At 67.8% G+C, this 44,085-nt stretch carries 41 protein-coding genes (1 of these 41 cut by a window edge); 20 read left to right on the top strand and 21 right to left on the bottom strand.

All coding sequences use genetic code 11. From position 1 onward, the window contains the following. On the top strand, positions 1-1,640 hold a 1,640-nt coding region (locus E8A49_RS04550), incomplete at its 5' end, for a hypothetical protein (RefSeq protein WP_293376810.1). Positions 1,641-1,812: 172 nt separating this feature from the next. On the opposite strand, the gene E8A49_RS04545 is transcribed toward E8A49_RS04550, so the two are convergent. Genes E8A49_RS04545 through E8A49_RS04535 form a run of 3 tightly spaced genes read right to left on the bottom strand, consistent with a single transcriptional unit; the run spans position 1,813 to position 5,168 of the window. Continuing rightward, positions 1,813-2,787, bottom strand: coding sequence for a transglutaminase family protein (locus tag E8A49_RS04545; RefSeq protein WP_293376808.1), 975 nt, complete (start codon positions 2,785-2,787; stop codon positions 1,813-1,815). A gap of 27 nt (positions 2,788-2,814) precedes the next feature. Then, positions 2,815-3,762: an alpha-E domain-containing protein gene (locus tag E8A49_RS04540; RefSeq protein WP_293376806.1), complete on the bottom strand. Its 948-nt coding sequence runs from the start codon at positions 3,760-3,762 to the stop codon at positions 2,815-2,817. After that, positions 3,759-5,168 carry a circularly permuted type 2 ATP-grasp protein gene (locus E8A49_RS04535; protein ID WP_366928783.1) on the bottom strand — a complete coding sequence of 470 codons (1,410 nt, stop codon included), beginning with the start codon at positions 5,166-5,168 and terminating at the stop codon, positions 3,759-3,761. Before E8A49_RS04535 ends, E8A49_RS04540 begins: the two co-directional genes overlap by 4 nt. Positions 5,169-5,469: 301 nt before the next feature. On the opposite strand from E8A49_RS04535, the gene E8A49_RS04530 reads away from it, so the two are divergent. After that, positions 5,470-7,269: an autotransporter assembly complex family protein gene (locus E8A49_RS04530; RefSeq protein WP_293376804.1), complete on the top strand. Its 1,800-nt coding sequence runs from the start codon at positions 5,470-5,472 to the stop codon at positions 7,267-7,269. Beyond that, positions 7,266-11,453 carry a translocation/assembly module TamB domain-containing protein gene (locus tag E8A49_RS04525; protein ID WP_293376802.1) on the top strand — a complete coding sequence of 1,396 codons (4,188 nt, stop codon included), beginning with the start codon at positions 7,266-7,268 and terminating at the stop codon, positions 11,451-11,453. The genes E8A49_RS04530 and E8A49_RS04525 overlap by 4 nt, the downstream gene beginning before the upstream one ends. On the opposite strand, the gene phhA is transcribed toward E8A49_RS04525, so the two are convergent. Continuing rightward, positions 11,447-12,325, bottom strand: coding sequence for a phenylalanine 4-monooxygenase (gene phhA, locus E8A49_RS04520; protein WP_293376800.1), 879 nt, complete (start codon positions 12,323-12,325; stop codon positions 11,447-11,449). The genes E8A49_RS04525 and phhA overlap by 7 nt on opposite strands. 188 nt (positions 12,326-12,513) lie before the next feature. On the opposite strand from phhA, the gene E8A49_RS04515 reads away from it, so the two are divergent. Both E8A49_RS04515 and E8A49_RS04510 read left to right on the top strand, forming a co-directional pair. Beyond that, on the top strand, positions 12,514-14,022 hold the full coding sequence (locus E8A49_RS04515) for a pitrilysin family protein (protein WP_293376798.1): 1,509 nt from the start codon (positions 12,514-12,516) through the stop codon (positions 14,020-14,022). Next, positions 14,019-14,909, top strand: a complete 891-nt coding sequence (locus E8A49_RS04510) for a tetratricopeptide repeat protein (protein ID WP_293376796.1) — start codon at positions 14,019-14,021, stop codon at positions 14,907-14,909. Before E8A49_RS04515 ends, E8A49_RS04510 begins: the two co-directional genes overlap by 4 nt. 1 nt (position 14,910) lies before the next feature. Here the strand turns inward: E8A49_RS04510 and hspQ are convergent, their stop codons facing one another. After that, positions 14,911-15,240: a heat shock protein HspQ gene (gene hspQ, locus E8A49_RS04505; RefSeq protein ID WP_293376794.1), complete on the bottom strand. Its 330-nt coding sequence runs from the start codon at positions 15,238-15,240 to the stop codon at positions 14,911-14,913. Positions 15,241-15,402: 162 nt separating this feature from the next. On the opposite strand from hspQ, the gene E8A49_RS04500 reads away from it, so the two are divergent. Continuing rightward, complete coding sequence (locus tag E8A49_RS04500; protein WP_293376792.1) at positions 15,403-16,500, top strand: Ppx/GppA phosphatase family protein; 1,098 nt, start codon at positions 15,403-15,405, stop codon at positions 16,498-16,500. 9 nt (positions 16,501-16,509) lie between these two features. Further along, entirely contained in the window at positions 16,510-17,220 is a 711-nt protein-coding gene (locus tag E8A49_RS04495; protein WP_293376790.1) for an RlmE family RNA methyltransferase, read from the top strand. Here the strand turns inward: E8A49_RS04495 and E8A49_RS04490 are convergent. Beyond that, positions 17,207-18,115 (bottom strand): LysR family transcriptional regulator, encoded by a 909-nt coding sequence (locus tag E8A49_RS04490; protein WP_293376820.1) that lies wholly within the window; start codon positions 18,113-18,115, stop codon positions 17,207-17,209. The two genes, E8A49_RS04495 and E8A49_RS04490, sit on opposite strands and share 14 nt — an antisense overlap. 364 nt (positions 18,116-18,479) lie before the next feature. Here E8A49_RS04490 and guaB point away from each other — a divergent pair, with 364 nt between their 5' ends. The 6 genes from guaB (at position 18,480) to E8A49_RS04460 (ending at position 24,133) form a co-directional block, all read left to right on the top strand. Beyond that, on the top strand, positions 18,480-19,940 hold the full coding sequence (gene guaB, locus E8A49_RS04485; protein ID WP_293376788.1) for an IMP dehydrogenase: 1,461 nt from the start codon (positions 18,480-18,482) through the stop codon (positions 19,938-19,940). Between the two features lie 68 nt (positions 19,941-20,008). After that, a complete protein-coding gene (locus E8A49_RS04480; RefSeq protein WP_293376786.1) occupies positions 20,009-20,413 on the top strand; it encodes an MAPEG family protein in 405 nt (134 codons plus the stop codon). Positions 20,414-20,424: 11 nt separating this feature from the next. After that, positions 20,425-21,702, top strand: a complete 1,278-nt coding sequence (locus E8A49_RS04475; protein ID WP_293376784.1) for an RsmB/NOP family class I SAM-dependent RNA methyltransferase — start codon at positions 20,425-20,427, stop codon at positions 21,700-21,702. Positions 21,703-21,712: 10 nt separating this feature from the next. After that, positions 21,713-23,281 (top strand): glutamine-hydrolyzing GMP synthase, encoded by a 1,569-nt coding sequence (guaA, locus tag E8A49_RS04470; protein WP_293376782.1) that lies wholly within the window; start codon positions 21,713-21,715, stop codon positions 23,279-23,281. 169 nt (positions 23,282-23,450) lie between these two features. After that, the gene (locus E8A49_RS04465) at positions 23,451-23,705 is read left to right on the top strand and encodes a hypothetical protein (protein WP_293376780.1); all 255 of its coding nucleotides are present in this window, start codon (positions 23,451-23,453) and stop codon (positions 23,703-23,705) included. Between the two features lie 23 nt (positions 23,706-23,728). Next, positions 23,729-24,133, top strand: coding sequence for a growth inhibitor PemK (locus E8A49_RS04460; RefSeq protein WP_293376778.1), 405 nt, complete (start codon positions 23,729-23,731; stop codon positions 24,131-24,133). Here the strand turns inward: E8A49_RS04460 and E8A49_RS04455 are convergent. Together E8A49_RS04455 and E8A49_RS04450 are read right to left on the bottom strand one after the other, a co-directional pair. Continuing rightward, entirely contained in the window at positions 24,130-24,705 is a 576-nt protein-coding gene (locus tag E8A49_RS04455; RefSeq protein ID WP_293376776.1) for a DUF4304 domain-containing protein, read from the bottom strand. The two genes, E8A49_RS04460 and E8A49_RS04455, sit on opposite strands and share 4 nt — an antisense overlap. Beyond that, positions 24,702-25,781 (bottom strand): hypothetical protein, encoded by a 1,080-nt coding sequence (locus E8A49_RS04450; RefSeq protein ID WP_293376774.1) that lies wholly within the window; start codon positions 25,779-25,781, stop codon positions 24,702-24,704. The genes E8A49_RS04455 and E8A49_RS04450 overlap by 4 nt, the downstream gene beginning before the upstream one ends. 767 nt (positions 25,782-26,548) lie before the next feature. Here E8A49_RS04450 and E8A49_RS04445 point away from each other — a divergent pair. After that, positions 26,549-26,731 carry an antitoxin Xre/MbcA/ParS toxin-binding domain-containing protein gene (locus E8A49_RS04445; protein ID WP_293376772.1) on the top strand — a complete coding sequence of 61 codons (183 nt, stop codon included), beginning with the start codon at positions 26,549-26,551 and terminating at the stop codon, positions 26,729-26,731. Between the two features lie 321 nt (positions 26,732-27,052). Here E8A49_RS04445 and E8A49_RS04440 read toward each other — a convergent pair whose 3' ends face one another. From E8A49_RS04440 to E8A49_RS04430, 3 genes are read right to left on the bottom strand one after another with little or no spacing between them, the layout of a single operon-like run. Then, positions 27,053-27,754, bottom strand: a complete 702-nt coding sequence (locus E8A49_RS04440; RefSeq protein ID WP_293376770.1) for an SDR family NAD(P)-dependent oxidoreductase — start codon at positions 27,752-27,754, stop codon at positions 27,053-27,055. Then, positions 27,751-28,338 carry a 2-hydroxychromene-2-carboxylate isomerase gene (locus E8A49_RS04435; protein WP_293376768.1) on the bottom strand — a complete coding sequence of 196 codons (588 nt, stop codon included), beginning with the start codon at positions 28,336-28,338 and terminating at the stop codon, positions 27,751-27,753. Before E8A49_RS04435 ends, E8A49_RS04440 begins: the two co-directional genes overlap by 4 nt. Positions 28,339-28,370: 32 nt before the next feature. Then, positions 28,371-29,123: an SDR family NAD(P)-dependent oxidoreductase gene (locus tag E8A49_RS04430; protein WP_293376766.1), complete on the bottom strand. Its 753-nt coding sequence runs from the start codon at positions 29,121-29,123 to the stop codon at positions 28,371-28,373. A gap of 95 nt (positions 29,124-29,218) precedes the next feature. Here E8A49_RS04430 and E8A49_RS04425 point away from each other — a divergent pair, with 95 nt between their 5' ends. Beyond that, positions 29,219-29,833: a 2-hydroxychromene-2-carboxylate isomerase gene (locus E8A49_RS04425; protein WP_293376764.1), complete on the top strand. Its 615-nt coding sequence runs from the start codon at positions 29,219-29,221 to the stop codon at positions 29,831-29,833. A 4-nt stretch (positions 29,834-29,837) separates the two neighbouring features. On the opposite strand, the gene E8A49_RS04420 is transcribed toward E8A49_RS04425, so the two are convergent. Further along, positions 29,838-30,353, bottom strand: a complete 516-nt coding sequence (locus E8A49_RS04420; RefSeq protein WP_293376762.1) for a helix-turn-helix domain-containing protein — start codon at positions 30,351-30,353, stop codon at positions 29,838-29,840. 132 nt (positions 30,354-30,485) lie between these two features. Between E8A49_RS04420 and E8A49_RS04415 the strand changes: the two genes are divergently transcribed. After that, positions 30,486-31,451: a hypothetical protein gene (locus tag E8A49_RS04415; protein ID WP_293376760.1), complete on the top strand. Its 966-nt coding sequence runs from the start codon at positions 30,486-30,488 to the stop codon at positions 31,449-31,451. 195 nt (positions 31,452-31,646) lie between these two features. Here E8A49_RS04415 and E8A49_RS04410 read toward each other — a convergent pair whose 3' ends face one another. Further along, positions 31,647-33,212: a CocE/NonD family hydrolase gene (locus E8A49_RS04410; RefSeq protein WP_293376758.1), complete on the bottom strand. Its 1,566-nt coding sequence runs from the start codon at positions 33,210-33,212 to the stop codon at positions 31,647-31,649. Between the two features lie 188 nt (positions 33,213-33,400). Between E8A49_RS04410 and E8A49_RS04405 the strand changes: the two genes are divergently transcribed. Further along, on the top strand, positions 33,401-34,093 hold the full coding sequence (locus E8A49_RS04405; protein WP_293376756.1) for a CerR family C-terminal domain-containing protein: 693 nt from the start codon (positions 33,401-33,403) through the stop codon (positions 34,091-34,093). Positions 34,094-34,100: 7 nt separating this feature from the next. Here E8A49_RS04405 and E8A49_RS04400 read toward each other — a convergent pair whose 3' ends face one another. Continuing rightward, positions 34,101-34,685, bottom strand: a complete 585-nt coding sequence (locus tag E8A49_RS04400; protein ID WP_293376754.1) for a LuxR C-terminal-related transcriptional regulator — start codon at positions 34,683-34,685, stop codon at positions 34,101-34,103. A 257-nt stretch (positions 34,686-34,942) separates the two neighbouring features. Here E8A49_RS04400 and E8A49_RS04395 point away from each other — a divergent pair, with 257 nt between their 5' ends. Further along, positions 34,943-35,641, top strand: a complete 699-nt coding sequence (locus E8A49_RS04395) for a Crp/Fnr family transcriptional regulator (protein WP_293376752.1) — start codon at positions 34,943-34,945, stop codon at positions 35,639-35,641. 341 nt (positions 35,642-35,982) lie between these two features. Here the strand turns inward: E8A49_RS04395 and E8A49_RS04390 are convergent, their stop codons facing one another. Next, positions 35,983-36,411: a response regulator gene (locus E8A49_RS04390; protein ID WP_293376750.1), complete on the bottom strand. Its 429-nt coding sequence runs from the start codon at positions 36,409-36,411 to the stop codon at positions 35,983-35,985. 128 nt (positions 36,412-36,539) lie between these two features. After that, positions 36,540-36,908, bottom strand: coding sequence for a response regulator (locus E8A49_RS04385; protein ID WP_293376748.1), 369 nt, complete (start codon positions 36,906-36,908; stop codon positions 36,540-36,542). Between the two features lie 80 nt (positions 36,909-36,988). Here E8A49_RS04385 and E8A49_RS04380 point away from each other — a divergent pair, with 80 nt between their 5' ends. After that, positions 36,989-37,366, top strand: a complete 378-nt coding sequence (locus E8A49_RS04380; RefSeq protein ID WP_293376746.1) for an endonuclease/exonuclease/phosphatase family protein — start codon at positions 36,989-36,991, stop codon at positions 37,364-37,366. A 142-nt stretch (positions 37,367-37,508) separates the two neighbouring features. Continuing rightward, a complete protein-coding gene (locus E8A49_RS04375; RefSeq protein ID WP_293376744.1) occupies positions 37,509-38,504 on the top strand; it encodes an HWE histidine kinase domain-containing protein in 996 nt (331 codons plus the stop codon). Between the two features lie 600 nt (positions 38,505-39,104). Here the strand turns inward: E8A49_RS04375 and E8A49_RS04370 are convergent. The 5 genes from E8A49_RS04370 to E8A49_RS04350 form a co-directional block, all read right to left on the bottom strand. After that, the gene (locus E8A49_RS04370; protein ID WP_293376742.1) at positions 39,105-39,395 is read right to left on the bottom strand and encodes a CsbD family protein; all 291 of its coding nucleotides are present in this window, start codon (positions 39,393-39,395) and stop codon (positions 39,105-39,107) included. Positions 39,396-39,511: 116 nt separating this feature from the next. Further along, positions 39,512-42,661 carry a PAS domain-containing sensor histidine kinase gene (locus E8A49_RS04365; protein WP_293376740.1) on the bottom strand — a complete coding sequence of 1,050 codons (3,150 nt, stop codon included), beginning with the start codon at positions 42,659-42,661 and terminating at the stop codon, positions 39,512-39,514. 461 nt (positions 42,662-43,122) lie between these two features. Further along, positions 43,123-43,635, bottom strand: coding sequence for a hemerythrin domain-containing protein (locus E8A49_RS04360; protein ID WP_293376738.1), 513 nt, complete (start codon positions 43,633-43,635; stop codon positions 43,123-43,125). 15 nt (positions 43,636-43,650) lie between these two features. After that, positions 43,651-43,860 carry a lmo0937 family membrane protein gene (locus tag E8A49_RS04355; RefSeq protein ID WP_293376736.1) on the bottom strand — a complete coding sequence of 70 codons (210 nt, stop codon included), beginning with the start codon at positions 43,858-43,860 and terminating at the stop codon, positions 43,651-43,653. A gap of 31 nt (positions 43,861-43,891) precedes the next feature. Beyond that, a protein-coding gene (locus E8A49_RS04350) for a CorA family divalent cation transporter (protein ID WP_293376734.1) crosses the window boundary here: on the bottom strand, positions 43,892-44,085 show its 3' portion. It continues 790 nt past the right edge of the window; the window shows 194 of its 984 coding nt (coding positions 791-984); the start codon falls outside the window, past its right edge — the gene reads right to left on this strand; the stop codon is at positions 43,892-43,894.

Raw genomic sequence — 44,085 nt, 5'->3', positions numbered from 1 at the left:
CCGTCCTGATGGACGACAAGCAGATCATCGGCGAGGGCCTGGGCGTCACCCGCTCGGCCGAGGCCATCGTGATCAATCCGAAGACCTGGCAAGTGGCCTGGCGCGGGTCCGTCGCGGCCCTGCCGGCGGCGCTGGACGCCATGCTGGCCGGCCAGCCGGCGGCCTCCGGCGGCGCGAGCGCCGGGGCGGCCATCGCCTTCCCGGACCGGGACGCCAAGGCGCAGATCACCTACGTCAAGGACGTGGCGCCGATCCTCGATAAGCATTGCGTGGCCTGCCACGAAGAAGGCGGCATCGGCCCGATGGCCTTCAACAACTATGCGATGGTCAAGGGCTTCGCCCCGATGATCCGCGAGGTGATCCGCACCGACCGGATGCCGCCCTATCACGCCGATCCGCGCGTGGGCCATTTCTCCGATGACAAGCGTCTGTCGCCCGACGAGATCAAGACCTTGGTCCACTGGGTGGACGAGGGCGCGCCGCGCGGCGAGGGTACGGATCCGCTGGGCGCGGTGAAGCATGTGGCCGCCGCCTGGCCGCTCGGCCAGCCAGACCTGGTGCTCAACATCCCGTCGTACAATGTCCCGGCCTCGGGCGTGGTCGACTATCAGCGGCCCTTCACGGTCAACCCGACCACCGAAGGCCACTGGATCCGCGCCACAGCGGTGAAGCCGGGCGACCGCCAGGCTGTGCACCACGTGTTGACCGGCTGGATCCCCGATGTCCCGCAGGGCAAGACCTCCAACGAAGGCCAATGGCGCGCCTCGGTGGGCCGCTATGCGGTGGGCTCGGAAGCCGACGTGTTCGACGGCGACGTCGGCACCTACCTGCCGCCCGGCGGGGCCGTGGGCTTCCAAATGCACTACACGCCCTATGGCAAGGAAACGACCGACAACTCCCAGATCGGCGTCTACTTCCGCAAGGATGCGCCCAAGTACATCATGCGCCAGACGGTGATCAGCGATCCGACGATCGATATCCCGGCGAACGCGGGCCACCACATGGAGATGGCCTACACCGAGTTCTCCAAGGACGCGCTGCTCTACGACGCCTTTATCCACGCACACTACCGCGCCACGGCGAGCGACCTGTGGCTGCAGACGCCGGACGGCAAGCAGAAGCTGTTGATCAGCCTGCCGCGCTATGACTTCAACTGGCAGCGGGCCTACACCTTCGCCGAGCCGGTGAAGATCCCGGCCGGGTCGAAGTTGATCGCCCACTACTGGTACGACAACTCCAAGCGCAACCCGCACAACCCCGATCCGAACATCGAGGTCACCTGGGGCGAGCAGTCCTTCCAGGAGATGCTGTTCACCCAGATCGATTTCCGCTGGATGGACGAGACCTCCGCCCAGCAGATCGACTCTGACGGCCGCTTCGCCGAAGTCCGGCTAATGGGGGCGATGGACAAGAACCTCGACGGTAAGCTCGAGAAGGCCGAACTGCGCGGCCAGATGGGCAAGATGCTGCTCGCCAAGTTCGACGAGATCGACACCAACCATGACGGCGTGATCGACAAGGCCGAGTTGAAGGTCGCGCTCAGCAAGATGGGCATGGGCGGCCAGCACCATCGCGCCGATGCGGACTCCTTCGACTCGCCGAAGCCGGCGGCGTCGACGCCCACGGCCGGCGGCCGCTGAGGCTCCACGTCAAGGATCGGGGCGGCGGGCCTACCGTCGCCCCACCTGACGCCCTAGATTGAAATCGCTGCGGCGGGCTACGATGGCCTTCCGGCGCGCCATCTCGGCCCCATCCGGACGGAGGGTCAAAGCGTCCGCGTAAGCGCGCTTTCCCGCCGCAGCGCCCTTGCCGCTATTGCTGTTGCTGGCGCTGCTGGTCGTAGGCCAGGCCCGAGTACTGGGCGCGGCGTTGGCCGGGGCGCGGCGCCGGCTGGGAGATGCGCAGGAACTCCGGCTCGCTGACCGCCGCGCGCGCCTTGCGCACCGTGACGCCCACCGCCAGCTCGCTCTCGGCCTCGCCCTTGTAGACGCCCCGCGACGGCGGCACGTCGGAATAGTCGCGGCCGACCGCGCAGGCGATATGGCGCTCGCCGGCCGGGATGTTGTTGGTCGGATCGAACCCCACCCAGCGCAGACTGGGCAGGAAGACCTCCACCCAGGCGTGGGTGGCGTCGGGGTCGGAGCGGTCGCCGGCCTTGCGGTCGGTGAACAGGTAGCCGGACACATAGCGCGCCGGCACGCCCCAGCCGCGGCAGATGGCGATCATCACATGGGCGAAGTCCTGGCAGACGCCCTTGCGCGCCTCCAGCACGTCGTCGATCGGCGAGTCCGCGCGGGTGACGCCCGCCTCATAGGCGAAGGCGGCGTAGACGGCCTGGCTGAGCTCCTGGATTGCGCTCAGCGGATCGCGCACCCGCAGCTCCTCGAGGTTCTTCTCGGCGACGAAGGCCGCCAGCGCCGGCGTCGGCCCGGCGAAGCCATGGGCGTGCAGGTAGTCGAAATGCTCGCCGCGCACGAAATCCGACTTCAGCCGGTCCCACTCGCCGCGGTCGAGGCGGTCGGGCAGGGCGGGCGGCGGCTCGGTCTCCACTGCCGAGCGGGCGGTGATGGTCAGGGCCTGATGCGGCTGCGGGATGTCGAAGTGGTAGACGGCGTTGCCGAAGGTGTCGGCGTAGGAGAACAGCTGCGCGGCCGGGTCGAGGTCCAGGTCGAAGCTGATCAGCCGCTGATGCGCCCGCTTCTGCGGCTGCATCCAGACCTCCATGACGCTCTCGCGCACGGGCTCATCGTAGTGGTAGCGGGTCGAGTGGCGGACAGCGAGGAGCACGGTCGGTCAGTCCTTCAAGCGGCCGGATCAGGCGGGAAGCCGCTGTTCGAGGGTGTAGGCGACGAAGGTCTCGTAGACTTGGCGGTGGACGGCGGCGCACTCGTCCAGCACCGCGCCCAGGAAGGCGCTGGAGCCGCTGGCCTGCACCTCGCCGATCTCCGCGTACTGCAGCCGCGCGCGCAGCCGCCCGGCCAGGCGGTCGGGCGCCGAAAGGCCGGCGGCCTCCACGTGGCGGCTGAGCGAGGAAAGATGCTCCTCGATCCGCGCCGTGCAGAAGCGCACCGAGCGCGGGAAGTCCTCGTCCAGCAGCAGGAACTCCAGGATGAAGGTCGGCTGCATGTCGGCGGTGTAGACCCTAAGATAGGGCTCCAGCGCGCAGCTCATCCGCAGGAGGCCGGTCAGTGCAGAGTGGTCGTTGATGGCGCGCCGGTTGCGGTCGCCAAAGCAGACCTCCAGGAGGGCGCCGATCAGCTGGGCGCGCTCCAGGTAGACGCCCAGCAGCAGGAACCGCCAGCCCTCGCCATGGCTCATGGTGGCGTCGGCGGCGCCTTTGAACAGGTGCAGGTCGGCGATGGTGTCGTGCAGGAAGGCCTGGCTGCCGTCGGCGAAGGCCTGCGGCGCGCGCGGATCGGTCATCCGCAGGTGGATGAGGTTCAGCCGCTCCCAGGTCTCGGTGGTGATCTGGTCGCGCACCTGGCGGGCGTTCTCCCGGGCGCGGGCCAGCGAGCTGGCCACCGAGCCAGGGTCCTCGCGGTCCAGGACCAGGGCCAGCGCCGCCTCGTAGGGGTTGCGCGCCTTGCCGGCGTCGTCCGGGTCGCCCACGGCGGCCAGGGCGATGCGGGCGATCTGGGTGGCCGATTCCGTGCGGTCCAGCGTCGCGGTCAGCATGACGTCGGAGAGCCGGCACAGGTGCTCGGCCCGCTCCACATAGCGGCCGATCCAGTAAAGGCTGTCGGCGACCCGCGCGAGCATCATGGCTGCAGATCCTTGCGGTCGGTCAGCACCCAGGTGTCTTTCGACCCGCCGCCCTGGCTGGAGTTGACCACCAGGGAGCCCTTGCGCAGGGCCACGCGGGTCAGCGCGCCGGGCGTCACGGTGATCTTCTCGCCGGACAGGATGAAGGGGCGCAGGTCCACGTGGCGGGCGTCGATCTCATGGTCGATCAGGCAGGGCGCGGTGGAGAGCTGGATGGTCGGTTGGGCGATGTAGTTGCCGGGGTCGGCGCGCAGGGCCGTGGCGAACTCGTCCTGTTGGGCCTTGGTGGAGTGCGGCCCCACCAGCATGCCATAGCCGCCCGATGCGCCCACCGCCTTGACCACCAGCTTGTCGAGGTTGGCCAGCACATGGCTGAGCTGCGCCGGCTCGCGGCACAGATAGGTCTCGATGTTGGGCAGGATGGCGTCCTCGCCCAGGTAGTAGCGGATGATCTCCGGCACATAGGCGTAGACCGCCTTGTCGTCGGCGACGCCCGTGCCGGGCGCGTTGCAGATCACCACATTGCCGGCGCGGTACGCGTTGAACAGGCCGGCCGACCCCAGCCCGCTATCGCGCCGGAAGGTGAGCGGGTCGATGAAGTCGTCGTCGACGCGGCGGTAGATGATGTCGATGCGCCGCAGGCCCGTGGTGGTGCGCATGTAGACCATGTTGTCGTGCACCACGAGGTCGCGGCCCTCGACCAGCGGCACGCCCATCAGCCGCGCCAGATAGGCGTGTTCGAAGTAGGCGGAGTTGTAGACCCCGGGGGTCAGCACCACGACCTGCGGGTTCGGCCGCCAGTCGGCCGCCATGCTCTTCAGGGTGGTGAGCAACAGGTCGGGATAGCGGTCGATGGGCCGCACGCCCGCGCCGCGGAAGGTGCCCGGGAACACCCGCTTGGAGGCCTCGCGGTTGGCCAGCATGTAGGAAACGCCGGAAGGGACGCGCAGATTGTCCTCCAGCACCGCGAACTTGCCGTCCGGCTGCCGGATCAGGTCCGAGCCGCAGACGTTGGCGTAGGCCCCGTGCGGCACATAGAGGTTCTGCATCTCGCGCCGGTAGCTGGGCGCCATCAGCACCAGGTCGCGCGGCACGACCCCGTCCATCAGGATCTGCTGGCCCGAATAGATGTCGGCCAGGAACATGTTCAGCGCGCGCAGCCGCTGGGTCAGGCCCGCCTCGATGGTCTTCCATTCCTCCGCCGGGATGATCCGCGGCAGGAGGTCGGTGGGGATGATCCGCTCGGTGGAGCTTTCCGCGCCATAGACGGTGAAGGTGATGCCCTGCAGCAGGAAGAAGCGCTCCAGCGTCCGTTGCCGCTCGGCCAGTTCGTCCGCGCTCAGGGTCTGCAGGCGCTCGGCCAGGGCGACGTAGTGCGGCCGCACGCCGCCGCCGGCGTCGCGCATCTCGTCATAGGGCCCGGCCGACGCGACGGTCTCGTCCGCGCGATCGCTCGCCTGGTCCTTGGCTACGCCCAACTCCACGCCTGACGTCCCCCTCTCGATCGCCTAGTCGTAAGACCCTTAGGGCCAGACAGGAAGATGGGCGCGGCCATTCGTCCGCACGCGGCGGCGCGAAAGCCAGGCGCCCAGGCTTTGGGCGCCCATCCGGAGGCGCCAGACAGGGGGCGCCGACGGGGGCGGACGTGACAGTCCGCAGGCGCGCCGTTACACCCGAAGCTTGGGGCGGGCTTAAGGATTCGAGAGCTTGGCTCGACTGGTCTTTGCCGTCAGCGCTGGCGCAGCCCTGTGCCTGCAGGGTCTTGCCGCCGCAGCGGCCGAGCCCAAGGCGCAGATCGAGGGGACCTTGCCGGCGGACCTTCGCGCGGCGATCGGCCAGGCTGTGGGGGCGGCCGACAAGCCCATCGAGAATCGCTTCGAAGCCCGCCGCCGCGCTCGCGAGGCCGCCGAGGACGCCATCGCCGTCCTGCGCTCCGAAGGCTACTACGCCTATGACGTCGAGCCTGACGTGGGCGAGGGCGACGCGCCCAAGGCCCGGGTCAAGGTCACGCCCGGCCCGCGCTTCACCCTGGGCCACGCCCACATCGACTGGGTGGGCGCGACGCCGGACCCCAAGACCCTGGCCGCGGCCGAATCCGCCCTGGCGCTGAAGCCCGGCGCGCCGGGCCGCGCCGCCGACGTGGTCGCCGCGGAGGGCCGGGCGGTCGCAGCGGTGCAGAAGCGCGGCTACGCCGACGTGAAGGCCCAGCCGCGCGAAGTGGTCATCGACCACGCCGACGACACCGTCACGCCCGACTACCGCATCGTTGCCGGCGACCTCGTCCGTCTGGATTCCATCCAGCTCGAATCCCACGGCCGCACCCATCCGGAGTGGCTGGAGCACTTGGCGCCCTGGACCCACGGGGCGACCTACGACCCCGATGACGTCGCGGAGCTGGAACGGCGGCTGCTCGACACCCAGGTATACCAGTCGGTGACCGTGGCGCTCGCGCCGGTCAGCGACCTGACGCCCGATGGCCTGAGGCCGGTGGTGGTCAGCCTGGCCGAACGCGACAAGCGCACCGTCGAGCTGGGGGCGAGCTACGACACCACCGACGGTCTGGGCCTGGACGCCAAGTGGACGCGCTACAACCTTCTGGGGCGCGCCGACACCTTCTCGGTGCTGGGACGGGTCTCCAACCTCGACAACCGCATCGAGCTCGATCTTTCCCTGCCGCACTGGCTGACCGCCCAGCAGACCCTGGCCCTGCGCAGCGCGGTCTATGACACCAACACGCCCGCCTACGACCAGCAGGGTGTGATGGTCAGCGCCGACGTCACCCACCGCTGGGGCCGCAACGCCACCTTCGGGCTCACGGGCACCTATTTCACCTGGGGCGGTTCCATCGACGTCAGCCGCACCAGCGAGCTGGGCGTCGAGACCCTGACGCCCCTGGGCCGCGACCTGGTGACCTTCACGGGCCTCCTCGACATGGCGCTGGACCGTTCCGACAATCCGCTGGACCCGACGCGCGGCTGGCGGATCAGCGCGCGGATCGAGCCCACCCTGCTGACCGGCGACGGCGAATTCCCCTTCGTGAAGCTGCAGAGCCAGGTCTCCGGCTACATCCCCTTCGACCTGAAGGGCGACACGGTGCTGGCCGCGCGCCTTCACGTGGGCAGCATCACCAACGGCACGGTGGACGACATCCCGGCGCCGCAGCGGTTCTTCGCCGGCGGCGGCGGCTCGGTGCGCGGCTTCGGCTATCAGGAGGTTGGACCCAGGCTGTCGGACAACACGCCGGAGGGCGGGCTGTCGCTGGCCGAGGTCTCGATCGAGCTGCGCCGCCGGCTGACCGAGAAGTGGGGCCTGGTGGTGTTCATCGACGGCGGCACGGTGGGCAGCGGCCAGTTCCCGAACTTCCAGGACACCAGCGTCGGGGCGGGTGTCGGGGTGCGCTACAACCTGGGCTTCGGGCCCATCCGCGTGGACCTGGCGACGCCGGTGACCAATGGGCACGGCGAGTCGCCGCTGCAGGTCTACGTCAGCATCGGGCAGAGCTTTTGAGCGCGCCGGATGACGCCCCTGAAGCTGCGCCCACCCGCCGCCGGACCCGCGCGCGGCTGCCGAAGGCCATCCTAGGCATGGCGCTCGGCGTCCTGGCGGTGTTCGCGCTGACCTTTCTGGGCGTGCGCTACGGCGTCCTGCTGCCGCAGGGCCGGCTGCTGATCGAGGCGGCGGCCGACGGACTGAAACTCGGGCGGTTCGGGCGGCTGAAGGTGGAGGGCCTGGGCGGCGATCTTTGGCGCGATGTAGAGATCCGCAAGCTTACCATCAACGACGAGGCCGGCGCCTGGCTGGAGGCCGATAACGTACATATGACATGGAGTTACCTGGAACTCCTCAACCGCCGTTTCCACGCCAGCCACATCGAAGCCGGGGCCCTGAAGATCCTGCGGCGCCCGAATCTGGGGCCCAAGGGCGCCGACACCGGTCTGCCGGTGGCGTTCCAGATCGACCAAGCCCAGGCCCGCGTCGAACTCGCGCCGGCCTTCAGCTACGAGCGCGGCGTCTATGACGTGAACCTGAAGCTGCACATGGGGCGCAGCGGCGGCCAGCGCGGCAGCGTGCGGGCGGGCAGCGTCCTGCGCCCCGGCGACTACCTCAACGTCGACTTCGACCTCGCCAAGCACCGGCCGCTGCTCTTGCGGATCGACGGCGAGGAAGCGCAGGGCGGGGCGCTGGCCGGCGCGCTCGGCCTGTCGCCGAAGGAGCCCTTCCTGGTGGAGGTCACCGCCGGCGGCAAGCTCTCGCAAGGCCAGTTCACTGCCATCGCCAACTCCGGCGCGCGCAAGCCGCTGAAGGCCGAAGGCGCCTGGAGCCAGGACGGCGGCGTGGCGCGTGGCCTCGTGGACCTGACCGCCTCCAGCCTTACCGCGCCCTACGCTCAGAGGCTGGGCCGCAGCGTCAGCTTCGTGCTGGCGGGACGCAAGGCCGGACCGGACTTCTTCGCCCTGGACGCCCGGCTCAGCTCTGAAAACCTGGCCGTCCGGACGCAGGGGCTGGGTGATGTGGGGAAGCGGGCCCTTGGGCCGCAGGGCCTGGCCCTGGCCGCCGACACGCAGGCGCTCTCGCGGCTGACCGGCGGCCCGGAGCTTGGGCCCGCGCGGATCGCGGGCCGGGTGACGCAAGCCAAGGCCGGGTGGCGCTTCGCCGGGACGGCGGCGGCGTCGAATGCCGTCGTGGGCGGCTATGCGCTCGCCCAGATGACCGGACCGCTGGAGGTGGCCGAGGCGGCGGGCCAGTGGGACGTGAAGGCCAGGCTGGCCGGCGCAGGCGGCCGGGGCGCAGGCTATCTGGGCGCGCTCCTGGGCGCGGCGCCCAGAGCGAACCTCGACGGGGCGCGGCTGGCGGACGGGCGGCTCCTGCTGCGCGAGCTCACGGTGGCGGGCGCGGGGCTGAAGCTCGACGCCACAGGCGGGCGCGGCCTACTGGGCGGCCTCACCTTCAAGGGCAAGGCCGCGCTCTCCAACCTGTCGGCGGCGCATGCCGGGGCGGCGGGCGCGGTCCAGGCCTCCTGGTCCGCCTCGCAGGGCCGGGCAGGCCAGCCCTGGAGCTTCAGCCTCGACGCGCGCGGCGACAAGCTCGCCACCGGCTATTCCGAGATCGACCGGCTGCTGGGGCCGAAACCCGCCCTGAAGGCGCAGGCCGACCTGCAGGGCCGGCGGCTGTCGGTGGGCAAGGCCAGTCTCGACGGCGCGGCCATGACGCTGGCCACCGCAGGTGTCCTGGGGGCTGACGGCGGCCTCTCCTTCAAGCTCGACTGGACCGCCGAGGGGCCATTCCGCGCCGGTCCGGTGGAGGTCGCCGGCAAGGCCAAGGGCTCTGGCGCGCTCAGCGGGACCCTGGGCGCCCCGCGCGCCGACCTCACCGCCGACCTGGCCTCGATCGACGTCCCCCGCCTGCCGCTGAAGGACGCCCACCTAACCTTGAGCTTCCTGAAGGCGGCGGACGGCTCCAGCGGCGCGGTGACCCTGGCCGCGGCCAGCGCCTACGGCCCGGCGCACGCTCACACCGAGTTCCGTTTCCCCGAGGGCGGGGTCGACCTGAGCGGGTTCTCGGTGGACGCTGGCGGGCTGCAGGCCTCGGGCTCCATCTCCCTGCGCCGGTCCGAGCCCTCGGCGGCGGACCTGCAGGTGGCGCTGACCAAGGGCGCCTTCCTCGACGCGGGCCGGGTCGCGGGAACCGTCAGGATCGCCGGCGCGGGCGCCTCGCCGCACGCCAGCCTCAACCTCACCGCCAACGAGGTCCGCGCGCCGGGCTCGCAGGTGGTGGTGCGCGCGGCCAAGCTCACCGCCGACGGGACGCTCTATCGGCTGACCTACGCGGCGCAGGCGACCGGGGCGATGGACGGTGGCGGCGCGGGCGGCACGTGGGGCGTCAACGGCCACGGCGTCCTGTCGGAGGCCAAGCCCGGCTGGCTCGCCAGCTTTGACGGCCAGGGGCGGCTGGGCGGGCGCGAGCTGCGCACCACCGAGACCGCCCAACTGCGCTTCGGCGGCCCGGAGCAGGGCGCGCGGCTGAAGCTCTCGGCCTCCGACGGCGGACGCATCGACCTCGACGGGCGTCTGTCCGACGCGGGCGCGGACATCCACGCCCAACTCACCGGCCTGACGCTGGGCCTGCTGGACGACGACCTGTCCGGCAAGACCGACGCGACCCTCAGCCTGCAGGGGCGCGGCGCGCGGCTGGACGGGACGCTGGAGGCCAAGCTGACCGGCGCGCGGGGGCGGGGGACGCCCGCCGCCTCAGGGATCGATGGGACGGTGCGCGGGCGGCTGGGCGAGGGCGGCCTCAGCCTCGACATGACCGCCTCCAACGCCCAGGGCCTAACCGCCAACGCCAGCGCCGTCCTGCCCGCCGTGGCCACCGCCGCGCCGTTCCGCATCGCCATCGACCGCACCAAGCCGCTCAGCGGCAAGTTCGCCGCCCAGGGCGAGGTGCGCCCGCTCTGGGACCTGCTGATCGGCGGCGAGCGCAATCTGGCCGGGCAGGTGACGGCGCAGGGCACGCTCGGCGGTACGCTCGACAGGCCCAACGCCGCCGGCCAGATCGCCATGACAGGCGGCCGCTTCGACGACGGCGGCACGGGGCTCTCCCTGCGTGACGTTTCGCTAAAGGCCGACTTCGCCCAGGACGCGGTCAACGTCACCCAGGCCGGCGGCGTCGACGGCCACGGCGGCTCGGTGGCGGGCGTGGGGCGGATCAGCCTGGCGCGCGAGGGCGTCTCCAGCTTCCGCCTCGATCTGAAGGGCTTCCGGCTGATCGACAACGACATCGCCGTCGCCTCGGCCTCCGGCCACACCACCATCGACCGCACTACCGACGGCAAGATCAGGCTCTCAGGGGCGCTCACCATCGACCGGGCCGACGTGGCCCCGCGCGTGCCGACCCCCTCCGGAGTTGTGGCGATGGACGTGGTGGAGAAGAACCGCCCGTCCGACCTGGCGGCCTCCCTGCCGCCGGCCAACAACGGCGGCGACGGCGTTTCCCTCGACGTGACGCTGAAGGCCCCGCGCGGGGTCTTCCTGAAGGGCCATGGCCTGGACGCGGAGCTTTCGCTGGACGCCCACGTCACCGGCACGGCGGCGCACCCAGTGCTGGCCGGCACGGCGCACGTGGTGCGCGGCGACTATGAGTTCGCCGGCAAGCGGTTCGAGTTCGACGACGCCGGCGTGGTCTATCTCTCGACCAGGCCCGATCAGGTGCGGCTCGACCTGACGGCCTCCTGGGACGACCCGACCCTGACCGCGCAGGTGCGCATCCGGGGCACGGCGGCGCGGCCGGAGATCAGCCTCACCTCCACACCCAGCCTGCCCAACGACGAGATCCTGTCCCAGGTGCTGTTTGGCAGTTCCGCCGCGCAGCTATCGGGTCTGGAGGCCGCCCAGCTGGCCTCGGCGCTCTCGGCCCTGGCCGGGGGCGGCGGGTTCGACGTGCTGGGCAATCTGCGCACCTTCGCCGGGCTCGACCGCCTGGCGTTCGGCGGCGGCGACTCGACGTCGGGCGCGGTCTCGGTGTCCGGCGGCAAGTACTTGACGCGAGACGTCTATCTGGAACTCACCGGCGGCGGCCGCGACGGGGCGTCGGCGCAGGTCGAGTGGCGGGTGAAGAAGAACTTCTCGATCCTCAGCCGGGTCGGCGGTCAGGGCGACGGGCGCCTGGCCGTCCGCTGGCGCAAGGACTACTGAGCGGCCTCCGCCCGGGCCGTGGCGTAGGCCTGGGTGCCGCGGGTGATCACCCCGTCGTTCGGCAGGATCTCGGCGATGGGGATGTCGTTGGCCGCCTCGAGCCGGCCGTAGAGGGCCGCGAAGTCCTGCAAGGTCGCGTCCAGCAAGGCCTGCAGGGACGGGATCACGAAATAGACCTGCTGGAAGTCGTCAATCCGGTAGGGCGTGCGCATCACCCGCTCCAGGTCGAAGGCCAGGCGGTTGGGCGAGGGATCGTCCAGGGCGAAGATCGATTCCGCGCGGCTGGAGACGATGCCCGCGCCATAGATCCGCGCGCCCTCGGGTGTCTGCAACAGGCCGAACTCCACTGTGTACCAGTAGAGCCGCGCCAGATTGGCGAGCTGGCCGCGCTGCATGGCCCGCTGGCCGCCGCGGCCATAGGCCTGCATGTAGTCGGCGAACACCGGGTCAGTGAGCATCGGCACATGGCCGAAGACGTCGTGGAAGATGTCCGGCTCCTGCAGGTAGTCCAGCTCCTCCGGCTTGCGGATGAACCGGCCGGCGGGGAAGCGGCGGTTGGCCAGGTGGTCGAAGAACACCTCGTCGGGGACCAGGCCGGGCACCGCCACCACGCTCCAGCCGGTCAGCCGGTTCAGCTCGACGTTGATCCGGGCGAAGTCGGGAATGCCGGAGCGGTGCAGGTCCAGCGCCTCCAGGCCTCGGAGGAAAGGGTCGCACGCGCGGCCATGGAGCAGGGCGCTCTGGCGTTCGTAGAGGGTGATCCACACCTGGTGCTCGGCCGGGGTGTAGCTCTCCCAGGCCTGGTCGATGGTCCAGTCGGCCCGAGCGCCCGGCGGGGGCTGCGGGCCGTTGCTAAAGCCGTCTGCGCTCATGGGCGCAGAATGGCCCGCCCTTCGCGGAAGTTCCGTTCTGAGTTGGCCGCAAAGGCCGGGTCTGGCGGGAGGATCATGTGCGCAAGCCGGGCGCCGCGGTGAAATCGCCCACATGCCGGCGAAGCGCCGCCTCGCAATTGCCACCGTCGGACCTTTGAGACTAAGCCCGAGTGGGAAGCGGGGTTGGATTGCGCGGACGATATTCCTTTGCGGCCGTTCTGGCCCTCCTGGCGGTCACGACCGCGTTGGCGATCCCGGCCAGCGCCCAGACGCCCGCGCGGCCCGCGGCCCTGGGCCTGGCGGCCGATCCGGACCTGGTCCGCTGGGATCCGGCGATCCGCTATGGCGTCCTGCCCAACGGCCTGCGCTACGCGGTGCAGCACACCAGCCTGCCCAAGGGCGCGCTGTCCCTGCGGCTGGGCGTCGAGGTGGGCAGCTTCGACGAGGCGGATGACGAGCGCGGCGCGGCGCACATGATCGAACACCTGGCGTTCGACGACGCCCGGTCGTTCCCGGAACACCAGCTCGATCTGATCTTCGCGCCCCTGCACGTCACGTTCGGGCGCGACCGCAACGCCACCAGCGACCTGAAGCAGACCCTCTACCAGCTCGACCTGCCGACCTCCGACGCCAGCGAGCTGGACGTGGCCACCAAGTGGCTGCGCGACGTGGCCGATGGCCTGATGTTCAGCGACGCCAATGTGGCGCGCGAACGGCAGGCCATGGAGTCGGAGCGGGCGGCGCGCTCGGCCGACGTCCTGCGCGCCCTGCGCACGCGGATGGACGCCTTCGAGGACGGCGATCTGCGCTCCAACGCCCGCTTCCCGCTGGGCGCGCCGCAGACGCTGGCGGCGCTGAACGCCACCAAGCTGAAGGTGTTCTACGACCGCTGGTATCGGCCGGACAACGCCGTGGTGGTGATCACCGGCGACCTGCCGGTCGACGTGCTGGAGCAGAAGGTGAAAGCCGCCTTCGGCGACTGGGCGCCGCATGGCCCGGCCGGGGTGCGCGGGCCGCGCGCGCCGCCGGGCTCGGCGCGTGGCGCGGAGGCCCATGTGGTCACTGAGGCCAGCCTGCCGGCCATCGCCGGCATCTGCCGGGTCGCCGCGCCCGAGCCGCCCGGCGCGACGGCGGACCAGCGCCTGCACGCCCTTTTGCTGCGCGGCCTCTGGGAGGCGATCCTGCAGCAGCGCATCAACGTCCTGCGATCCCGCAAGGACGCCCCTTTCATCGAGGCCTCCATCAGCGACGAGGCGCGGCCGGATTCCCAGAAGACCTGCATCGGCATCATCCCGCAGCCCGGACAGGAGGTCCGCGCCGTGGGCATGATCGAGGGCGAGATCCGCCGCTTCGAAGCCGAGGGCCCGACTGAGGACGAGACCGACGAGGGCCTGCAGGAGGTGCGCCAGTCGGTGCGCGGCTCGGTGGTGTTCGGCTCCTACGCCACGGCGACCCGCGCGTCGGGGCTGGTGCAGCGGGTCATGGACGACATGCCGCAGCTCGCCCCGCGCGAGGGCCTGCGGGCCTTCGACGTCCTGATGGAGGACACCCGCCCCGAGGCGGTGCGCGCCGCCTTCGCCCGCGACTGGTCCGGCTGGGGCCCATTGGCGCCGGTCAACTCGCCCAAGCCGCTTTCCGAGGATGAGATCCGCACCGCCATGACCAGTGACGCCTACAAGTCCACGGGGGCGAAATGAGCGGGCGCGGGTACGGATGGCGGTTCGGCGCGGCGGCGCTGGCGGCGGGCCTCGCGGTCCTGGCCGGCGCGGCGCAGGCGGCGACCGCCGAGGCGCTGCAGCGCGCCGCGGCCGACTACCGCGCCCAGCTTCAGGCCAACCCGAACCGGCCGGACGTCCGCGCGGCGCTGGGCGAGACGCTGGAGGCCCTGGGCGACAACGCCGGCGCTCTGGCCGAGTACAACCGCGCGATCCAGGGGCCGGGCGACACCGGCCGCGCCCTGGTCGACCGCGGCCAGATGCTGGTGCGCCAGGGCCGTTTCGACGACGGGCGCAACGACTTCAACCGCGCGCTCGGCCAGAATCCCCGCGACGCCGAGGCCCTGGCCGCCCGCGGCCACAGCTGGGTCGTGGAGGGCAAGGGCAAGAAGGCCAGGGCCGCGCTGGCCGACCTGGACGCCGCGGTCGCGATGCAGCCGAACAACGCCAAGGCGCTGAACGCCCGCGGCGACTTCTACCTGGCGATCCTGAAGCCCGAGCTGGCCATCGCCGACTTCAACAAGGCGGTCGCCGCCGCGCCCCAGGACGATGTGGTGCTGTTCAACCGCGGCGTCGCCTGGAAGCAGCTCAGCCACTACGACCGGGCGCTGCGCGACTTCAACGCGGTGCTGCGGCTGACGCCGGGCGATCCCATGGCGCTGGCGGCCAAGGCGGACACCTATCGCCAGATCGGCGACCTCTTGCTGGCGCGGGAGTTCTATGACGCGGCCCTGAAGGCCGATCCGCGCAACGCTAACTCATGGGAAGCCCGCGGCGAAATCCGCGTCCAGCTGGGCGACGGCCCCGGCGGCGACGCCGACAAGGCCCAGGCGCGCAAGCTCAACCCTTCGGTCGAGGTCTCGTCCTAGTTCAGTGGCTGATGCGCGGGCGCAGCTTGTACTGCCCCTCGCGGAAGGACTCGAACAGCATGGCCGCCTGGGGGTGGCCGACCGGCTCGCCGGTGTCGTCGGGCACCAGGTTCTGCTCCGAGACGTAGGCCACGTAGGAGCTTTCGTCGTTCTCGGCCAGCAGGTGGTAGAAGGGCTGGTCCTTGTGGGGCCGGATGTTCTCCGGGATCGACAGCCAGTACTCCTCGGTGTTCGAGAAGGTGGGGTCGACGTCGAAGATCACGCCACGGAACGGATAGACGCGGTGACGCACGACCTGCCCGATGGCGAATTTTGCGCTGTGCGTGTTCATCCCGCCGAATCTAAACCCCGGCTCCTAACCGGGAGGTGAACGTAGCGTTCAAAACCTTCCGTTCAAGGCCAAGCCTTCCGAGAGGCGAGCAGGCTTGCTAGGGTCGCTGTGAAATCAGGCGCGCCGGTAGGGGCTGCGCCTGCGAGGGACAGGTTGTCGTCCATGACGGAGGCGCCGAGCGCGCCCGGCGCCGCTTTGCGCGGCCGGGAGAAATCTTCAGGCGAGCCGTCCTGCTACGGGGCGCTCGACCTGGGCACCAACAATTGCCGCCTGCTGATCGCCACGCCGCAGGGCGCGAGCGGTTTCCGTGTGGTGGAGGCCTATTCGCGGATCGTGCGGCTGGGCGAGGGGCTGGCGGCCTCCGGACGTCTGTCGGACGACGCGATGGAGCGGGCGCTGGCGGCGCTGAAGGTGGCTGCCGAGAAGCTGCGCCGCCGCCGCGTCGTGCGCCTGCGCGCCATCGCCACCCAGGCTTGCCGCATCGCCGAGAACGGCCAGGCCTTCCTCGACCGGGTGTTCGAGGAGACGGGCCTGCGCCTGCAGATCATTCCGCCGCAGGAGGAGGCGCGCCTGTCGGTGGCCGGCTGCCTCAACCTGATCGACCGCAGCACCGATGCGGCCCTTGTGGTCGACGTGGGCGGCGGCTCGACGGAGCTTTCCTGGGTGGACCTGAAGGGCGCGCCGCCCAGCGGCATGCCGCCGCTGCGCGCCTGGCTTTCGGTCCCTATGGGCGTGGTGACGCTCGCCGAGCGCTTCCCGGAGGGCGAGATCGCCACCGAGGCCTGGTTCCGCAGCATGGTGGACACAGTGAAGGCCGAGATCGCCGCCTTCGACCGCGCCGACAGCCTGCGCGAGGTGTTCGACGCCGACCGCGCGCACCTGATCGGCACTTCCGGGGCGATCACCAGCCTGGCTGGCCTGCACTTGGAGCTGCCGCGCTATGACCGGAGCCGCGTCGACGGCATCTGGATGAGCCGGGACGACTGCGAGGCGGCGGCCGGACGGCTCCTGTCCCTGAACGCCCGTGAGCGCGCCGATCAGCCCTGCATCGGCCCCGACCGCGCCGACCTGGTGCTGGCGGGGGCGGCGATCCTGCAGGCGGTGCAGGAGCTTTGGCCCTGCAGCCGGGTGCGGGTCGCCGACCGGGGGCTGCGCGAGGGTATCCTGCTGTCGCTGATGGCCGAACGCAGCGGCGGCGGCCGACGGCGCCGGCGCCGTCGGGGCGGGCAGCGCCTGGCCGCCGCCCAGGCCGCGGAGTGAGCGACGCCCATGGCTGACGATCCGCCGCCCCGCAAACGCATGGTCAAGCCGCCCACCGGCGGGACCGAGGCCGGCCGGGTCACGCCTGAGCGGCTGAAGACCGCCTGGAAGCGCACGCCCTCGCAACAGGCCTGGCTGTCGCGCCAGATCAACGACCCCTTCGCCGCCAAGGCCCGCGCCCACGGCTACCGCAGCCGCGCGGCCTACAAGCTGACGGAACTCGACGACAAGCTGCGCCTGCTGAAGCCCGGCGCGCGGGTGATCGACCTTGGAGCGGCGCCCGGCGGCTGGACGCAGGTGGCCCTGGAGCGCGGCGTGACGCACATCGTGGGCGTCGACCTCCTGCCGGTCGACCCGCTGCCGCCGGCCACGATCCTGGAGATGGACTTCACCGATCCGGCCTGCGGCCCGGAGCTGATCCGCCTTCTGGGCGGGGCGCCGGACCTCGTGATGTCGGACATCGCGCCCAACACCGTCGGCCATCGCCAGACCGATCACCTGCGCATCGTCGGCCTGATCGAGGCGGCCGTCGATTTCGCCGTCGAGGTGTTGAAACCCGGCGGGACCTTCATCGCCAAGGCCTTCCAGGGCGGCGAGACCGCCGAGGTGATCGGTACGCTGAAGCGCCACTTCGCCGATGTGAAGACGGTGAAGCCCAAGGCCAGCCGGTCGGACAGCTCCGAGCTCTATCTGGTGGCGACGGGGTTCAAGGGGCGCTAGCGCTCGGCGCGGGCGGCGGCGGGGTCAGCCTTCCCTGGGCCGTCAGCCACTTCCGGAACACCGTCAGCGCGCGGCTCTCGCCGCCCGGCGCGGCCAGGAGGGCGAAGGCGCTCTCGGCGCGTCGGAAGCCGAGCGGCGCGACCAGACGGCCCTCGGCGACCGCCTGGGCCACCAGCGGCCAGGGCAGGATGGCGACGCCCAGGCCGGCCAGGGCCGCGTCCATCGCGAAATGCTGGTGGGCGAAGGGCTGCTCGGGCGCGGGCGCCAGCTCAACCCCCGCGATGGCCGCCCAAATCGCCCAGCCTTGCGGGTGGGACTGCGACGACAGCCTGGGCGCGGCCAGGGGATCGCGGGCGAAGCGCTCGGCCAGGGCGGGTGTCATCACCGGGCCGATGTGGTTGGGGATGAAGGCGCTCGCCAGCGGGTCGGCCAGGCGCGTCGCAGGCACGATCCGCACCACCGCCTGGGCTCCGCGGTGCGAGGTAGCCTGGGAGGCCAGCTCCTCCAAGTGAAGCTGTATGTCCGGATGCTTGGCTGCGAAGTCGCCCAGGCGCGGGATCAGCCACTTCACCGAGACGCTGGCGTTGACCGCCAGATGCAGGTCCTCGCCCTCGCTTTTCAGCCGGCGCACGGCCGCGGCGATCTCGTCGAAGGCGCGGGTGAGGGCGGGGGCCAGTTCCTGGCCGGCAGGCGTTAGCGTCAGGCGATGCTTCGGCCCCTGGAACAGCCGCACGCCTAGCGAGGCCTCCAGCGCCTTCACCTGGCGGCTCACCGCGCTGTGGGTGACATGCAGCTCCTCGGCGGCGGCGGTCGCGCGGCCGGTGCGGGCCATGGCCTCAAAAGCCCTGAGCGCGTTCAGGGAGGGCAGGGCCCCGAATGTGAGATTTTCGAACATCATCGCGTAAATATGTCGATTTCCGCGCAACTACAAATGCGGCATGCACGGATATGGAGCGGTCCATCACCTTGCAGCCCCCAACCAGCCTTCGCCACGAAGACGTCGCGGGCGTCGCAGGCCGGCTCTTCCACTCCCTCATCGCCTTGGCCGCCGGCCTCGCCGCGCATGCAACCACCAGGCCCGAACCGGACCCGTCGACCCCGCCCCGCGGCGAGGAAGCCTGGCGCAGCTACGCCGTCTACTCGGGCGCGCTCAGCCTGCGTCACCACAAATCATACCGGAGACAGCCATGACCATCCGCCAGCCCTTGCCCGTCATGTCGCCGGACGCGTATACGCAACCCGCAAAACGAGGTGTCTCCATGGAGATTCGCGAAGGGCTCACCTTCGACGATGTTTTGCTTGAACCCGGCCCGTCCAATGTGATGCCCACCCAGGTGGACGTCGCGACCCGGTTCACGCGACAGATCAGTCTGAACATACCGCTGGTGTCCGCCGCCATGGACACCGTCACCGAAAGCCGGCTGGCCATCGCCATGGCCCAGAACGGCGGCCTGGGCGTCCTGCACCGCAACCTGACGGTGGAGGAACAGGCCGACCAGGTGCGCGAGGTGAAGCGCTACGAAAGCGGCATGGTCATCAATCCGCTGACCATCCACCCCGACACGCCGATGCGCGAGGTCCTGGAGATCAAAGCGCGCCGCCGGGTCTCCGGCTTCCCGGTGGTCGATGAGACGGGCAAGCTCTGCGGCATCCTCACCAACCGCGACATGCGCTTCGAGAGCGGCGGAGATATTCCGGCCAAGGCGCTGATGACCAAGGAAAATCTGGTCACCGTCAAGGAGGGCGTCGGCCAGGCCGAGGCGCGCGAACTGCTGCGCCGCCACAAGATCGAGCGGCTGATCGTGGTCGACGACGACTATCGCGCCGTGGGCCTGATCACCGTCAAGGACATGGAGAAGTCCGAAGCCCATCCGCACGCCGCCAAGGACGGCCAGGGCCGCCTGCTGGTCGGCGCGGCTTCCACGGTGGGCGATGTGGGCTACGAGCGCTCGCTCGCCCTGGTGGACGCTGGCGTCGACGTGGTGGTGATCGACACCGCCCACGGCCACAACGCCGACGTGGCCGCCGCTGTGAGCCGCATCAAGCGCGAGACCAACCGCGTGCAGATCGTGGCCGGCAATGTCGCCACCTATGACGGCGCGCGCGCCCTGATCGATGCCGGCGCCGACGCGGTGAAGGTGGGCATCGGCCCAGGCTCCATCTGCACCACGCGGATTGTGGCCGGCGTGGGCGTGCCGCAGCTCACCGCCATCGCCGACGCGGTGCGCGCCGCGGCCGGATCCGACGTGCCGGTGATCGCCGACGGCGGGATCAAGTACTCCGGCGACCTCGCCAAGGCGCTGGCCATGGGCGCCTCGGTGGCGATGATGGGCTCGGTTTTCGCGGGCGTCGACGAGGCGCCGGGCGAGGTCTTCCTCTACCAGGGCCGCTCCTACAAGGCCTACCGCGGCATGGGCTCGCTGGGCGCCATGGCGCGCGGCTCGGCCGACCGCTACTTCCAGAAGGAGGTGACGGACGCGCTGAAGCTGGTGCCCGAGGGCATCGAGGGTCAGGTGGCCTACAAGGGGCCGATCGCGCCGATCCTGCACCAGATGGTCGGCGGTCTACGCGCGGCCATGGGCTATGTGGGCGCCAGTGACCTGGAGCAGTTCCGATCGCGGGCCCGGTTCATCCGCATCACCGGCGCGGGCCTGCGCGAGAGCCACGTCCACGACGTGATGATCACGCGCGAGGCGCCCAACTATCCGAGCCCGAACTAGGGCCTGGGAACAGTCTCTGACGCCAGCCGGCCGATCCCGAGCCGGCGGCGTGAACGGGGGAGGCGACTATGGGTGCGATGGTTCCTGTGGAGTTGCAGTTGTTGATGGCGGCCGTGGTGATCGGCCTGGTGCAGATCGTCTGGGCCGCCGTGGCCGGCTCGGGCGGCGAGCGCGATTTCGCCTGGCTGCTCGGGCCGCGCGACGAGGCCAAGCCGGTGGGCGTGGTGGCGGCAAGGCTCAACCGGGCGCTGGCGAACTTCCTGGAGACTTTTCCACTGTTCGCCGTGGCCCTGCTGGCCTGCGACTTCGCCGGCAAGTTCGGCCCGGTGACGATGTGGGGCGCGGCGCTCTATGTGATTGGCCGCGCACTCTATGTCCCCATATATGCCGCCGGACTTGCGGTGGTGCGCACCCTGGCGTGGACCGTGAGCATTGTGGGCCTGGTCATGGTGATCGGGGCCTTCTTCAAATGATGCGAGTCTGAATGCGTGATCCCGGACGCCTCGCGGCGGCCATCGATGTCCTCACCGAGATCGAGACCCGTCACCGGCCTGTCCGGCTCGCGCTGAAGAGCTGGGGCGACGCCGCGCGCTACGCCGGCGCGAAGGACCGCGCCTTCGTCTCCGGTCTGGTGCTGGACATGCTGCGCCGGCGCCGCTCGCTGGCCTGGCGGATGGGCGACGACAGTCCCCGCGCCGCGGCGCTGGCGGCGCTGCGTCTGCAGTGGGGTTGGCCGTTGGACCGTGTCGCCGAGGCCGCGGGCGAGGAGCCGCACGGGCCAGGGCCGCTCAGCGACGCCGAACGGGCGGCGCTGGAGCATCCACGCGACCTGGCCGAGGCGCCCGACGCCGTGCGCGGCGACTACCCGGACTGGCTGGAGCCCTCTATGGCCCGGGCGTTCGGCGAGCATCGTGCGGCAGAGGGCGCGGCGCTCTCGGAACGCGCGCCGGTGGACCTCCGGGTCAACCTGCTGAAATCCGATCCGGAGCGGACGCTGAAGGCGCTGGCCTCGTTGAACGCCGAGCCCACCGGCATCCTGCCGACAGCCCTGCGCATGCCGGCGCTCGACCCCACCGCGCGCAGCGGGGCGGTGGAGACCATCCCGCAGTTCTCCAAGGGCTGGTTCGAGGTGCAGGACCTGGGCTCGCAGATTGCTGCCGCGGCGGCCGGCGAGGTGAAGGGCAAGCAGGTCCTCGACCTCTGCGCCGGCGGCGGCGGCAAGACCCTGGCGCTGGCCGGGGCCATGGGCAACACCGGCCAAGTCTATGCCTATGACTCGGACGCGCGCCGGCTGGCCGACACGGTGCGCCGCAGCGACCGGGCCGGGGTGCGAAACCTGCAGGTCCGCTCGCCGGTGAACCCGGAGCCGCTGAAGGGACTAGAGGGCAAGATGGACGTGGTGTTCATCGATGCGCCCTGTTCCGGAACCGGTTCCTGGCGGCGGCATCCCGACACCAAGTGGCGGCTGACCCCGGAAACGCTGGAGAAGCGCCTGGCCGACCAGGACGCGGTGCTGGACGCGGGCGCGGGCTTCGTGAAGCCCGGTGGAAGGATGGTCTACGTCACCTGCTCGGTGCTGCCGGAGGAGGACGAGGACCGGGTGGCGGCCTTCCTGGCGCACACGGCGGGCTTCGAGGTCCGCCCCGCCACGGACGACCCAAACCTCACCGCCCATCTGACGCCTGACGGCTTTTTGCGCCTCACACCCCGCACCGCCGGCACGGACGGCTTTTTCGTCGCCGTGCTGGCGAAACCCAACTAACGGAGCCCCGATGGACCCCGCTACAACCCCCGCACATGAAAAGGTCCTGATCGTCGATTTCGGCAGCCAGGTGACCCAGTTGATCGCCCGGCGGCTGCGCGAAAGCGGCGTCTATTGCGAGATCCATCCCTACGACAAGGTCGAGGGCATGCTGGAGGCCTTCGCGCCCAAGGCGGTAATCCTCTCCGGCGGTCCGGCCAGCGTGCATGAAGCGGAAAGCCCGTCCGCGCCGCAGAAGGTCTTTGAGCTGGGCGTGCCGGTGCTGGGCATCTGCTACGGCGAGATGACCATGTGCGCCCAGCTGGGCGGGGCGGTGGAGGGCGGCCATGCCCGCGAGTTCGGCCGCGCCGAGATCCGCATCCAGCGCGAATCCCCGCTGCTCGACGGCCTGGGCAGCCCCGGCGCGGAAGAGCCGGTCTGGATGAGCCACGGCGACAAGATCACCGCCATCCCGGAAGGTTTCGCGGTCGTGGCCTCGTCCGAGGGCAGCCCCTTCGCCGTCATCGCCGACGAGGGCCGCCGCTTCTACGGCATCCAGTTCCACCCCGAAGTGGCGCACACCCCGCGCGGCGCGCTGATGCTGCGCAACTTCACCCATAAGATCGCCGGCCTGTCGGGTGACTGGACCATGGCCTCGTTCCGCCAGGAGATGGTGGCCAAGATCCGCGCCCAGGTCGGCCAGGGGCGGGTGATCTGCGGCCTCTCCGGCGGGGTCGACAGTTCGGTGGCCGCGGTGCTGATCCACGAGGCGATCGGCGAACAGCTCACCTGCGTCTTCGTCGACACTGGCCTCCTGCGCCACAACGAAGCCGAGCAGGTCGTGACCATGTTCCGCGACCACTACAACATCCCGCTGATCCACGTGAACGCCTCGGATGACTTCCTGGGCGCCCTGGCTGGCGTCAGCGACCCGGAGACCAAGCGCAAGACCATCGGCAAGCTGTTCATCGACGTCTTCGACCGCGAAAGCGCCCGGATCGAGGGCGCGGCCTTCCTGGCCCAGGGCACGCTCTATCCGGACGTGATCGAAAGCGTCTCCGCGCGCGGCGGCCCTTCGGCGGTGATCAAGAGCCACCACAATGTGGGCGGCTTGCCGGACTACATGAAGCTGAAGCTGGTCGAACCCTTGCGCGAGCTTTTCAAGGACGAGGTGAGGGCGCTGGGCGTCGAACTCGGCCTGCCGCCGGCCTTCGTGGGCCGCCATCCGTTCCCGGGGCCGGGCCTGGCGATCCGCATCCCCGGCGAGATCACCCGCGAGAAGGTCGCCGTGCTGCAGCAGGCCGACGCCATCTACCTCGACGAGATCCGCAAGGCCGGTCTCTATGACTCGATCTGGCAGGCCTTCGCGGTGCTGCTGCCGGTGAAGACCGTGGGCGTCATGGGCGATGCGCGCACCTACGAGAGCGTCTGCGCCCTGCGCGCCGTCACCTCGACGGACGGTATGACCGCAGACTTCTTCGAATTCCCCTGGGACGTCCTCGGCCGCTGCGCCACCCGGATCATCAACGAGGTCAAGGGCATCAACCGCGTCGTCTACGACGTGACGTCCAAGCCGCCGGGGACGATCGAGTGGGAGTAATAAATATAATTAAAACAATAAGTTATGAAGAAAACATGACGGTCCAGTTTCCTGACTTCGAGCATGTGTGTAGCTAAGATATCCCACATAGTCTCACGGGCGCGACGAGCCATATTAGGTTGACAAATTCCGTAAAATTCGCATTTTACGAGTGCGAGAGGAATTCAGCATGAGCGACGCTTCCACGGTGAACGCGACGGAGTTCGCGCGGCACTTCACCCGCTACCGCGAAGAGGCGATCGCGAACAAGGTCATCGTGGTCACGAGCCACGAGCGTGTCGTCGGCGGTTATCTGTCAGCCTCTGAACTGGCCCACTACCGACTCCTCAAGGCGCGCGAGCGAGAGGTGCTTCGCGTCGGCGAGCTGGATGACGAGACCCTGGCTGACATCGCTGCCGCCGAATACGGCCGCGAGCCGACATGAGCTTTCCGGCTCCGAAGCCGGGCTTGGTCATCCGCTACAGTTTCCTCTGGTCCCACGAGGCGGCCGCGGGCGCCGCGGAGGGTTTGAAGGACCGCCCCTGCGCGATCGTTGTCGCCGCCAAGCTGGCCGACGGCGAGATCCGCACCATCGTCGCGCCGATCACCCATCTCGAGCCGGAGGATTCCGAAGCGTCCTTGGAGCTGCCCGCCTCGGTGTCCAGGACCCTCAAGCTGGATGGCGAGCGCCATTGGCTGAAGCTCGACGAACTCAATCGTTTCACGTGGCCGGGCTACGACCTGCGGCAGATCCCCGGACGGGACGGCGAGTACGCCTATGGGATGTTGCCCCAGCCGATCTTCGACGCGTTGCGCGCGAAAATCCTGTCGCGAAACAAAGCCGGGAAAAGCCGTAGCCTCAAGCGTGACTAGTCTGGCTTGGACCGACAGCCCAGCCAGTTCCGCACACTTTCAGCCTGTGCCAACCAGGACGCCGGCGCTGTCCTCGGCGGACTCTGTAGCACCGCGCAGGCCTCTTCCTTCTGGCCCATGCGATAGAGGGTCAAGGCGAGATACATGCGGCTGGCGGTGCCGCTTGGTTTCCATCTGGGTTCCGCTCTCCCGAAGAGGCGCGCTTGGTCCTCCAGGCTTCGCCGCCCTTCGAAGAACGCCGGTGCATGGACCCTGATTGCCTCGGCAAGCTCGGCAGGCCCATTGGGGTCGTTCTTCCACCATCGGTCACTACCGTTCATCAGCGTCCCGATGCGGTAGACCGACGGGAGAAGGTCCAATGGACGCTTCCACGGGATCGCCTGGCGGAGCAGCTCTTCGGTTGCTAGGTCTTTGCTCCAGAGGTTGGCCGTGGTGCCTGCGATCTGACTCTTCTGAAGATCGATCTCTTCCAGCACCGTCCCCACAGTGCGCGACCACGACCTCTCTCCGCGCTCGAACCCCATTGGGGCCAACACGTCGTTCAGCGCCGCGGCGTATGTTCTGCGGCTCATATGAAATCCTTCAAATTGTAGAACAGCAGGCGGACTGGGTCCTTCGTCGCATCCTGATAGCGCTGTAGCGCCCGCGCCCCGGCAGCCCGACCGCTTGGCGAGTCAGGTTTATACTCGATGTATTTCCGTTTGGTGGGCGCGAGCGGATCGCGCTTCGGCGTCCCGATGTCTGGCTTCAAGGGCTGCTGCCCCGACCGCGGCAGCTTGGGTTCGTAATCCCAACCCGGCTTCTGCGCCAATCGCTCCTTGAGTGCGGCGTGAGCACGGCGGCCCGCGCGTGTCGCCCAGTTGTCGCCCACCCGGAGGTAAGGTTCGCGCTCGACGAAATTCGTGATGGCCTGACCTGCTTCGGGAGCACCCTCGCCAACTACCCATTGCGCCGCGGCCTCCGGCAGGAACGGCAGCGCCGACGCCGCCAGCACCGGTGCGGCGAACCACGCGTTCTGCTGATCGATCTTCCGTGTGACGTCGCCAAAGGCCGCCTGCTTCCTTCGAAGATCCGCTAGCTCTCCATCCGTAGGCGCGGGTGCGCGCAACGCTCCGTAGGCGATCGTCTGGCCGGCTGCGGGCGCCGACGCCGTCGTTGCCGGTCTGCCGGCGCCATAGGCGGAAGGATTGGCTCGCGCGCCGCCGGGTAGACCTGAGGGCGCCGGACCCGGGGTCGCCACCCCCGGCCACTTCGCAGTCGCCGGAAGCGGATTGAACGTCAGAGGCGGCAGGAAAGGCCCGTCGAAGGGCGGTGCGGTCGGCTGAAGCGTCAGATCAGGAGTGGTGGCGGAATAGACCGGCAGCGTTTCATCCTGAGTGGGCGGGGCCGATCCCGAGTCGTCGTCAGGCCTTGCCGCGACGCTGTCGACCGCAGATGGCCCCGCCGCGGAATCCGAACCGGCGCCGGGCTCGGGTGCGGAATAGCTTGCGGACGCGGGATCCGTTTCGTCGGAGCCGTAGAAGAAGTCCTGATAGCGCTGATCGGCGGCCGCCTGCCGCGCCCGCTCAATGTCCGCGGGCAATCTGAGGTACCATTGAGTCAGCGCATCGCCATCCAAGTCTGCAGGGTCGGTCCAACCGTCGGGCACGTAAGCTCTCCTCATGTCGATAGGGGCGCGCGTGAAGCGCGGCGTTCACAGCGGAAGAACCGCTGCTCATGGGACGCTCCGTCAGGTGAGGGACACCCTGGAGAGCCATGCCGGGATGAAGCTGCCGTGATACTTTGGAAACGCTTCGCCGATTGATGCGGGAGAGTGGCGGCCGGTCGGTAAGTTTCGGTCGGATCGGTCGCCTCCGGCAGGCCGATTCTGCTAGAATGACTTCCTCGAATTGGGCCGATCGATCGCGATAGTTGGCAACAAGCCGAAAAATTTTCTCCGGAAATTCGCCAACGAATTCAACGAGCTCTTGAATTGTCAGTGTGCTGCACGGAAGAATCGTCCTCGCCGCGCATTTTTCTGAACGAAGTCAGTTGCCTAAAGGCATCGCCAACCATCGAGTGGGAGTAAGCGTTGCTGTATAATGTCAATAATATCAAATAGTTATGAATTCTCATTGATCATTGAGTCCGCATAGTCAATTGGCCGGCGCCGTGGTGGGACCTTTCGCCATCTATCGGTTCATGGGCCGTGAGACAGGCAATCGCGCGGTTCCGTCGGAAAAGCAGACGGTATTTTTCCGGCCAAGGGCGCAGCTTCGCGGTAGCTCAGAAATCAGCTGTTCCGGATAGTCAACGAGCAGCCCGTGTCGCACGTACGCGCCGCCGCGAAAACCACCCAGGTGCGGCGGCGAGTTCCTTTTGCAGCGTGAAATCCGGGTGTAGCATCGCCATGGATACGCGGCTTAGGATCAAGGCGTGGAAGCCATCATCGACCTTGTTTCCGATTGGGCGGGCAGCCGGGAGGCGGCGGGCGTTTGGTATTGTACGCAGCCGCTCGCCGCTTTTGGCGGCCGGACAGCGGAATCTCTGATGAAGTCCGGGGAGGCGAGGGCCCTTCGCAGCTATCTGGACGATCTCGCCACGGGCGGGTTTGCGTAGATACCCAGACAACCAACTCGTCCCGCTTGTGAGCGCTGACAGTCACGGGCCTTGCAGGAAGAGCGGTTCGCATTTGTTCGCGGTTTTGGTTGATTCCAATCGAGCGTCCAACGCGTTGCTGCGGACCGAGCGTTGCGAAGAAAAAGACGCCCGGCGAGCTGGGCTCGCCGGGCAGTCACGGCGGATGGAAGGCCCGCCGCTATCCAGCCGTTTGTGATGAGGATCAACTCTGTGACGGCGCGCCGTAACTCGTCTTCCTTGAGCGCTTTGGGCAAGCCGACGCAGGAGTGGAGCTGCGGGCCGGTGCAAGCCGCTTGCGCCTCACCACGTCTCACCGAATGGGCGAATTTCGGTTAGGAATGACCAAGCCGATCGCGGCTGATGCGCCACGTGCCAGACTTCGTCGGCGATGTCGGTTGGTCGGATGAAATAGTCATCCGGCTTGTCCGGGTTCCGCTCCCGCGTCCACGCCAGATCGATGACGGCATCAATCATCAGGAACGCGACGTGTACGCCCTTGGGGCCCATGTCGCGGGCGATGGACTCTGCCAGGATGCGTTGTGCGGCCTTGGTCGGCGCGAACCCGGCGAACCGGGCCTTCCCGCGAACGGCGGACGTGTTGCCCGTCACGATCAAGGCGCCTTCTCCGGCGGCTTCCATCTTGGGCGCAGCCCAGCGCGCCAGATGCAGAAGCGCCATGACGTTGACCTGGAAGTTTCGCTCAAGCACTTGCGGGTCGATTTCCAGGAAGCTTCCAAACGCTCCGCCAACGGCGTTGTGGACCACGACCTTTGGTGGGCCGCCAGCCTGCTGCTCGATACCTTCCAGCGCTTCGCCGAGCGCGTCGGTGTCCGCGACGTCGCAGGGGACGGCGAACGCGCCCGGCAATTCGCGTTCGAGGTCGGCCAAACGATCTGCGGTCCGCGCCAGCATGGCGACCTGATAGCCACCGGCATGGAAGCGCCGCGCCAACGCGGATCCTGTGCCCGGCCCGACGCCGGTGATGATCGCCAGGGGTTTCATGCCGCGCGCTCCAGCTCGGCGCGAACGAAGTCGAGCCGGTCGTTTCCGAAGAACATCTCCTCACCGACGAACATGCAGGGCGCACCGAAGACGCCGCGGTCAGCCGCCTCGCTCGTCGCCCGGTCTAGGGCCTGCTGCCATCTAGGGGCGTCGATCTCGCTGTCCAACGTCGCGTGGTCGAATCCCAGTCGGCTCATGAAGCCCGCAACATCCGCCGCACTGAGAAGTGGCTCGGGCGCCCCGCCCCACATGGCGTTGAACAGGGCGGTGACCAGTTCATTCACGGGACCGCGTTCAGCGGCCCAAAGGGTGGCACGGAGTAGCCGCTTGGAATCGATTTCCATGATGGCGGGATGACGCTCAAACGGGACGCCATAGCGCGAAACCCATCGCCGAAGATCGGCCTGGATGTAGCGATTCTTCGGCTTGCAGATCACGCTGGTGGGGACATTTCCCACCATCTCCATCACGCCCCTGATCTCGAACGGCCGGTAGAGGACTTCGGACTTCAGCAGCCGAAGCTGGGTGTGCGCGAGATAGGCGTAGGGGCTCCGGTAGTCGAAATAGAACTCTAGCTGGGTCAAGCCTCCGCCTCCTCTGTCCGTGGCATCGCCGCTCACCATTTTTCGGCGAACGGGCGGATTTCCTGCTCGAAGGTCCAGGCGTCGCGAGGCTGCTGGTGCAGCGCCCAGTAGGCGTCCGCCACCGCCTCCGGCCGCATCAGCTGATCGGGCTTGAGATTGGCGACGCCCTCGTCCCCGGAACGCTCGCGGATGCGCTCGCGCACCCAGGCGGTGTCCACGCCGGAGTCGATCACCAGGTGGGCGACGTGCAGGCCTTGCGGCCCCAGTTCGCGTGCCGCCGACTGCGCCATGGCGCGCAAACCGAACTTCGCCGCGGCGAAGGCGGCGTAGCCGACGCCGCCCCGCAGGCCGGCCGTCGCGCCGGTGAAGAACAGCGAGCCATGACCGCGCGGCAGCATCTGACGCGCCGCTTCGCGCCCGGAAAGGAAGCCGGCATAGCAGGCCATCTCCCAGACCTTTCGGAACACCCGCGAGGCGGTGTCCAGCAGCGGGAAATTCACGTTCGCGCCGATGTTGAACACGCTGAGCTCCAGCGGGGCCTCGGCTTCGGCGTCGCGGAAGAAGGCGGTCACCTGATCCTCGTCGCGGGCGTCCAGCGACCGCGCCACCGCGCGTCCACCGGCGGCCTCGATTTCGGCCTTCAGAGGCTCCAACAGCTCACCCTGCCGCCGACCCATGTAGACCGTGTAGCCCTCCGCCGCGAACTTCCGGGCGATGGCCGCTCCGATGAAGTCTCCGGCGCCGACAACGGTCGCGGTGGCGTTGCGTCGGGTTGGCTGGGGCATGGCTCATCCGGTCAGTTGCGCGTCTGTGAGTTCCGTTTTAGAACCTAATCGATCGGCGCATCAAGCGGGAGATGTGGCGTCGAGAGGAGACGCCTATGGGTCAGCGCATCGAGTTCTATTTCGATTTCGGCAGCCCGAACGCCTACCTGGCATACAAGGTCATGCCGGAGATCGAGGCGCGGCTCGGAACGCGGTGCGAGCTAAAGCCGGCCCTGCTGGGCGGGATCTTCAAGGCCACGGGCAATCAAAGCCCGGCGGTGACGCTGGCCGGTGTTCCGGCCAAGGCGGCCTACGAACAGAGGGAGAGCCAACGCTTCATCCAACGCCATGGACTGACGCAGTTCCGGTTCAATCCGGCGTTCCCGATCAACACCTTGCAGATGATGCGCGGGGCCATGCTGGCCAGGCGCCTCGGCGTCTTCGAGGCCTATGTGGCGGCGGTCTATGCGGGGATGTGGGAGCAGGCGCTGAACCTGGGTGAGGCCGCTGTGTTTCACGCGGTTCTCAACGCCGCCGGCCTGCCGACCTCCGAGTTTGAGGCGCACATCGCCGATCCCGACGTGAAGACGGCGCTGATCGCTTCGACCGAAGAGGCCGTCGCTCGGGGCGTGTTCGGCAGCCCGACGTTCTTTGTGGGCGACGAGATGTTCTTCGGGAAGGACCGCCTGCGCGATGTCGAGGAAGAGTATGTTCGGCAGGCCGCGAAATGAGATCCTATCCCGCCTTCGCGCGTCCGGCTCGCGACCCGGCGGCGGCGTCGGCCGGCATGTGGTCGCGGTTGGCGGCCCCGGGTCCGGGCAGAACCTGGACCTGCCGCGGATCGAGCGTCTCGGCGCATTCCGAGCACACCTGGACCGGGTCGAAGTTATGACCGCACGTCATGTGCCTGTGGAGCAGGGGACGGCCCTTCTTGCCGGACATGTGGACGTCGCCCCAGTGCACGATCGCCATGATGACCGGGTAGAGGTCCAGGCCCTTCTGGGTGAGCCGGTATTCGTAGCGCATGGGGTTCTGCTGGTAGGCGACCTTGGTGAGGACGAAACTGTCGACCAGCTTCTGCAGGCGATCCGCCAGGATCGGGCGGCCGATGCCGAGGCGCGACTGGAAGTCGTCGAACCGGCGCACCTTGAGGAAGCAGTCGCGCAGGATAAGCAGCGTCCAACGGTCGCCGATCACCGACAGGGTGCGCGACATCGAGCAGGTCTGCTCGCCCAACTCGTTCCACTGCATAGGCGATCTCCTCGACCCGGACGCGGCCCAATGTGGGTTCTAAAGTGGAACTGGCCTGCGCAGCGGTCAAGCGGCGGTCGCGTCGGCTTCGTGCGCCGAGGCTTCTCGGAGAGATCCTCGGCGATCGCGACGGTGCTGGCCCTGTTCGTCGCGACGGCGTCGACGGCGGTGGCCGCTGACTACAAGGCGCCACGGACTCATGATGGACATCCAAGTCTGGAAGGTCATTGGACCAATACCAGCCTCACCATGCTCGAGCGTCCCCGGGACCTGACCAGTCTGGTCCTGTCGGAAGATCAGGCGCGGCGCGCAGCCCAGGTGCGGAACCAGGCCGGCGACCGAGACTCACAACCCACCGATCCTCAGAGTCCGGCGCCCCAGGCGGGGCGCGACGTCGGTGGCTACAACGCTTTCTGGACCGACGCGGGCACGTCGTTTGCCAAGGTCCATGGCGAATATCGCTCCTCCTGGCTCATCGATCCCGCGGGTGGAAAGCTCCCCTATACGGAGGAAGGAAAGCGGATGTTCACAGCCGCCTTCAACCAGCAGCGGACGGCGACCTCCGATCCCGAACTCCGATCGCTTGGAGAGCGCTGTCTCCTTGGCTTCGGATCCTCGGCGGGACCTCCGATGCTGAATGTCTCGTACAACAACATCTACCAGATCGTGCAGACGCCCAGGGAGGTGGTGGTCTTCTCCGAGATGATCCACGACGCCCGCATCGTGCGAATGGACGCGCCGCACCAGCCTTCCTCGATGCGGCGCTGGATGGGCGACGCCATCGGCCATTGGGACGGGGACACGCTGGTGATCGAAACGACGAACATGCACCCCCAGGAGTCCATGCGGGTCTTCTACGGTCAGTCCCTCTACATTTCGCAGGATGCCAAGATCACCGAGCGGCTGACGCGGATTTCGGACAAGCAGCTCCTCTATCGGTTCGAGGTCGACGATCCGAGGGTCTACTCGAAGACCTGGCGCGCCGAGATGGTGTTCAACGCGACCGATGAGCCCTCCTACGAGTACGCGTGCCATGAAGGAAATTATTCGATGCCGGGGATCTTGGGGGCGGGCCGGAAGGATGAGGAGCCAAAGTAGAGCCGCGAACCCGGTTCGTCCGAATTCGGCGATAGTCGAACGGCCGCTCCTGCGCGGCTTGTGAAGCCAGTGACCGGCCAGGGCCTCTGATGTTTCAGCTGGGGAAATGAGCCGTGGCGTCGCCGGTCGCTATCCAGGCGGTGAGCAGAGGCTCCTCGCGTTCCGCCCCGATTGGCTTGCGGCCCGGCGAGCCGTTCAGCGCGCGTCGTCTAGCCAGACCACCGGCAGCACGATGGCGGAGGGGTGGGCCTTGTCAAAATAGACCGTGTTGGTCGCGACCCGCGGCGGCTTCTCCGCGCCAGGCTCGTCACCGTTGTTGTGGTTCACGACGAAGCGCGGACTGTTCGACGAGGTGATGTGCACCGCGATGCGATGGCCCTTCTCGAAGGTGATGGCGGTGTTCCAGAGGTCGATGACCAGTTTCTCTGGCGCGCCCGGCGTCATCATGGCGACATCCTCCGGTCGGCGGCCGTTGCGGTAGCGGGTCCGGATCGGGGCGTCGAGGACCAGCGCCTCATAGCCGTCGGGATAGACGTCAACCAGCTTCGCCTCGAAGTCGGTGTCAGGGCCATCGGTCGCGCCATAGAGCTCCACGGTGACCGGGCCTGCGATGGTGATATCATTGTCCAGGGCTGGGGTCTGGAAGCGTAGATAGTCCTGCCGGGGCTTGATCGCCCGCTGGTCCATCGGCCCACGCTCGAACTGCAAATTGGCCCCACCGGCGGTCGGCACGGGGTTCGCCGGATCGAACCTATAAGAGGTCTTGGCACCCTCAGCGTCCGGCGCCGTCTTGGAAAGGCCGTGGTCGGTCTCCAGGTAGTAGCGGGTCTCCCGATACGGCAGCGGCCAGTTCCCGGCCTTCACCCAGTGGTTCTTCGGCGAATAGGCGCCCTTGCGCGCGGCGACCATCACAAAGAGTTCGACCGGCGGCTCGTCCATCACCCCGTTCTGGATCCCCTTCAGCCAATAGTCGAACCAGCGGACCTCCTTGCCCTTGGCCCCGCCCATGACCGGGAAGAGGTCGTCCTCGCCGGCATACGCCAGGTCTCCGGAGAGCGCGCCGTGGCCGAACGGGCCCATGGTCAGGCGCTGGTTGCCGCGCGCGCCGGGCGCGCCGTGATTTTGGAGGAATTCGAAGTTCTTCACCGTGCCGGTGTTGAAGATGTCGTACCAGCCGCCGACGTTCCAGATCGGGATCGCCGCGTAGCTGATCAGCGGACCCGGCCCCAGTCGTTCGGTGAAGACGCTGCGGGTGGCTCCGGCCAGCGATCGCGTGATGGCTTCGTCACTCACGCCCTGCATCTTCATCCAGCCAACGGTGTCCTTGTCCTTCGGCACCCCGCCCAGGAACGAGGTCGAAAAGGTCTCGTTGGGCGCGACGATCACGAACGCCGCCTTCAGGTGCGGCGGGCGGGCGATGGCCGCAAGGTTCGAGGCGATGCCCATCGCTGAGGTGCCGGTGATGCCGATCTTGCCGTTCGACCAAGGCTCCGTCGCAAGGCCCTCGACGGTGTCGTATCCGTCCTCGATGTCGTTTGCGAAGGCGGCGTAAAACCCCTGGGAGTGGCCCTTGCCGCGCACGTCCTGCACGACATAGGCGTAACCTGCCTTCACGAACCGCTCGCCGCCCGCCGCGCGGTACATGTTTTGCTTCAAGTAAGGCGTGCGGCTGACGATCACGGGCCACGGCCCCTTGCCTTCGGGGAGATAGACGTCTGCGGCCAGCTTCACGCCGTCCCGCATGGTCGTGAAGACCTCCATGGTGGGCTTCGGCGCCGCGACTGCGGGAATCGGAGGTGCGGGGGCTTTCGGCGGCTGCGCGTTGGCGGTCGCGGCGAACAAAGACAGGGCGGCGGCAAGCAGGATCGGGCGCACGTTCAGTCCCCATAGGTTTGGCCGCCCAGAGGGCCCGGGTGGCAAATGTATGTCAAGCGGAATACATTGACGGAATGACGAAGCGAGCCGCCCCCCGCCGAAGCCCTCGCGACGGGGGTTACGCGCCAGGGGGCGAGGCCAGGGCGCGCATCATCGAGGCGGCGCTGCAGATCTTCGCCGACGAGGGTTATGAGCGCGCCTCGACGCGGCAGATTGCAGCCGCCGCGGCCGTGAATCCGCCGGCGGTGCAGTACTACTTCGAGAGCAAGGGCGGGCTCCACGCCGCCTGCGCCGAATTCATGGCCGAGCGCGTGACGGAGAGGCTCCGCAGCTCGTACGCCGTCGCCGATGAAGCTTTGGCCTCAGGAGGGGAGGGAGCCGCAGCTGACGCGCTGGTTGGCCTGCTCGACGCGCTGCTCTCGCTTTCCCTTGAATCTGACCCCTCGCCGAGTTGGAGCCGCTTCCTGGTACGCACCCAGGCCGAGCGGGTCGGCGCCGGCTATCCGTTGGCTCGCGATCGCATCCACGGGCCCCTCTTCCGCAAGTGCGCGGCGCTCGCGGCGACCGCCACCGGCGCACAGCCTGCGGATGAGGGGCCAAAGCTGATGGCTCTGCTACTCTTGAACCAGCTGTCGGCGTTCAGCACCCATCGCGACAGCACGCTCGCGGCCCTGGAATGGTTGGATCTGGACCGAGGACGATCGCAGATGCTCCGCGCGGCGCTGCGGCGCGCCACCTTCGGCGTTCTCGCGTCGCCTGCGATCTAGCGAAACGTCAGCACTTAACGTGAGCGTCGACCGCCAACCGCACGAGCTCGGGTACGCTCCCGACGCCCGTCTTCTTCATCAGGCTGGCGCGGTAGATCTCGACGGTGCGCGGGCTGATGCCAAGGTGGCGCGCGGACACCTTGTTGGTGTTGCCGTCCAGGAGTTGGCAGAGCACGTCATGTTCCCGGGGCGTGAGGCTGGCGATCGCCAGCCGGTGAGCGTTGCGGGCCTCCATCGGGACGTTCATCGCGAGCGCGGAGCGTACGGCGCCGAGAAGCAGATCATCCGCGTAGGGTCGCTCGAGAATGGTGGCCGCCCCGGCTTTCATGGCCTCGACGGCCTGGGTGACCTCGCCCTTGTTGGCGACGATGATGGTCGGAAAGAACACAGGCTTCGCGCCCAGTCGACCCAGGAACTCAAGCGCGTCCATGCCACCGGTCTGATACCCCGTGATCACGCAGCCCGGCGGCAACAGCTCGCAGGCCGCTAGAAACGCGGCGCCGTCGTCGAAGGTGCAGGGCGAGAACCCTTCTGCCCTCACGAGAGACGACAAGGCCAGTTTGGCGGGGCCGTCGCTCTTCACGACATACACGCCAGGTTTTCTGGACGTCACCGGCATTGTGCCTGGCGGCATGGGCGCTGCGTTCGCCTGTGCGGAGGTTTCAACTGACAACAGGCTTTGGCTCGACATCCGTGGGTTCCCAGCGGCAACGAACCTTGTTCTGCCACGCGCTGACGAATCAGTTCTGTCGCGGCGAGCACTTAGGGATGATCTTAGGTTGTGCGACCGCTCCGCTTGGGGAGACAAGCATTGGTTGCGGTGTCACCCCGTAGGGATCAGGGTGGCATATGGCCACGTTCGCTCCCTGCAACGCGCTGCTTCGCTCGCTGTCGAAGGCGGACCTCGATTCGTTGGAGCCAGCTCTCAAACTGGTCGATCTGAAGACCGGCGCGACGCTCTACGAAATGGAAGATCCGGTGGACTGGGTCTATCTGCCGGAACTCGGCCTCCTGTCCCTGATCACGGTGCTGGAGTCCGGGACGGCGCTGGAAACGTCCATCGTCGGACGCGAAGGCGGCGTGGGTTTCATCGAGGCGCTCGGCAGCGGCACGATGTTCACCCGGGTGATCGTGCAGGTGCCGGGCCAGGCTTACCGGGTGTCCGCCAAGGCCTATCACAAGGCCTTCGATGCGAGCGCTGCGATGCGCAAGGCCGTGCATCAGCAGATCGAACTGCTGCAGGCCGAAAGCCGCCAGGCGATCGCCTGCCACGGCGTGCATGCCGTGAAGCCACGGTTCTACCGCTGGCTCCTCGAATGTCAGGATCTGGCTGGCGGCATGAAGCTCATGCCCTTGAAGCAGGAATTCCTGGCGGTGATGCTGGGGGTTTCACGAACGACCGTCACGCGGATCGCCATGGACGCTCAGACGCGCGGGCTTCTGAAATATACCCACGGGTCCGTCGAAATCATTGACCGGGCCGGCATGGAGAAGGGCGCCTGCGAGTGCCGCGCATCGGTGCAACCTGCGGCGGATGCTGGAGCCTGATAGCGTGCTCGTCGCCGCGCCCGAGACAGCAAACGAAGCCCCCAACTCGAGGGCGCACGCGCCCCACAAACCTGCGGCCCACTCGGGCGCGTCAGGGCGGCCATAAGTCGGGCCGCCCCGCCGCGATGACCGGAGCCCCTGGGGGGACGGGGTTCGGCTACTGCGCATCTAAAGGCCCGCCGATCATCGTTGTTCCGCCTCGCCGCTGCGACGGTGACCTCCGAGGCGCGACGCGAGACTTCGAAAGGCAAGCCGCGCCTGCCGCGTTGTTGCGGTGCGATCGCCAAGAGATGCTTTTCGATGAGAGGCCTTGTGTCGAGGCTCGCGGGCTGGGTTGTCGATCAGGCGACGCGGCGGACCAGCGGACCCGCCGCGTGTTTCTTTACGCACTGATCGACTGCCTGCATGAGTTCGGCGATTGTCGTCGGCTTCGGCACGTATCCGCTGAAGCCCAGGGCGATGTAGTCGCTCAGAGTGCGGCTCACTTCTGAGGTCAAGGCGATCACCGGCGTATCGCGGTCCCAGCACGGAATGGCGGAGAGCCGGCGGACCACTTCGATCCCGCTCATCCCCGGCATGTTGATGTCCATCAGCACGAGGTCGAAGGCCCTGTGCCGCGCCAGGTCCAGAGCCTCGTCCCCCGAACCGACGTCGGTAACCTCGTGGCCAAAGCAGCCGAGGATCTCGCGCACGAGGCGACGATTGATGGCGTGATCGTCGACGTGCAGGACATGCAACGCTGGTCCGATAGGTAATGGACGGCCGGTCATCCTGATATCCGGTGGGGCGCGGTAGGCGCGATCTCCGATCAGGGTCGCACGGTCAGGGCCCGGCCGTCTGTGCCCGCGAGCACTTATGGCTGGAGTTCGAGCGTAGAAATGTCTGTTGGGCGAGGTGCCTAGGCCGCCAGGAAAGCCCGGGCTGTCCGGGAGACCACCCCAGCGTCGTAGGGCTTCGACACGAAGGTGGCCGGCAGGTGGTCGACGGGGCGCAGGATTGGCAACGCTGAGGTGATGATGAGATGCCGGGTGGGCGCCGCCGCCTTCAGGCGCTCGGCAAGGTCGATGCCGTTCAACGCGCCGGGCATGTTGACGTCAGTGAACAGCACATGGATTTCCGCTGCGTCGGCGTGAACCTGCAGCGCTTCTGCGGCGTGTTCCGCCTCCAAGACGTCAAAACCTTCCTCGAGAAAGGCATCCACCGCCAGCATGCGAATGAGGGTTTCGTCCTCGACGATGAGCACGATCGGCTTGGCGGGCTGGATCATGCGGGGTTAAGCGCGGCGGCGGACAATCGTTCCGCAAATTCGTCGTGCAACGTCAGGCGCTTGAACGCCTATCCTGCAGTGTGCGTATCGCCACCTTCAACATCAGCAACGTCAACAAGCGGCTTGCGAATTTGCTCGCCTGGCTGGAGGAGGTTCGGCCCGACGTCGTCTGCCTGCGGGAGCTGAAATGCGAGGATCGGGCCTTCCCGATCATGGCCCTGGAAGCCGCGGGCTACGGCGCCGTCTGGCGCGGCCAGCGGACGTGGAATGGCGTCGCGATCCTGGCGCGCGGCGCGACCCCGGTGGTGACGCGCGGAACGCTGTCCGGCGATCCGGCGGAAGACCAGGCGCGATACATTGAACCCGCGGTGCAGGGCGTCATTAGCCGAGTGCTGGCGAGACCCTATGAAATTCAGGCCCTCGCCGAGACGATGGGCGACGTGCTGAATAACCCGTAGGCGCCGAGACCCACTGCCGGTATGGCGCGCGTTCGCGAAAAGCTAACATCATCCGGGCCCATGCCTTCGAGATGGGCGTTGTAGCATAGCCGCCCATCGTGGCGGCGCTGTCCGGCGACGAGCACGGGCACAGGAGCCTGGTTTGCCGCCGAAATCGAAAAAGTCGCTGTGGGGTCCCAAGCACCTCCGGCTCGCCATTGACGCTGCCGGTGTCGCGCTGTGGTCGTGGAATGTCGACACCGACAAGTTCTCGATGGACGAACACGGCTTCAGACTTTGGGGCGTGGCTGGGGATGAGAAGGTTTCGTTCGAGGACCTCTCATCGCACATCCACCCGGCTGACCGCGATCGGGTTCGGGCGGCGTTCTCCGCGACGCGGGCAATCTCCGGGCCCTACGAGATCGACTTCCGGATCATGGTGGGCCGTGACGTTCGCTGGGTGTCCGCCCGTGGCCAGGGGAACGATGCCGATATCCTCGGCCGGGTGATGTTTGGGGTGTTCCTCGACGTGACTGGCCGCAAGCAAGCCGAAGAAGGCAACGAATTGCTGGCCGGCGAAATGAGCCATCGCGTGAAGAACCTGCTGACGATCGCCACCGCGCTGACGGCGATCACCTCCCGGTCAGCCACCAGCGCCGCCGACATGGCTAAGGATTTGACCCACAGGCTGGCGGCGCTCGGCAGAGCGCACGACCTCGTTCGGCCCGTTCCCGGGAAGGTCGAACATGGCGCGCTGCTTGGTGACCTGCTCTCGGTGCTGCTCGCGCCTTACGACGACATGGGGGCCTTCAGCGGGCGCATTCGCGTTTCCGTGCCCCGAATGGCGGTTGGCGAGGGGTCGGCGACCACTCTGTCCATGGTGCTCCACGAGCTCGCCACCAACTCGGTGAAATATGGGGCGCTGTCCACGCCGACCGGGACGCTCGACGTCTCGTGTGACTCGCCGGGCGAGAGGGTCGCCGTCGTATGGACCGAGCGCGGCGGACCTGAGGTGCCCGAGCCCGGAACGCTTGAAGGTTTCGGCAGCAGCCTGTTGCGACGGGGAATGGCCGATCTTGGGGGCGCCGCTTCTGTCGACTGGCTGAAGGAGGGCGTGGTGATCACCCTCACGATGGCGGCAAGCCGCCTGGGCGCGTAGGCCCTTTCAAGTCTGCCTTTGCTGAACAGAAGTCACTTTTCAGAGCGAAGTCATCCTGGTGCTCGAAGACGACGACGCCATGCAGCTCGTGAGCAGCGAGGCCTTGAGAAAGCTCGGGTCAACGGTCCACGTTCCAAGTCTCACGCAGCGTGCTCGATCCAAGGGTTGATACCCTGCCCAAACCCTTCGCTGTTATCGACTTGGCGATGATGTTTTGTGAGGTCCTGGATGCGCCGCCGCGGTGAGACCGGACGCCTGGTTCGACACAGAGCGAATCCCTAGGCGCCGGCCGTGCGCCGCCGCGCGCGGAAATCGCGAAGACTGAGGATGCCCACGACTTCGTTCGCATCCTAGACGTCAATGAGCGAAGCGTTGAAGAGCCGCTAGCGCAGATCACGGTTGATCCGCCAATCGCGGACGCTCCGAAGATCTGCTTCGAGTCATGTGTGCACGTTCGGTGCAACCGCTTAGAGCGGGCACAATGACCGCTACCCGTACGAGTTTGACTATGGCGACCCCTTCTTTGGAGTAGCCCAAAAAGGCCCTACGCAATGGGGACAGTGGCGACTCCGCGAATGCCTGGGGGGGCGGACGCAACGGCTAGTCGCGGCTACGCGCGACGATCAATCCGGCCAGGAGGCCAAGGCCGACGCCGATGCCGACCGCCGCGAAGGGTCTGGCCTTCACGAAGCTCTGAATCTCGTCGAACGCATCTTCGAGATTGTCCGTCACCGCGTTCGAAAGCTGGCCGTAGGTGTCCTGCATTGCGCCGGCGGCCTGATTGAGCTTGCCCTTCGCCTGGGTCTTGGCGTCGCCGGTCAGGCCGCCCACGGCGTCCTGCACATGGCCAACGCCCTCGCGCAGCACGCCTTCAATCCGTTCGTCGGTCATGGTGTCACCTGTCAAAAATCAAGATCGTCCGGCGGGCGAAGCAAGCTGGACCTTGTTTCAACGCAGGGCGGTGCGGGACGTTGCACGGCCAAGCCATCCAGAGCCGCTACGACGGGTCAGACGTCTGGCCGTTCCAGGACGGCGCGAATTTTCGTCGCCAGGGCATCGACGGTGAACGGCTTACCGATCATTTCGACACCCGCATCCAGCACGCCGTTGTGGACTACGGCGTTGCGTGTGTAGCCGGTGGTGAAGAGGATGCGCATTCCCGGTCGACGGCGGCGGACTTCGTCGGCCAGCTTCGCGCCGTTGACGTCCGGCATGACGACGTCGGTGAAGACCAATAGAATTTCCGGATGGGCGTCGAGCAACCGCAGCGCCGCAGCGGCCCCGTCGGCCTCAATGACGCGATAGCCAAGTTCGCTCAGCGCATCGACTGTGAATTGTCGCACTCCGGGCTCATCCTCCACCACGAGGATCACCTCGCGGTCGTCGCCGTGCGGCGCCTCTACCGCTTGCGTCGGAGCCTCATCGATGAGTGAGACGTCAAGTAGACGGGGCAGGTAGATCTTGATGGTAGTGCCCTGGTCGGGCTCCGAATAAATCTTCACGTGGCCGCCGGACTGCTTGACGAAGCCGTAGACCTGGCTGAGGCCGAGCCCGGTGCCTTTGCCGACCGGCTTGGTCGTAAAGAACGGGTCGAAGGCCTTTTCGATGACATCGGCCGGCATCCCTGAACCGCTGTCTGTCACGGCGATCAGCACGTACTGGCCCGCCGCGAGACCGATGTGGGTCGCGGCGTACCGTTCGTCCAAATGGGCGTTCTGGGTTTCGATCGTCAGCCTGCCGCCGTCCGGCATGGCGTCGCGCGCATTGACCGCGAGATTGAGGATGATGTTCTCAAGCTGGTTGGGATCGGCATGGGTGCGCCAGAGGCCCCCGGCCAGGACCGTCTCGAGACGCACGTCGGCCCCGATCGCGTGCCGCAACAGGTCCGACATCTCAGCGACCAGGCGGTTGGCCTCGATGGGTTTGGGCTGCAGGGGCTGCTGGCGGGAAAACGCCAACAAGCGCTGCGTGAGCTGGGTCGCGCGCCGAGCCCCATCGGCCGCGGCGTCGAGATATCGCTGAACCCGGGCGTCCGGCGCTTCAAGCCGCCGGCTGAGCAAGTCGAGCGAGCCGACGACCACGGCCAGCATGTTGTTGAAGTCGTGCGCGATCCCCCCGGTGAGTTGACCGACCGCATCCATTTTCTGCGATTGGCGGAGCGCTTCCTGAGACGCTGAGAGCGCCTCGGCCTGCGCTCGCTCCGTGGTGGTGTTCCGGCCGTTGGCATAGACGAGGCCCGCCTCGAAGGCGGCCGTCCAACCAAACCACTGATACGTTCCATCCGCCCCGCGCAGCCGGTATTCGTAAGGGTCGACGAGCGGCGTCTGCCGGATTCCGGAGAACGCTGCCACGGTCGCCGTGACGTCGTCGGGATGGGCGAAGTCCGCAAAATTCCGGCCGACCAATGCCTCGGCCCGCCATCCAAGCTGGGTGGTCCATGCGGCATTGACCGCGGTCAGGGTCCCGTCGAGTTTCACGACGGCCAGGAGATCCTGGGAATTGCGCCAGGCCCGATCCCGCTCGGCGGTCCGCTCGGCCACACGCTTTTCGAGGCTCTCATTGTGGGTCGCAAGCGCCTGAGCCGCGGCCTTTTGGTCGTCGATGTCGGTGTTGGTGCCGATCCATTGCTGGATCGCGCCGTCCGGACCGTGGATCGGCACCGCGCGGGCAAGATGCCATCGATAGACCCCGTCGGCGCGGCGCAGACGAAACTCCACCTGATAGACCTCGCCGCTTGAGAGGGCTTGGGCCCAGCGTTCGCCGGCCTCCGCGCGGTCATCGGGGTGCACCATCTCCACCCAGCCGGAGCCGTCGAGGGCGCCTGGGGCCGCGCCGCCATATTCATAAACCCGGTCGTTAAACCAGTTCAGCTGGCCGTCCGGGGGTGAGGCCCAGACGTGGTTCGGCATCGCCTGCGAAAACGCGCGGAATTCCGCCTCGCTTCGGGCCAATTCCGCCTGGGCCGCGCGACGCTCAGTGACGTCGATGAATGTGCAGATAGCGCCGTGATGGATCCCGTCGCGGTAGACCGGACTTACCCAGTATTCGACGGGGATTGCCGCCCCATCGAGCCGGAAGAAGAGTTCGTCTTCGATATGCGCCGGCGTGCCGTTCGCCGCACACTGGTAGATCGGACATTCGGACTTTGGGTAGTGTGAGCCGTCGGGATGGGAATGATGGATCACGTCGTGAAGCCGCCGCCCGATCGCGTCTTCCTCCCGCTCGAAGCCCATCAGACGCAGAAAAGTCTGGTTGCAGAGCGTCGTCGCCCCGTCCCGGTCGACCGCGTAAAAGGCCTCGCCGGAGGAGCGGAGAAGGTCGCCGAGATAGCCGCGGCTGTCGCTGAGCGCCTCTTCAGTGGCTTTTCGATCCGTGATGTCGACGGCCGAGCCCGGCAGGCGGATCGCGGTTCCCGCCGCGTCATAGTGACCGCGGCCGCGTGCGTACACCCAGACGATCGCGCCATCTTTTTTGAGCAGCCGGTATTCGCTCGCGAAGTCGTCCCTCGCCGCCAATGCGGCTGAAATCTCCGCGTTCACGCGGTCGCGGTCGTCGGGGTGGATGCCGGCGACGAAATCGGCGATGGGCCGGCCCTCGCGGGCCGCGCTCGGTTCGACCGAATAAAGCTCCGCGAACTTCGCGTCGGCGACCACGCGGTCGTTGACGATGTCCCAGTCCCAGGTGCCGATCGCGCCGGACGCCGTCAGCGCTAAGCCGTAGCGTTCCTCGCTGGCCTTTAAGGCGGCCTCCGCGGCAATTCGCTCGGTGATTTCCACGGCAGTGACCAGCACGCCGCCGACACCGTTGGCAGCGGTCGGGTCAGCGACCGGGCTGTAGGCAAGGGTGAAACGAGCGTCTTCCCATTGCGCGCCGCGTCGCTGGATCCTTAGGAGGGTGTCATCGGAGAAGATCGAGGGCGACTGCCGCGTCACAATGGCGTCGTGCAGGGGCGCGATCTGGTCCCAGACCTCGGCCCAGGCTTCGCGGGCCGGAAGTCCAAGCGCCCAGGGATGCTTGTCCCCGAGGATGGGCCGATAGGCATCGTTATAGATGAGAACGAAGTCGGGGCCCCAGCGAAGTGCCATCGGGAAGGCCGAGCCCAGGATGATGTCTACCGCCAACTGCAGGCTGGGAGACCACGCGAGCCGGGCGCCCAATGGCGTGTCTTGCCATGGGTGAGCTTGAACCATCTGCGACATGGCTTCGCCGGAGGTGCGCCAGCCGGACGGTGGTACATAGGCCTTAGGTTTCAAACAGTCCTCACGCCATTGGCGACGCGTCGCAGCGAGCAAGAGGACGTGCACCAACTTGTGACGTCAACGGCAGAGTTGGCCTATCGCGCGACAGGACCCCGCTGAGCGATTGCACTAGGTATGGGGCGACTTGCAGGCCATTCCGGTGGCCCGGCCTCCACTCCCGCAAAGCGCGCTCGCGTCCAGTTGGAGCATCAAAGGGTGCCCGATGCAGGCATTTGCGGACTCTTCGAGCGCGTCCCCTAGCCCGAAACTCTTAGGCGGGCATCATGCCTCTGGGCCCCTTGCCAAGTGGAATGCCGACGGAGGGAAACCTCGATCGACGCTTCGCATTGGCGGCCAAACGAAGCCGCGTAGCAGTCTTGTCAGCCGTTCTCCATGACGTAGGTTTTGGGGTCCTTGTCGATTGGCTTCACCCCGGTGACATGCTCCGCCTCGAACGAAGCAAAGCGCACGGCAAGGTCGTGACGGACCTTGAGCGTCGCTTGGCGCCGGAAATCGGTGAGGCCTTCGCGCTCTTCTTCGGCCATGTGATCGCCGTTCGCTTCGTTGGCGTCGGCAACCGCGTTGCGCCAGGCCGCCGTGCCGACCCGATGGTCGGCGACCGCCGCGACGGCATCGCGGATTTCGTTGTGGTCCTTGATGGCGTCCTTAGTCTCTGACGCCGCGCTAACCTTCCCGCCGGCGCCTTCGCCAACCTTCAAAAGCGCGGGGTAGAAGAGGTCTTCCTCTGCCTTGGCATGCACCTCCAAGAAGGTCGACAAGCGCCCCCAGACCGCGGCCAAGCTCTTCACGTCGTCATCGCCGATCTGATCGATGATCGCGAACAATCGGCGTTGCTCGTGGTGGTCGTCGAGGATGAGTTGCGTGATGTCCACGTCGAATGCTTCCGCCTAGACCGACCGTCGGCCCCGGAGGAAATGCAGCACCACCAAGATCAGAGCGACCACCAGGATCAAATGAATGGCGGCGGTGGTGATGTGGAAAGCGAAGAAGCCAAGCAGCCACAGGACCACGAGGACGAGCGCGAGGATTCCAAGCATTTGAGGATCTTTCAGCGGGGAAGCGGTCGCCTCCGGTCGGCCAAGGTAATCCGCCGCCAAGGTGAAGGTTCCGCCGGTGCGCAGGCGCGCGCTAGATCCACTTTCGGGCGCGGCCGATGAGCGCCGCCCCGCCGCCCAGCACCAGGAAGGCGCCGACGACCGCCCAGAAGCCCATAAGCCCGGTTTTGGCGTAGGGCGTCTCGAAGTTCATGCCGAATACGCCCGCGACGCCGCCCAGGGCGCCGAGCAGGATGCTGATGAAGGTCAGCCGCCGGATCAGGGCGT

Source organism: Phenylobacterium sp. (assembly GCF_004799515.1).
Taxonomy (GTDB): Bacteria; Pseudomonadota; Alphaproteobacteria; order Caulobacterales; family Caulobacteraceae; genus Phenylobacterium.
This window is presented reverse-complemented; position numbering and strand designations above follow the sequence as displayed.

Excerpts from the sequence above, each read along its gene's own strand:
- E8A49_RS04540 (WP_293376806.1), bottom strand. The coding sequence starts at position 3,762 with ATGATGCTCGCGCGGGTCGCCGACAGCCTTTACTGGATCGGCCGCTAT.
- E8A49_RS04535 (WP_366928783.1), bottom strand. The coding sequence starts at position 5,168 with ATGCGCGACGCCGGCGGCGGCGTGCGGCCGCACTACGTCGCCCTGGCC.
- phhA (WP_293376800.1), bottom strand. The coding sequence starts at position 12,325 with ATGAGCGCAGACGGCTTTAGCAACGGCCCGCAGCCCCCGCCGGGCGCT.
- E8A49_RS04510 (WP_293376796.1), top strand. The coding sequence starts at position 14,019 with ATGAGCGGGCGCGGGTACGGATGGCGGTTCGGCGCGGCGGCGCTGGCG.
- hspQ (WP_293376794.1), bottom strand. The coding sequence starts at position 15,240 with ATGAACACGCACAGCGCAAAATTCGCCATCGGGCAGGTCGTGCGTCAC.
- E8A49_RS04500 (WP_293376792.1), top strand. The coding sequence starts at position 15,403 with ATGACGGAGGCGCCGAGCGCGCCCGGCGCCGCTTTGCGCGGCCGGGAG.
- E8A49_RS04495 (WP_293376790.1), top strand. The coding sequence starts at position 16,510 with ATGGCTGACGATCCGCCGCCCCGCAAACGCATGGTCAAGCCGCCCACC.
- E8A49_RS04490 (WP_293376820.1), bottom strand. The coding sequence starts at position 18,115 with ATGTTCGAAAATCTCACATTCGGGGCCCTGCCCTCCCTGAACGCGCTC.
- guaB (WP_293376788.1), top strand. The coding sequence starts at position 18,480 with ATGGAGATTCGCGAAGGGCTCACCTTCGACGATGTTTTGCTTGAACCC.
- E8A49_RS04480 (WP_293376786.1), top strand. The coding sequence starts at position 20,009 with ATGGGTGCGATGGTTCCTGTGGAGTTGCAGTTGTTGATGGCGGCCGTG.
- E8A49_RS04475 (WP_293376784.1), top strand. The coding sequence starts at position 20,425 with ATGCGTGATCCCGGACGCCTCGCGGCGGCCATCGATGTCCTCACCGAG.
- guaA (WP_293376782.1), top strand. The coding sequence starts at position 21,713 with ATGGACCCCGCTACAACCCCCGCACATGAAAAGGTCCTGATCGTCGAT.
- E8A49_RS04465 (WP_293376780.1), top strand. The coding sequence starts at position 23,451 with ATGAGCGACGCTTCCACGGTGAACGCGACGGAGTTCGCGCGGCACTTC.
- E8A49_RS04455 (WP_293376776.1), bottom strand. The coding sequence starts at position 24,705 with ATGAGCCGCAGAACATACGCCGCGGCGCTGAACGACGTGTTGGCCCCA.
- E8A49_RS04440 (WP_293376770.1), bottom strand. The coding sequence starts at position 27,754 with ATGAAACCCCTGGCGATCATCACCGGCGTCGGGCCGGGCACAGGATCC.
- E8A49_RS04430 (WP_293376766.1), bottom strand. The coding sequence starts at position 29,123 with ATGCCCCAGCCAACCCGACGCAACGCCACCGCGACCGTTGTCGGCGCC.
- E8A49_RS04425 (WP_293376764.1), top strand. The coding sequence starts at position 29,219 with ATGGGTCAGCGCATCGAGTTCTATTTCGATTTCGGCAGCCCGAACGCC.
- E8A49_RS04420 (WP_293376762.1), bottom strand. The coding sequence starts at position 30,353 with ATGCAGTGGAACGAGTTGGGCGAGCAGACCTGCTCGATGTCGCGCACC.
- E8A49_RS04410 (WP_293376758.1), bottom strand. The coding sequence starts at position 33,212 with ATGGAGGTCTTCACGACCATGCGGGACGGCGTGAAGCTGGCCGCAGAC.
- E8A49_RS04405 (WP_293376756.1), top strand. The coding sequence starts at position 33,401 with ATGACGAAGCGAGCCGCCCCCCGCCGAAGCCCTCGCGACGGGGGTTAC.
- E8A49_RS04395 (WP_293376752.1), top strand. The coding sequence starts at position 34,943 with ATGGCCACGTTCGCTCCCTGCAACGCGCTGCTTCGCTCGCTGTCGAAG.
- E8A49_RS04390 (WP_293376750.1), bottom strand. The coding sequence starts at position 36,411 with ATGACCGGCCGTCCATTACCTATCGGACCAGCGTTGCATGTCCTGCAC.
- E8A49_RS04385 (WP_293376748.1), bottom strand. The coding sequence starts at position 36,908 with ATGATCCAGCCCGCCAAGCCGATCGTGCTCATCGTCGAGGACGAAACC.
- E8A49_RS04370 (WP_293376742.1), bottom strand. The coding sequence starts at position 39,395 with ATGACCGACGAACGGATTGAAGGCGTGCTGCGCGAGGGCGTTGGCCAT.